The sequence below is a fragment of the Ruegeria sp. HKCCD7296 genome, from assembly GCF_013110775.1.
Lineage (GTDB): Bacteria > Pseudomonadota > Alphaproteobacteria > Rhodobacterales > Rhodobacteraceae > Ruegeria.
Window position 1 is genome coordinate 170082 of record NZ_WVRF01000007.1, and the last position, 47430, is coordinate 217511.

The 47430-nt window shown below is 57.8% G+C and carries 41 protein-coding genes (1 of these 41 cut by a window edge); 18 read left to right on the top strand and 23 right to left on the bottom strand.

Features of this window, described 5'->3' with window-relative positions:
* The 7 genes from GS632_RS11980 to GS632_RS12010 all read right to left on the bottom strand — a co-directional run.
* Window positions 1-129, bottom strand: partial view of a methylated-DNA--[protein]-cysteine S-methyltransferase gene (locus GS632_RS11980; protein ID WP_171238120.1) — the start only. Its footprint begins 327 nt before the window's first position; only the first 129 of its 456 coding nucleotides appear in the window; it begins with the start codon at window positions 127-129; the stop codon falls past the left edge of the window.
* 78 nt (window positions 130-207) lie between these two features.
* Entirely contained in the window at window positions 208-3120 is a 2913-nt protein-coding gene (gene ileS, locus GS632_RS11985) for an isoleucine--tRNA ligase (protein WP_171721841.1), read from the bottom strand.
* A gap of 163 nt (window positions 3121-3283) precedes the next feature.
* Window positions 3284-5989, bottom strand: a complete 2706-nt coding sequence (locus GS632_RS11990) for a DUF2339 domain-containing protein (protein WP_171721840.1) — start codon at window positions 5987-5989, stop codon at window positions 3284-3286.
* Window positions 5990-6144: 155 nt separating this feature from the next.
* Window positions 6145-6855: a VIT1/CCC1 transporter family protein gene (locus tag GS632_RS11995; RefSeq protein WP_171178008.1), complete on the bottom strand. Its 711-nt coding sequence runs from the start codon at window positions 6853-6855 to the stop codon at window positions 6145-6147.
* 60 nt (window positions 6856-6915) lie between these two features.
* The gene (locus GS632_RS12000) at window positions 6916-7905 is read right to left on the bottom strand and encodes a YcjF family protein (RefSeq protein ID WP_171721839.1); all 990 of its coding nucleotides are present in this window, start codon (window positions 7903-7905) and stop codon (window positions 6916-6918) included.
* A complete protein-coding gene (locus GS632_RS12005) occupies window positions 7898-8353 on the bottom strand; it encodes a GNAT family N-acetyltransferase (RefSeq protein WP_171238117.1) in 456 nt (151 codons plus the stop codon). Before GS632_RS12005 ends, GS632_RS12000 begins: the two co-directional genes overlap by 8 nt.
* Window positions 8350-9765 carry a YcjX family protein gene (locus GS632_RS12010; RefSeq protein ID WP_171721838.1) on the bottom strand — a complete coding sequence of 472 codons (1416 nt, stop codon included), beginning with the start codon at window positions 9763-9765 and terminating at the stop codon, window positions 8350-8352. Before GS632_RS12010 ends, GS632_RS12005 begins: the two co-directional genes overlap by 4 nt.
* A gap of 107 nt (window positions 9766-9872) precedes the next feature.
* On the opposite strand from GS632_RS12010, the gene truA reads away from it, so the two are divergent.
* On the top strand, window positions 9873-10640 hold the full coding sequence (truA, locus tag GS632_RS12015; protein ID WP_171238115.1) for a tRNA pseudouridine(38-40) synthase TruA: 768 nt from the start codon (window positions 9873-9875) through the stop codon (window positions 10638-10640).
* Here truA and GS632_RS12020 read toward each other — a convergent pair.
* The 4 genes from GS632_RS12020 to GS632_RS12035 are packed head-to-tail and all read right to left on the bottom strand — an operon-like array spanning window position 10637 to window position 14348.
* Complete coding sequence (locus tag GS632_RS12020) at window positions 10637-11599, bottom strand: nickel/cobalt transporter (RefSeq protein WP_171238114.1); 963 nt, start codon at window positions 11597-11599, stop codon at window positions 10637-10639. The two genes, truA and GS632_RS12020, sit on opposite strands and share 4 nt — an antisense overlap.
* A complete protein-coding gene (locus GS632_RS12025) occupies window positions 11584-12279 on the bottom strand; it encodes a DUF1007 family protein (RefSeq protein ID WP_371810018.1) in 696 nt (231 codons plus the stop codon). The genes GS632_RS12020 and GS632_RS12025 overlap by 16 nt, the downstream gene beginning before the upstream one ends.
* A 24-nt stretch (window positions 12280-12303) precedes the next feature.
* Window positions 12304-13110: a thioesterase family protein gene (locus tag GS632_RS12030; protein ID WP_171178021.1), complete on the bottom strand. Its 807-nt coding sequence runs from the start codon at window positions 13108-13110 to the stop codon at window positions 12304-12306.
* 8 nt (window positions 13111-13118) lie between these two features.
* Window positions 13119-14348, bottom strand: coding sequence for an acyl-CoA dehydrogenase family protein (locus GS632_RS12035; protein WP_253284464.1), 1230 nt, complete (start codon window positions 14346-14348; stop codon window positions 13119-13121).
* 131 nt (window positions 14349-14479) lie between these two features.
* On the opposite strand from GS632_RS12035, the gene GS632_RS12040 reads away from it, so the two are divergent.
* Window positions 14480-15415: a glyoxylate/hydroxypyruvate reductase A gene (locus GS632_RS12040; protein WP_171238112.1), complete on the top strand. Its 936-nt coding sequence runs from the start codon at window positions 14480-14482 to the stop codon at window positions 15413-15415.
* A 15-nt stretch (window positions 15416-15430) separates the two neighbouring features.
* Here GS632_RS12040 and GS632_RS12045 read toward each other — a convergent pair whose 3' ends face one another.
* A complete protein-coding gene (locus GS632_RS12045) occupies window positions 15431-15787 on the bottom strand; it encodes a hypothetical protein (RefSeq protein ID WP_171178025.1) in 357 nt (118 codons plus the stop codon).
* 174 nt (window positions 15788-15961) lie between these two features.
* Between GS632_RS12045 and GS632_RS12050 the strand changes: the two genes are divergently transcribed.
* The 3 genes from GS632_RS12050 to GS632_RS12060 all read left to right on the top strand — a co-directional run bounded on the left by GS632_RS12050 (window position 15962) and on the right by GS632_RS12060 (window position 18262).
* A complete protein-coding gene (locus tag GS632_RS12050) occupies window positions 15962-16789 on the top strand; it encodes a bifunctional allantoicase/(S)-ureidoglycine aminohydrolase (protein ID WP_171178027.1) in 828 nt (275 codons plus the stop codon).
* Window positions 16790-16906: 117 nt separating this feature from the next.
* Window positions 16907-17221, top strand: a complete 315-nt coding sequence (locus tag GS632_RS12055; protein WP_171238111.1) for a hypothetical protein — start codon at window positions 16907-16909, stop codon at window positions 17219-17221.
* Between the two features lie 54 nt (window positions 17222-17275).
* A complete protein-coding gene (locus tag GS632_RS12060; protein ID WP_171238110.1) occupies window positions 17276-18262 on the top strand; it encodes a type I glyceraldehyde-3-phosphate dehydrogenase in 987 nt (328 codons plus the stop codon).
* Between the two features lie 46 nt (window positions 18263-18308).
* Here the strand turns inward: GS632_RS12060 and GS632_RS12065 are convergent, their stop codons facing one another.
* From GS632_RS12065 to puuE, 3 genes are read right to left on the bottom strand one after another with little or no spacing between them, the layout of a single operon-like run.
* Window positions 18309-19739 (bottom strand): uracil-xanthine permease family protein, encoded by a 1431-nt coding sequence (locus GS632_RS12065; RefSeq protein WP_171178033.1) that lies wholly within the window; start codon window positions 19737-19739, stop codon window positions 18309-18311.
* Between the two features lie 42 nt (window positions 19740-19781).
* Entirely contained in the window at window positions 19782-20288 is a 507-nt protein-coding gene (locus GS632_RS12070) for an ureidoglycolate lyase (protein ID WP_171178035.1), read from the bottom strand.
* Entirely contained in the window at window positions 20285-21703 is a 1419-nt protein-coding gene (gene puuE / locus GS632_RS12075; RefSeq protein ID WP_171721836.1) for an allantoinase PuuE, read from the bottom strand. Before puuE ends, GS632_RS12070 begins: the two co-directional genes overlap by 4 nt.
* Window positions 21704-21867: 164 nt before the next feature.
* Between puuE and uraH the strand changes: the two genes are divergently transcribed.
* On the top strand, window positions 21868-22224 hold the full coding sequence (gene uraH, locus GS632_RS12080) for a hydroxyisourate hydrolase (RefSeq protein WP_171238108.1): 357 nt from the start codon (window positions 21868-21870) through the stop codon (window positions 22222-22224).
* Window positions 22225-22239: 15 nt separating this feature from the next.
* On the opposite strand, the gene GS632_RS12085 is transcribed toward uraH, so the two are convergent.
* Complete coding sequence (locus tag GS632_RS12085) at window positions 22240-23160, bottom strand: LysR family transcriptional regulator (RefSeq protein ID WP_171238107.1); 921 nt, start codon at window positions 23158-23160, stop codon at window positions 22240-22242.
* A gap of 96 nt (window positions 23161-23256) precedes the next feature.
* Between GS632_RS12085 and GS632_RS12090 the strand changes: the two genes are divergently transcribed.
* The 3 genes from GS632_RS12090 to GS632_RS12100 all read left to right on the top strand — a co-directional run bounded on the left by GS632_RS12090 (window position 23257) and on the right by GS632_RS12100 (window position 30512).
* Window positions 23257-24522, top strand: coding sequence for a urate hydroxylase PuuD (locus GS632_RS12090; protein ID WP_171721835.1), 1266 nt, complete (start codon window positions 23257-23259; stop codon window positions 24520-24522).
* A gap of 99 nt (window positions 24523-24621) precedes the next feature.
* Window positions 24622-26427: an autotransporter assembly complex family protein gene (locus GS632_RS12095; RefSeq protein ID WP_171178041.1), complete on the top strand. Its 1806-nt coding sequence runs from the start codon at window positions 24622-24624 to the stop codon at window positions 26425-26427.
* The gene (locus tag GS632_RS12100; protein WP_253284459.1) at window positions 26424-30512 is read left to right on the top strand and encodes a translocation/assembly module TamB domain-containing protein; all 4089 of its coding nucleotides are present in this window, start codon (window positions 26424-26426) and stop codon (window positions 30510-30512) included. The genes GS632_RS12095 and GS632_RS12100 overlap by 4 nt, the downstream gene beginning before the upstream one ends.
* A 4-nt stretch (window positions 30513-30516) precedes the next feature.
* Here the strand turns inward: GS632_RS12100 and GS632_RS12105 are convergent, their stop codons facing one another.
* From GS632_RS12105 to GS632_RS12125, 5 genes are all read right to left on the bottom strand, one after another.
* Window positions 30517-31038, bottom strand: a complete 522-nt coding sequence (locus GS632_RS12105; protein WP_171721834.1) for a thioesterase family protein — start codon at window positions 31036-31038, stop codon at window positions 30517-30519.
* Window positions 31039-31051: 13 nt separating this feature from the next.
* Window positions 31052-31837, bottom strand: coding sequence for a cyclase family protein (locus GS632_RS12110; protein ID WP_171178045.1), 786 nt, complete (start codon window positions 31835-31837; stop codon window positions 31052-31054).
* A gap of 114 nt (window positions 31838-31951) precedes the next feature.
* Window positions 31952-34735 carry a formate dehydrogenase subunit alpha gene (gene fdhF / locus GS632_RS12115; protein WP_171178048.1) on the bottom strand — a complete coding sequence of 928 codons (2784 nt, stop codon included), beginning with the start codon at window positions 34733-34735 and terminating at the stop codon, window positions 31952-31954.
* A 13-nt stretch (window positions 34736-34748) separates the two neighbouring features.
* Entirely contained in the window at window positions 34749-36452 is a 1704-nt protein-coding gene (locus GS632_RS12120) for an NAD(P)H-dependent oxidoreductase subunit E (protein WP_171178051.1), read from the bottom strand.
* Window positions 36453-36537: 85 nt separating this feature from the next.
* On the bottom strand, window positions 36538-37419 hold the full coding sequence (locus GS632_RS12125; protein ID WP_171178052.1) for a LysR family transcriptional regulator: 882 nt from the start codon (window positions 37417-37419) through the stop codon (window positions 36538-36540).
* A 114-nt stretch (window positions 37420-37533) separates the two neighbouring features.
* Here GS632_RS12125 and GS632_RS12130 point away from each other — a divergent pair, with 114 nt between their 5' ends.
* The gene (locus GS632_RS12130; RefSeq protein ID WP_209509524.1) at window positions 37534-38058 is read left to right on the top strand and encodes a MaoC family dehydratase; all 525 of its coding nucleotides are present in this window, start codon (window positions 37534-37536) and stop codon (window positions 38056-38058) included.
* Window positions 38055-38411 (top strand): nuclear transport factor 2 family protein, encoded by a 357-nt coding sequence (locus GS632_RS12135; protein WP_171178054.1) that lies wholly within the window; start codon window positions 38055-38057, stop codon window positions 38409-38411. Before GS632_RS12130 ends, GS632_RS12135 begins: the two co-directional genes overlap by 4 nt.
* A 22-nt stretch (window positions 38412-38433) precedes the next feature.
* Here GS632_RS12135 and ychF read toward each other — a convergent pair whose 3' ends face one another.
* Window positions 38434-39531, bottom strand: coding sequence for a redox-regulated ATPase YchF (ychF, locus tag GS632_RS12140; RefSeq protein ID WP_171178056.1), 1098 nt, complete (start codon window positions 39529-39531; stop codon window positions 38434-38436).
* A gap of 227 nt (window positions 39532-39758) precedes the next feature.
* Here ychF and GS632_RS22270 point away from each other — a divergent pair, with 227 nt between their 5' ends.
* The 7 genes from GS632_RS22270 (at window position 39759) to GS632_RS12175 (ending at window position 45743) form a co-directional block, all read left to right on the top strand.
* Complete coding sequence (locus GS632_RS22270; protein WP_216599031.1) at window positions 39759-40220, top strand: acyloxyacyl hydrolase; 462 nt, start codon at window positions 39759-39761, stop codon at window positions 40218-40220.
* A gap of 78 nt (window positions 40221-40298) precedes the next feature.
* On the top strand, window positions 40299-41090 hold the full coding sequence (gene trpA / locus GS632_RS12150; RefSeq protein WP_171178058.1) for a tryptophan synthase subunit alpha: 792 nt from the start codon (window positions 40299-40301) through the stop codon (window positions 41088-41090).
* Window positions 41091-41237: 147 nt separating this feature from the next.
* Window positions 41238-42404 (top strand): alpha-hydroxy acid oxidase, encoded by a 1167-nt coding sequence (locus tag GS632_RS12155; RefSeq protein WP_171178060.1) that lies wholly within the window; start codon window positions 41238-41240, stop codon window positions 42402-42404.
* Between the two features lie 247 nt (window positions 42405-42651).
* A complete protein-coding gene (locus GS632_RS12160; RefSeq protein ID WP_171178062.1) occupies window positions 42652-43305 on the top strand; it encodes a 50S ribosomal protein L25/general stress protein Ctc in 654 nt (217 codons plus the stop codon).
* Window positions 43306-43431: 126 nt separating this feature from the next.
* Complete coding sequence (gene pth / locus GS632_RS12165; protein ID WP_171178064.1) at window positions 43432-44112, top strand: aminoacyl-tRNA hydrolase; 681 nt, start codon at window positions 43432-43434, stop codon at window positions 44110-44112.
* Window positions 44113-44195: 83 nt separating this feature from the next.
* Entirely contained in the window at window positions 44196-45359 is a 1164-nt protein-coding gene (locus GS632_RS12170) for a serine hydrolase (RefSeq protein ID WP_171178066.1), read from the top strand.
* A 9-nt stretch (window positions 45360-45368) separates the two neighbouring features.
* A complete protein-coding gene (locus GS632_RS12175) occupies window positions 45369-45743 on the top strand; it encodes a DUF2237 family protein (protein WP_171178068.1) in 375 nt (124 codons plus the stop codon).
* Window positions 45744-45771: 28 nt separating this feature from the next.
* Here the strand turns inward: GS632_RS12175 and GS632_RS12180 are convergent.
* On the bottom strand, window positions 45772-47430 hold a 1659-nt coding region (locus GS632_RS12180; RefSeq protein WP_171721833.1), incomplete at its 5' end, for an Ig-like domain-containing protein.

Genomic DNA, 47430 nt, shown 5'->3' on the forward strand with positions numbered 1-47430 from the left:
GGCGGCTTCACGCAACAAATCCGTCGGTTCTCCCACATCCCGGCCATCCCAGACCAGGCGCGTGAGGGCTCCGTCTGTTTCTTCGACACCCAGACATCCAAATTGGGTTTCCACGGCAATCATCGGCATAGGCGCAGCGTTTCAGATCACCAAAGCTGTTGCAAGCAGGGAAAGAAAAACCCCCAGCCGATGGGCTGGGGGTAAGTGTTAACCAAGCGCGTCGTTACAGCGGCTGCATACACCCGGATGCGTGTGGCGGCCCACGTCGGGCAGGATTTTCCAGCACCGCTGACATTTCTCACCTTCGGCTTTTTCAAAGACCACCGCGACACCTTCGATTTCGGGCACGCGGAACGCCTCGGCCGGGGCAGGATCACCCGAGACCGCCAATCCGGAAGTGATGCACAGATCATCCACGTCAAAGGTTGCCAGCAGATCACGGGTCTCCTGATCCTCGACATGAACGATCGGCGCGGCTTCGAGGCTGGATCCGATGACCTTGTCCTGGCGCTGAACTTCCAGCGCAGCGGTCACCGCGCGGCGAACGCGTCGCACTTTGGCCACGGCCTCTTCCAACTCGGCGTGACGCCAGTCGGCAGGTGTTTCCGGGAAATCCACCAGATGGACCGAGCTGTCATCGCCCGGGAAGCGTTCCAGCCACACCTCTTCCATGGTGAACACCAGAACCGGAGCCAGCCATGTGGTCAGGCGATGGAACAGAATGCCCAACACGGTACGCGCGGCGCGGCGACGCAGGCTGTCACCGTCGCAATACAGCGCATCTTTGCGGACGTCGAAGTAGAAAGACGACAGATCAACTGTGGCAAACGTGAACACGGCGCTGAATACACCCTGGAAGTCGAAGGACGCGTAGCCCTTACGCACCTGCTCATCCAGTTCGGCCAGACGGCTGAGGACCCAGCGCTCCAGACGCGGCATCTCCTCGGGCTCGACCCGATCCGCTTCGGTGAAGTCGGCCAATGAGCCCAGCATGAACCGCATGGTGTTGCGCAGACGGCGATAGCTGTCGGCGGTGCCTTTCAGGATCTCAGGCCCGATCCGCTGGTCGGCGGTATAGTCGGTCTGCGCCACCCACAAACGCAGGATATCGGCACCGTATTGCTTGACGACCTCTTCGGGCACAATCGTGTTGCCCAGCGATTTGGACATCTTGTTGCCCTTGGCATCCAGCGTGAAGCCGTGGGTCACCACGTTGCGGTACGGCGCGCGACCCTTGGTGCCGCAAGCCTGCAGCATGGACGAATGGAACCAACCGCGGTGCTGGTCAGTGCCTTCCATGTAGACATCGGCGATACCGTCCTCGGTGCCATCCTCACGATCGCGCAGAACAAATGCGTGGGTCGAGCCCGAGTCGAACCACACGTCCAGCACGTCGAAAACCTGATCGTAGTCGTCCGGGTTGGCGATGCCGTCGAGGATCTTTTCTTTGAAGCCGTCGGTGTACCAGACATCTGCGCCGTCTTTCTCGAACGCAGCCTTGATGCGCGCGTTCAGGTCCGCGTTGCGCAGCAGATAATCCACGTCGGTGGGCAGAGCACCTTTCTTGGTAAAGCAGGTCAGCGGCACGCCCCAGGCGCGCTGACGGGACAGAACCCAGTCCGGGCGCGCTTCGATCATCGAATAGAGGCGGTTACGGCCGGTTTGCGGCGTCCATTTCACCAGCTCGTCGATGGACCGCAGGGCCCGTTCACGGATGGTATCACCCATCTCGCCCATGCCATCGTCCAGCTTACGGTCAACCGAGGCAAACCACTGCGGTGTGTTACGGTAGATGATGGGAGCTTTCGAGCGCCATGAATGAGGATAGCTGTGCTTGATCTTGCCACGCGCCAGCAGCCCGCCAACTTCGGCCAGCTTGTCGATGACGGCTTTGTTCGCGTCGCCCTCGCCGCCCTTACGCGACAGGATGTATTTGCCGCCAAAGAAGGGCAAATCAGCGCGGAAGCTGCCATCGTCCATCACGTTATAAGTGATAACCTGTTCCAGCATCCCCAAGTCACGATACAGCTCGAACTCCTCCATTCCGTGCGACGGCGCGCAGTGAACAAAGCCGGTCCCTTCGGTATCGGTCACAAACTCAGCAGCGCGAAAATCGCGGATGTCGTCCCATTCGCCATTGCCGCCTTCGGCCCCGGCCAGCGGATGGGTCAGTTGAACGCCTTCCAGCTCATCTGCTGTCACGTCACGGACACGGGTCCATTGGTCGTCGTTCAGACGCGCGCGACCCAGAACGTCAGCAGCCAGGTTGTCGGCCAGCAGGAACTTGTCGCCTACTGCAGCCCAGCATTCCTCTGGCGCGCCGGTGACTTCGTACAGGCCGTAAGAGATGTCTTTGCCGTACACGACTGCCTTGTTCGACGGCATGGTCCATGGGGTCGTTGTCCAGATTACGACAAACGCGTCATCCAGATCACCTGCATTCACAACCTTGAACTTCACCCAGATGGTGAAGCTTTCCTTGTCATGATACTCGACCTCGGCCTCGGCCAGAGCGGTTTTTTCGATCGGCGACCACATTACGGGCTTCGAGCCCTGATAAAGCGTACCGTTCATCAGGAACTTCATGAACTCATCCGCGATCACAGCCTCGGCGTGATAGTCCATGGTGATGTAGGGATCAGGCCAGTTACCGGTGATGCCCAGGCGCTTGAACTCTTCGCGCTGGATATCGATCCAGCCCTCGGCAAACTTGCGGCATTCCTGCCGGAAGTCGACGATGTTCACCTCGTCCTTGTTCTTGCCCTTCTTGCGGTATTGTTCTTCGATCTTCCATTCGATCGGCAGGCCGTGGCAGTCCCAGCCGGGCACGTAACGCGCGTCGAAACCCATCATCTGATGGCTGCGCACGATCATGTCCTTGATGGTCTTGTTCAGCGCGTGGCCGATATGCAGGTGGCCGTTCGCATAGGGGGGCCCGTCATGCAGGGTAAAGGGCGTGCGGCCTTGTTTCTCGCGCAGGCGGTCATAGACGCCGATGGTCTCCCACCGTTCCAGCCATGCGGGTTCGCGCTTGGGTAGGCCAGCGCGCATGGGGAATTCGGTTTTGGGCAGTTTCAGCGTGTCTTTGTAATCAGGTGTCTGGATCGTGTCGGCGCACATTGGGGGCGTCCTTTGGATGATCTGGTCGTACTAGGATCGAAGCGGTCGGTGCGAGTTCTCAAACACCTTTGCCCGGCGTCTCAGAGGGTCAGAGCGCCGGGGATATAATTCGAATAATGATGGCCAAACGGTCATGCATGGCGGGCTTATAAGACGCCCGCGCCTAATGGTCCAGAGGTTCTGCCTCATGCGGCGAATGGCGCAGTTTGGCCCAGCGGTTCAGCCATGCCAGACCAGCCAGCGCAAGGCCAAGCGCAAGCAGCGAGAAGACCCGGATCAACCCGCCTAGCCCTGCGATGTCGATCAGAAAGACCTTGGCAACAGCCAACCCGATCACAACGAGGCCCGCCTTCCGCATCAGGTCCGATCCGCGGGCTAAAGATTGATAGAACAGCGCAGATCCGATCAGCAGCAGAACCAGCGTATAGGTGTAAAGCTCGGGCTGTGTGACGCCGTTTCCTTCAAACATGCCCGCAGAGCCCTGCCAGACGTGGCGGATTGTCAAACCCAACCACATGGCCGCAAGCCCCCCTGCCGCCACATAGCTTGTCATCGTGATCTGGTTGGGCATGTCTTTGATCCGCCAAGCGGACCCGGCGATAACCAGCGCGGGCAGCAGATACGCAATGGCAAGCGTGTTGAAAACCGGCAGACCGAGCACCGGATCAGCATTTGGATTCAACAGCGGGTTTTGCTCGGACACGGCAAGCATGAGATAGAACAGACCATGCGCGGCAAAAAAAACCGCCAACACGTAACGCGCATAGTTCAGCTTACCGCCCAGCTCAAATCTCTGAACCTGAGCAAAAGCCAGCAGCAGCCAGATGACCGCCAGCAGTCCCAGAGCCCAATGGCTGTTGTCGGCGCCGCCTTCGCCAAACCCTTCAAGCCAGCGCAGCAGCAACAGGGACAGCAGAATGCCACCTGTCGCCCACGCTGCGCTTTCCAGCAGCAATGACACCACTGGGCGCTGCAAGGGGCGCTGCACCCACCAACCCGCCACAAACCCCACCGTGGCCGAGCCGTAAACCAATGTCATCTCGAGCACCGGAGCCGAATTTGCCCAATCCAGCCCCGGATCAAGCACCAGTCGAACGGTGACAGTGAAGACACCGGCCCAGATAAACCAGCTCATCGGGGGCAAAGTGAACCTGCGATCCAGAGCCGCCGCCGCCACGACGCTTGCCACCAGCGCCACCGTCAGTGCCGCCGCGCTGAGCACGATGACGCAGGCAAAGACCAGACAAGACAGCGCAGACAAAGTGGCCAACGCAGCACGCATCCGATCCTCTCCGTCAACCCGTGCAAAACGTTCCGCAATCACCACCATCAGGACGGCCACCGCAACCGCGTGCAAGGCCCAGGGGTAGGCCCCGATCACAGAAGCCGGATGCCAGCCGACCTCCAGCCCGATAGCCATTACCGGGGCAAACAGAGCCGCCCCTCCGGCCCAGATGGCGCGAAACTGGGTTGCTTTCGCAGACCGCCACGCCATTAGGATTGAGATCAAAGCCCCCAAGGCGACCAGCACCGTGACGACCATCGGATAGTCGGCCTCAGCCGTTTCCGCATAGGTGGCTGCAAAGCCTAGAAAAGCTGCGCCTTGGTCAAGCCCGTGCATCAGGACGTTAAACACAAGCCCGACGGCCGGCAGGACGGTCAGGTCCTGAAGCGCAGGTGCATCCTTAGCCCAAAGAAGCAGGGCCAGCACAAGTGCGGACAGTAAAGTAACACCAAGCCAGAACTCAGTTTCCGTGTCGGCCCAATGCCAGGCCAAAATCGCCGAACTTACTGCAATGGCCCCGGCGGCCAATCGGGTCGGAAAATCCGGCCATGGGCGCGCCTTTGGATAGCGGATCATCTGAGAGACCATGGGCCCTGAATGATCCGGCCAGACGCGCCGCGCAGGAATGGCGATCACCAAAAGCGCCAGTATCAATGTGGCGACCAGATAACCCGGTTCCGTGTTTGGCGCGCCTGCTACCAGCAGAAGGTTCGCCGAATAGGCTCCAAACACGGTCAGAACGGACACCCAAGCCCAGCGCTGGACTGTGTCGATGCCAAGCCCCAAAACGGCAACCAGCAGGAAATAGGCATAAAGCCACGAGGGATCCTCGGACGCTCCGCCAACCAGAAATGGGGCCAAAAATGCGCCGATCAGGCCAACCGCGGCCAACAGCGGGCCATGGAACCACCCCAGAACAAGGCCGATCACGGCGACCGCGACCATCCCCGCCAGCGCCGCCTCGGCACCGATCAGGTCGTACAGCTGACGCGCCGCCAGAATGGCCCCGAAAAGGGTAACAAGCCCTGCCCCAGAAAAGACCGATGGTAAATAGGCGGTGGTCGCGTCCTCATCATCGCCGAATTTCCGACGCAAGGCTTCACCCGCAGTGATCAGAATCGAACCGAACCCAAGTGCAGCCAGAACCCTGGCAGCAGGAGGCAGCAATCCGTTTTCGACGCCGTATTGCACAAGAAATATCCCGGCCAAAGCCAGCGATACGGCTGAGACCGCATAAAACCAGTTCTCGCGCAGCCAATCGCCGAACGCTGTAAACCGGTCATGAGTGAATACGATGGCCGATGAAGTCACATCCGCCGTTCCAACCAAAGTTTCTTCTGCTGGCCTTTTGGGCGCGGCCCATGGGGCGGGCCTGCGGGGTTCCTGTTCAGCTTCCGACTGTGGATCAGGCACCTTTTCTAACGGCCCCTCAGAAACCACCGTATCAGCTGAAGACAGGGTTGAAATCTGCGCCTCCAAATCTGCTACGCGACGACGCAATCGGGTCTGCCCGACCACCAGCACAACCAGAGTCACCGGGATTGCCAGAACAATCAGCCCAACAAGAACAAGTAGCGATTCCAACGCGGTCTCCGATCTTTGTCTTGTGGCTAGGCTATCTTGAGAAGGCGAGCAATAACAGTCAGGAAAGCCGCGGCTTGGCTGACCCATACACCCGTTTCAGACAAGTCTACGCTGCCGGAGAGCGCCCGGCGGCAGCAACACCCCTGCTGCGACAACTATGGATGGAACAGAGACCCGACCAGGTAGGCGATCAATGCGGCCAGCCCGCCGATCAACAGCGTCTCCATTCCCGATCGCCACCAAGGGGCCAGCGACCATCGGCTTTTGAGCGCGCCGATTGCGAAAAAGACCCCCATGGTCATCCAGGCAGACATCACAAATGCGTTCGGAATCGAGGCAAGGAAAGGCAGCAAGGGGATCATCCCGGCCACAAGAAACGCAAAAAACGTGGCCAAAGCTGCCTTCATCGGGTGCGGGTCAACACTGCCCAATCCATATTCACCCTCGATCATCAGGTTGATCCAATTTTCATGACTCGATGTAATCTCTGCCGTAGCTTCGTTCAAAACGTCGCCCGACAGCCCCTTTTGGGCAAGGATTTCGCGCACTTCCTCCCGCTCGCCATCCGGGTACAAAGCTATGTGGCGTTCCTCGACCGCGCGGATGCGTCGAATGTTGTCAAGTTCAGCCTTAGTGCCCGAATAATTGCCCGCAGCCATGGAAAACCCGTCAGCCAGCACATTCGCCAAACCCAGCGCGACGATAACAAACGGGGAAAGCCCTGCCCCCGCGACGCCTGCGACGATCGCAAAGGTGGTGACGGATCCGTCGATGCCGCCATAAACAACATCGCGCAACACACCTCGACCTGGTGGTGCATTGATCCGCTCGGCGATTTCCTGTGGGCTGTGACCGTGATCCGTCATGGCTGGCTCCTCCGACACTCCTAGTGTGGCGAAGGGCGGGCACTGACGCTTTGCTTTGGATCAACCCTTGGAAAACAGGCCTTGCAGAGCGCGTTTGATGATACCGCGCGTTGACGGTTTGTGCCGTTCAGAGAATGGCAGCGGGCGGCAAACCTCCATCGCGGCGACGCCCACACGCGCGCTCAGCGCCCCGTTCACCAGGCCCTCTCCAAACCGGCGGGACAGTTTGCTGAGAACGGACCCGCCCAGAACAGGCTCCAGAAGATCGTCGCCGACGGCCACAGCCCCTGTGGCGACCAGATGTACAAAAACGGCACGGGTCAGGCGCCAACTGCCAAGAGTACCGGCCCGACCGCCATAGATTTCCGCGACCCGACGGATCATCCGAAGTGACGCGGCCAGTGCGGTCACAACATCTGCCAAAGCCAATGGGACTAAGGCGGTCACAGTTGCAACTTGCCGGGCTGCGGCCTCAACCTCGCGGCTGGCGGCTTCGTCCAGCGGAGCCAGCAGTTCATCTTCGGCAAGGCTCAGCAAAGCCGAGGCATCAAATTGATCCCCCATACGCTCTGCCAGTCGGTCGCGGCCCCAGCGGGTCTCTTCCCGGCCTTTATAAAAGGTGATCAGACGATTGGTAACAACACGGGCCTGTGCCAGATCGGCATCCGCCAAAGCCGTATCCGCCGCGCGGCGCATTCCGTCGACCCGCGACAATCGCCCCAAAGCTGCCAATTCGCGGATCGCAATGATCAATCCAACCAGCACCAATGCCGCCAGCAAGCCAACTACGACCCACCCCAGAACTGGCGTCCGCGCCACCAGTGAAGTCGCAAAATCCCAAGCTGCAACAGAGATTGCCGCGCCAACAACAGCCAAAGCCAGCCCCCAAAACCAACGCGCCAAGCCGGATGGTTTTCGGGCGGCAAGCCTTGCAGCGCTCTGCATCGCCTGCCCCTGAGGTTGCGCGACGTCTGGCACCGGAGGGGCCTGCGCAACATCAGCAGCAGGCTCATCCGCTTCAAGATCGATCAGAACCGGGCCCTTAGCCATGGGTCATACCTTTGCTGCGCCAGACAAATTTAATGTCCGGCAGGTTTTCGTCATTATCCGCGCCATTGCTGCGCGCTGCTTCGGCAAAGCCGTTGCGCTGATAAAATTTACACGCGCCTGTGTTGGCCTGAAACGCATACAAGCTAAGCCGGGTTTGACGGGATTTCGCGCGATCCAGCAGTTGCCGCCCGATCCCTTGCCCGCGCGCCTGCATGTGCAGGTAGAGTGAGTTGATCTCCGTTTCGTTCAGCGCCAGAAATCCGACCACGCCCACGTCACTTTCCGCAACAGTTACCCAATCCTGATCGATCATTTTACCACAAAAGGCGATGGTTTCAGCGCAACTGTGCAGATTTGGCATCCAGTCATTTTCCAAAGTGAAACCGTGCAGGATTGTCCCGATGGCACCGGCATCTGTGGTACGTGCAGGACGCAAGATAACGGTCACAACCTGTCTCCGATCAGAAACTGAGCTGCGCGATCCAGACGGATATGCGGCGGTCCATCGCCTGGTTTCAGGGTCAGATGCGCAGGGGCAAATGCCATGAACCCATAATCCTCATCCAACCAACTGTCCGCCCCATTTCGCGCCGGACCCAAAAGATGCGCTGGGTCTTCAGGCAATTCGCCGGGATAGAACGCAGCCTGTTTCCCGCTGTCCAACAAGGTGCCCCTCACGCATGGCAACTCCACCCCGTTGTGCCTGCGCATTTCTTCGGTCGTAGCACGCAGCGAAGCCAACGACAGAGCTGCCGTTTGCGCCCCTGCGAAATTCGCACGGTCTCGTGCCTCGCGTGTCAACGCTTCGATGATTGCCGTCATGCGGGGATGTTGTGTGTGGTGCAAATGGTCGGCTTTAGTCGCCGCAAACAGGATGCGTTCGACCCGCTTGCCCAACAGCAACCGGCTGAGCCACGCGTTCCTGCCCGGACGAAAAGCCGAAAGGATATCGGCCATCGCGCGGCGCATATCCTCAACCGCCTGCGGGCCTTTGTGGATCGCGCCCAGCGCGTCGACCAGAACCACCTGCCGGTCGATGCGCGAAAAATGATCACGAAAAAAGGGTTTTACCACCTGAGACTTATAGGCTTCAAATCGCCGCTCCATCTCACGCTGAAGAGTTTTACGGCGTGACGGACCGGACAGAGCCAAAGGCGCAAAGGTAAGCACCGGTGAGCCCGCCAGATCCCCAGGCAACAGAAACCGCCCCGGGGTGCAGTCATAAAAACCGGCGTCACGCGCCTGATTGAGATATGCCGTAAACGATGACGCCAGAGCTTGCGCCGTCGGCTCGTCATGCGCGCCGGACGGGTCTGTGGCCTTTACCTGCGCGAGGTACTCGGCGGCCTCGGCACGTGTCTCGATGCGCGTCAGTGTTTCCTGCGACCAATCTTCGTAGGATTTGTCCAAAAGGGCCAGATCCAGCAGCCATTCACCGGGATAATCCACGATGTCCAGATGCACTGTTCGTGGCCCCTGCAACCCGGCAAGCAACCCTGCGGGGCGCGCTTTGAACGACAAACGCAATTCGGACACAGCGCGGGTGCTGTCCGGCCAATGCGGCGTGGGGCCGGTCAGAGCGGACAGGTGGGTTTCATAATCGAACCGGGGCACCGTATCGTCCGGCTGTGGTTGCAGATAAGCGGCGTTGATCCGCCCTTCTTGCTGCGCGGTCAGGCCGGTCATGCGGCCCCGATCCAGCAGGTTGGCCACGAGCGAGGTGATGAAAACCGTCTTACCCGATCGCGCCAGCCCGGTGACACCCAGACGGATGACCGGCTCGAAAAACGTCTCGGACACGCTGTCGCCGATGGTTTCGACGCCACGCACAAGACTGTCTGCCAGTGATGAGATGACCAAACTGTCGCCCCGCAATTTTCGTTTTACCCTAGATAGGTAGAGGGTGCGGCACATACCAGCGCTTTCGCCCTCTTGCCCGTTCCCGCGCTGCGCTGTACCAGCGACGCATGCCCAGATACGCGTTGAAAGTTGAATACCAAGGGGAACCGTTTGCCGGATGGCAGCGGCAAAAGGATCAGCCGTCCGTTCAGGGGGCCATTGAAGAGGCTCTGTCGCGTATTCAGCCGGGCGCGCACACAATCGCCGCCGCAGGGCGCACCGATGCCGGGGTTCACGCGCTTGGTCAGGTTGCCCATTGCGACATGGCCAAGGAATGGGACCCGTTCCGCCTGTCCGAGGCACTGAACTATCACCTCAAACCGCAGCCTGTGGCGATTGTGAAGGCCGCTCGGGTCGATGAGGATTGGCATGCACGCTTTTCAGCGGTTGAACGGCAATATCTGTTCCGCATCCTGATGCGCCGCGCCCCGGCAACGCATGACCGGGGGCAGGTCTGGCGGATCAACCATCACTTGGATGTCGATGCGATGCAGGACGGGGCAAACATGCTGCTGGGACGGCATGATTTCACCACGTTCCGGTCTTCGATCTGTCAAGCGGCGAGCCCCGTAAAAACTCTGGATGAATTGCGGGTCGAGCAGGTTCCGGGCTTTTCCGGCCCCGAGATCCATTTCCACGTGCGCGCCCGATCTTTCCTGCACAACCAGGTACGCAGTTTCGTGGGTACTCTGGAGCGTGTCGGCGCCGGTGCTTGGACACCCGAGGACGTGCGCGACGCATTGAAAGCTGAAAACCGCGCAGCGTGCGGACCGGTCTGCCCACCGCAGGGGCTGTATCTGGCGCGTGTTGGCTACCCGGAGCCCGTGTTCGACTAAATCGCGCGCATCAGCAAACCGCCGGCAATCACTGCAATGACAAGACCAGCGACCAGTTCGATGGTCGGGGCCAGAACCGAAGCAAAGCGTGTGGCCGAGGCTGAAGCCAGTAGCCCTCCACGCAAACCGAAGGAAGTCCAGCCGACCAGCGTGGTTACTGTGGCCGTGCCCAGCGCCATAGCAAAAGCCCCGGCGACACCTACCATTGCAATGCCCATCTGCCAGGTCAGGATCAGCACGAACAAAGCACCTGTACAGGGCCGCGCGGCAATACCTGCAATAAGGATCATGGCCTCGCGCAGAGTGCCCACATTTGCGACCTCTTCTGCCGTTGGTCCATGCCGATGACCACAATCCGTGCAGACACCGTCATCATGGTGATGTGCATGATCGTGGTCGTGGTGATGGTCATGACTATGTTGGTGGTCGTGAGCATGGTCGTGATCATGCGTTGCCTGGCTTTTTTGACGCCGCGCAAAACTACGCACAGCTCGGAACACCAGCCACAGCCCGATCAAAGCAATCGCGCCATAACTGATTGGGGCCATGACCTGCTCGGTCGCGCCCACAAGGCTTTGGCGGGACATCTGAAACACCAATACCCCGGCATAGACCAGAACTATGGCTGTCACGGCTTGCCCTAGACTGGACAGCACGCTTATCGCTGACAGCCGCCAGAAAGCCACGCGTCGACCCAGCCCGTACCCGCCGATCAGAACCTTACCGTGACCGGGGCCGATGGCATGAAAAAAGCCATAGGCGAAACATACAGTCAGCAGCGTGGCGACGGCCTCAGGCTGTTCGGCGCGTGCGGCACGCAGCGAGCGGGCGATCTGGTTCTGAAATTCGCGTTGCTCACCCGCGGCCCAAGCCGCAAGGGAGTCAAACCCGCCGCTTCCCCAAAACCAAAGAAGCAACCCACACGCAAGCGCGACCGGAACAATCAGGTAGCGGGACATGAAACGCGAATCTCGGTGGCAAAGTTTTCTCCGACCAGGGGAATGTCGTTTTCCTCAAGATCGTAATCTGCATCCAGCGTCAGCAGGAAGGCTTGCATTTGCGCCAACTGGCCATCGATATCGGGGTCGAAACGCTCCGTCTGGCAGGTGGCGGGGCCTGTGACGATGACAGGGCGTGTCACTTCGTAGGCAGTGTAATAGGTCTCATCAAAAGCTTTTGCGGACAAGGCGCTGGCGGGAACTGAACCGCCTTCAACCGCACGCAGATGGGTGGTGACGATGCGGCCATCCTCGGTTGTGGCACTTGGCGAAAGCGGGCCGGACAGCGTGACCGGCATTCCGCCGGAAGTCACAACAAGATCGCCATTATATCCCTCGATCCATTGCGCATCGAACCCGGCCAGAAACTTTTCTTCGCTTTCGGTCAACACACCGTCGCCATCCTGATCCAGCCGCATATCTTCCAGTTGCAGCAGGGAAAACAGCTCATCATAGGCCCATGTCACGCGGATATGGGTCAGTTGACCACTTTCATCCACGATGAATTCAAGCCCGGTGTCGATAAAGACATGTGGGTGGGCCATGGCCGGGATCGGCAGGCAGCAGGATATAACTGTGAACAACCATCGCATGAACGCAAGATAGGTCCGGCTGTCCACCGCGGCAACGGCTTTTGCCATCAAACTGCAAAAACCGGCCGAGTGTCATCCCGGCGGAAACAGCACCAGCGTCTGCAACGCCGTGCCAACGGGACCTTGCGTGTCATAAAGCACCGATTGTGACATCCCGATGCCCGACGGCTGCCAATGCGAGACCGAGTTTGTGGCCAACCAATCGGAAATTGGCTCGCGGTGAATATTTACGGTCAGGTCCGTGTTCATGAAACCCATTTCCGACGTCGGCGCGTTCCACGAAATGCCGTTGCCGCAATCGGCCAGCGGACAAAGGGCCTGAATGGGCGATTGCACTTCACCCTGTAAAAGAAGCGGGGTCCGCATCCACACCGTTTTGGGCCCGGCCCCCTGCTTGCCGCCTGTCGGATACCGAATGTCGCTGTAATGGGCAAAACCGGGCAGGTCGTGACGAATCTCACCAATTGGAAACGGGCCGTCGACTGTATCCTCGATCCGGGGCGCGGTGGTTTTCACATTGGCAACCGGTCCAAGATCACGACGCACCAGGTGCATGGTCGAGGCCGTAGCACAGAGCGTGTCGTTCAGGTCGTGTACCGTAACCCGCGTGGTGGCCAGTGTCTTTGTGTGGCGCGTGGTTTCCGCTGCAACCCGCAAACCGGCCAACGGCAGAGGGCGCAGCAGGTCGACAGTCAGACGGGTCAGCATCTTTTCCGGACCGACTTCGGTTTCCGCCGCCCGCACGATCAAACCACTCACTGGCCCTGCATGGCAGTGATCGGCAGACCATGGACCACGTGCGGGATCGTTGCCGACAAACGCCCCGTCTTCTCGTTGATGAAAATAGGTCTTGTCGGCGAAATCGAGCGCTGCTGCCATAGGCCCCCTCAGATCTTTTCTTGCGTATATTTCTTCAACTCGGCCCGCGCCACCTGACGGCGATGCACCGCATCTGGCCCATCGGCCAATCGCAGGGTCCGCACATGGGTCCAGGCCGTCGCAAGCGGTGTGTCCTGACTGATGCCCTTCGCACCGAACATCTGTACCGCTTCGTCGATCACCTTCAGCGCAACTTTTGGTGCAACGACCTTGATCTGGCTGATCCAAGGTGCGGCTGCCCGCGCGTCGCCCTGATCCATGTACCAAGCGGCTTTCAGGCACAGCAACCGGGCCATCTCGATCTCCATCCGGCATTCGGCAATAATGTCGTAATTGGCCCCGAGCTGCGCCAGTTTCTTGCCAAACGCCTCGCGTTGCAGCGACCGTTTGCACATCTGCTCCAGCGCGCTTTCGGCCTGTCCGATGGCGCGCATACAGTGGTGGATGCGGCCCGGCCCAAGGCGACCTTGCGCAATCTCGAACCCGCGCCCTTCGCCCAGCAGAATGTTTTCGGCCGGAACGCGTACGTTGGTGAAACGGATATGCATGTGGCCGTGTGGTGCATCATCGTGTCCGTAAACCTGCATGGGGCGCAAAACCTCGATCCCTGGAGCGTCTGCAGGCACCACGATCATCGATTGCCGCTTGTGTTTGGGCTGTTCGTCGCCGCCGGTTTTGACCATCACGATATAGACTTTACATCGCGGATCGCCCGCGCCCGAAGACCACCATTTTTCACCATTGAGGACATAGTCATCCCCGTCCCGCACACAGGACATCGACACATTGGTCGCGTCAGACGAGGCCACATCAGGTTCGGTCATTAAATAGGCAGACCGGATCTCACCTTCGAGCAAAGGCTTCAGCCATTGCTCTTTCATCTTCTCAGACCCGTAGCGTTCGAAAACTTCCATATTTCCGGTATCCGGGGCCGAGCAGTTGAACACTTCGGCCCCCAGGGGGGTCTTGCCCATCTCCTCGGCGAAATAGGCGTATTCGACGGTGGTCAGCCCAAATCCCTTGTCACTGTCGGTCAGCCAGAAATTCCACAACCCCGCCGCCTTGGCCTTGGCCTTTAGCCCTTCAAGAATTTCGGCTTGGCGCTGTGTGTACTGCCAGCGGTCGCCCTTGTTGATTTCGGCGTGATACTCTTCTTCCAACGGCATGACCTCATCCCGAATCATATCGGCAACACGTTGCAGAAGAACGCGATTTTCCTCGCGCAGGGTAAATGACATGTTCACGGACGCATCCTCCTGGTACATCGAGACGGGGCTATACTTTCGCGGCAAGGATGGCTTAACTGCCCCAAGCCTGTCCACCGCAGTGACGGGACGTCACCACTTCAAAATCAAAGCAGGAGCTGCGCATGGCGTTGTTGATCGAAACCGGGTTGTCCGATTGGATAGGCGACAGTGAAATTGCCGCCAAATTGCAGGCTGCTGCACCCGATGCGGATATCCGCACCCCTGAAACGCTTGGAAACCCCGAAGACATCACGATGTTGGCCTTGGTCAATATGCAAAGCGACCATCCCACACGCTTGCCGAACCTGAGGCTTGTTCAGAAGTTGGGGGCGGGCGTGGAAACCATTGTAAGCCATCCCGACCTTCCAGCCCATGTCCGCATCGCGCGTCTAAAGCCAGATGCACCGGCACAGGGTATCGCCGAGTGGTTTGTGGCTTACATCCTGCGCCGCCAACGGCATATGGCGTTCCATGAGGCCGCCCAAGCCCGGTCGGAATGGTCGCCGCGAGAGCCGATCTTTACACCCGACACAGTCGTAGGTGTTCTGGGTCTGGGCCATATCGGTGCCCGCACCGCTTTGATGCTGCGGGCCATCGGATTTCAGGTCATGGGTTGGAGCCGCACACCAAAATCCATAGAAGGTGTGACCTGTCTGCATGGACAAGACACCCTGCCCGAGCTTTTGGGTCAATGCGATCATGTGTGTGCTATTTTGCCTTCGACACCACAAACCGTTGGTTTGTTCGACGCAAAAACGCTGGAGTCGATGAAACCCAGTAGCCAGTTGCTGAACGCCGGGCGCGGGGATCTGATTGACGAAGCCGCCCTGATCGAAGCGCTGGACAAAGGCACACCGGCTCATGCCGTGCTGGACGTTTCATCAGTGGAACCTCTGCCGCAGGGCAGCCCGTTATGGGCCCATCCCGGCGTGACGATCACACCGCATGTCTCGGGGTGGCATCTGGGCGACGCGCTTTCAGACGTCGCCGAGAACTTTCAACGGCTCAACTCTGGCGCGCCCTTGCTGCATGAGGTGGATCGAGCTCAGGGCTATTGAGGCCCGTACCGCAGATCAGGGCGTGAGAATCCAGTTGCCATTGCCGTCATTGCACCGGCGGGTTCTGATCTCGCGGCTCTGATCCCCACCTTCCGGCTGAATTATGTGTTGAAGGCTGACGCAGTTCCCCTGCACATTTTGCACCCGGATCGTGCCTTTTGATCCGGTGTCGTCATTTTTCCAGGCCCGTTCCTGACCCACGGATGGCGTACCACTGGTCAGCAATGTGTTCGCGGTTACGTTGACCACTTCGAAATCCGCAGGCGACAAGCCCATCTCTGCAATGATTCGCGATAGGGGCTTGGCGTCTGCCAAACTGGTCATCAAAAGAACACCACAAGCGACGATTGCGGGCAAAAACTGGGCTTTCATAGCGGCCTCACAGAACTGAAATCATTTGTGTCCAAGGATATACCGCTGCCGCTGCAGGGCCAAGCCCCTGACGTCGACCTTCAAATTATCCCGAACAAACCTATCGCGCCGGTGGACCTATCTGCGCCCGGTCTTTGCGCCCATAGTGCCGTACAAACGACCCAGAGGCTCATGATGACCAACCCAACCTATTTTGCCCCAACCGGGGGCCATCCCGGTCAGGACCAACTGTTGACCGACCGCGCCATGTTCACGGACGCTTATGCGGTCATTCCCAAAGGCACGATGCGCGACATCGTCACCAGCTCCCTGCCTTTCTGGGAAGGCACGCGCCTGTGGGTTCTGTCGCGTCCGCTCAGTGGTTTCGCCGAAACGTTCTCGCAATACATCATGGAGGTACAACCCGGCGGTGGCAGCGACCAGCCTGAAACCGAAGCACAGGCCCAGGCCGTTCTCTTTGTGGTCGAGGGGGCTGTCACCTTAACCCTGAATGCCGAAAAACATGTATTGGAAACAGGGGGGTATGCCTATATTCCACCGGGAAGCGACTGGGCATTGCACAACACGGGTGACGCAGTCGCCCGGTTCCATTGGGTCCGCAAAGCCTATCAGTCGGTGCCCGGGCTGCCTTTGCCCGATCCGATCATAACCAACGAGCGAGACGTGACACCGGTCGAAATGCCGGGAACACAGGGCCGCTGGTCGACCACGCGGTTTGCCGACCCTCAGGACCTGCGCCATGACATGCATGTGAACATCGTCAATTTCGAACCCGGCGGGGTCATCCCGTTTGCCGAGACCCATGTGATGGAGCACGGGCTCTATGTGCTGGAAGGCAAAGCCGTCTATCGCCTCAATCAGGACTGGGTCGAGGTTGAAGCGGGCGATTACATGTGGTTGCGCGCCTTCTGCCCGCAAGCCTGTTATGCAGGTGGTCCGGGGCGATTCCGGTATCTGCTGTATAAGGACGTCAATCGGCACATGCCGTTGTCTTTGCCCTAAGGTAAACAGGTGGCTCGCAAAGGTGTGCCGTGAATTTGTGGCTTCGGGGCTTCACACGCGCGCCGGAATTTGCTGAAATCCAAGCAAATTCTGATTTTAAGCATTGGAGATTGTTCCATGAAACTGCGCCCTGCCCTGCTGGCCATCGCCGCATCTGCGACCCTTTTCACCTCGCCCCTTTCCGCCAAGGAAGAGACCAAGTCCGTGTTCGTCATGAGCCGCACCTGGGCGGTGACACAGGTCTCTGACGCGCCGGTTGTGTACCGCGCCACGCGTGACAACAACAACCTCAACCCGTTTGGCCCCCCGCCACGTTTGCGCACGCTTCAGGCCATCGCCGCAATTCAGCAGGCAACCGGGTGCAAACCGATCGTGGCCAGCATGTATCAGAACATATCGGGCCAGTTCTTTTCGCAGGTCAGCTGCAACTGACAGAACGTCGGTTAGGGCATTGAGGTCGCCTGACCACCCTGCCATAGCTTGCGCATGAAACTCGCGATTAACGGATTCGGCCGTATCGGCCGCACGATCCTGCGGCAGGTTCTGGCCTTGCCGCAAGGGTCAGATATCGAGCTGGTGCTGATCAATGACATAGCTCCGCTGGAAACATGCGCTTACCTGTTCAAGTACGACAGCACATTCGGCCCTTATCCCGGTGATGTGTCCCAAGGGGATGCCGCGCTGATTGTGGATGGGCGGACGATCCCAATGACGCACAGTGCCGATCTGACTCGCGTTGATCTGTCGGGCGTGGACGTGATGCTGGATTGTACAGGCATTGCCCGCAGCTCTGACGTTGCGCGCCGTGGTCTGACCGCAGGGGCTGGCAAAGTCCTGATCTCGGGTCCTTCGCCTGCTGCCGATGTCACCATTGTTCTCGGAGCCAACGAGGAGCAATTGGGAAGCGCCCGGATCGTTTCAAACGCGTCCTGCACCACCAATGGGTTGGTGCCGCTGGTCAAGGTCATCGACGATATCGGCGGTGTTGCGGCAGGGCACATGACGACAATCCACTGCTACACCAATAGTCAGCCCATGGTAGACGCCCCACGCGGCGACCTCGCCCGCTCACGTGCAGGTGCCCTATCGATGGTGCCCACCACATCGAGCGCCATGCACTTGATAGACGTCGTTCTGCCGCATCTGGCCGGGCGCATCTCTGGGGCGGCTGTCCGCGTTCCTACAGCAAGTGTGTCTGCCGTGGACCTAATAGTGACACTGGAACGGGGCCTGAGCGCGGATGCCTTTGAAGAGGCGCTGAAAGAGGCCGTTGCTGCATCCCCGGTCCTTGGCTGGACAGACATGCCGCTGGTCTCGTCCGACCTTCGCGCACGCTCGGAATCTCTAGTCATCGCCGGCACTGAAACCCGAATGGTCGGAGAAAACCAGGTGAGGGTCTTTGGCTGGTACGACAATGAATGGGGTTTCTCGGCGCGCATGCTGGACGTGGCCCGCCTTATGGCTGCCCAATAGCCGGACCGCGCCCCGCAATTGCGTGTGCGATCCGGCGTCGGCTTGGTTATTTGTGCCCCGACAAACTACCGGAACCGTGCCCGGACATCCCACCAGATACTTCTTCTGTGGCCTCGTCCGTAAGCTCTTCCGGCAGAACGAGATTGAGTACGATGGCAATAACCGCCGCAGGCAACAACCCACTTTTCATCAGGATACCCAGCGTGTCCGGCAAGTGCTGAACTGCATCGGGTTCAAGCTGCAACCCGAATCCGATGGAAAGCGAGATTGCAAAAATCACCATATTGCGACGGTTCCAGTCGACGTCAGACAGCATCGAAATACCCGCAGCCACAACCATCCCGAACATGACGATGACGCCCCCGCCCAACACCTCAATTGGAATGGTCCGGATGATTGCACCGACCTTGGGAACCAACCCGCACAGGATCAGGAACAAGGCACCAATGGTCACGACATGGCGGCTCATCACGCCGGTCATCGCGATCAGACCGACATTTTGGCTGAACGACGTGTTGGGCAATCCGCCGAATACACCGGCCAGCGCTGAACCGAAACCATCGGCGTAAGTAGCACCCGAGATTTCTTCATCTGTCGCTTCTCGACCTGCACCACCTTTGGTCACGCCCGAAACATCGCCAACAGTTTCGATGGCAGACACAAAAGCCATGAGGCAGAAACCGATCACAGCTGCAAATGAGAATTCAAACCCGTATTTAAACGGAACAGGCAGAGCAAACGCCGAAGCGCGACCCCAGCTTGCACCAATCGCTTCAAAGGTCACCATTCCGACCATCAATGCATAAAGGTATCCAACCGCCAGACCAATCAGGACTGCTGAAACTGAAAGCATACCCCTGGCGAAGAATTTCAACGCAAGCGTTACAACAACAACGACCATCGCCGCTGACCAGTTCAGCATTGACCCGTATTCTGGTGTGCCGATCGCCGGAACCCCTCCAGCAGCGTACTGGATGCCAACCTTGACCAACGCCAGACCGATCATTGTGACCACAAGACCGGTCACCAGCGGCGGCAGAGCGAAGCGTATCTTCCCGATGACAGCCCCCAGACAGGCATGGAACACACCGCCGATGATCACGCCCCCGAACAAAGCTGCCAACCCGTCGACCCCTTTGCCCGCCACAAGAGGGATCATGATCGGCAGAAAGGCGAAACTTGTTCCCTGAACAATCGGCAACGCTGCCCCAACCGGACCCACAGTGACCGTCTGCAACAACGTTGCCACGCCGGCAAATAGCATCGACATCTGGATCAAGTACAAAAGCTCTGGGAAATCAGGCGAGTTCGAACCAAACCCAAACCCAGCTGCGCCAGCGACAATGATTGCAGGTGTCACGTTTGAGACGAACATCGCCAGAACGTGCTGAATACCCAGTGGAATCGCCTTGTGCAGCGCGGGTGTGAAATTCGGATCCCGAAGCTGTTCGGGTGTTCCAATTGAAGTTTCGGCCATGGGCACTGTCCTCTCAGTCAGAGTTCACGGGGGTATTGCCGCTTATCCCGCGGCTTCGTTGGGTTTCGGCACCACCTCATAGGGTGTGTCGAACCAGTGTTCTTCCAGATTTGATCCGGTGCCGATCCTGTCCACCACCGCAAACAGACCCGGGCCATGTAGAGGTGTCAGAACGCCATGCCATGTACCGCGGTGGTAATTCACCATCTGGCCCGGCTTGGTTATGAACGCGCGCGGAACGCCCGGTTCCCCGGCATTGTCTGCCGCGACGACCACCAGAAAAGGCTGATGCGTCATGGGAATGAAAGCCTGACTGCCATCCGGATGGCGCTCGACCATCTCAAGCGTGTAGGGCAATGAACGGGGGTTGGCGTTGAACAGGCTCAGCCCAGCCCGACCATCAGAAAAATCCAACCGCGCGCGGTCGTGAAACCGCCCGCATTGCCCTTGGTTGATGATCTTGTCGGGCGGTCCAGACGCCTCGATCAAATCGCCAAAAGGGGCAAATGCGTCTGCCGAGATTATTTCTGTCACGATCTGCCGGGTCATGCGGGCAACACATCCCTCAGACGAAACTCGGCGATCCGTTCAACCTGACGGCAGGCTTCGGCAAATTCCGTTGTGCGATCCTGTTCAATGCGTCGCTGAAAGGCTTCGAGGATCGACGCTTTGTTATGGTCCCGTACCGCAATTATGAAAGGGAACCCGAATGCCTGCGTGTAGCGCTGGTTCAGATCGGTAAACGCCTCACGCTCGGCATCGGTCAGTGCGTCCAAACCCGCTGACGCCTGTTCAGACGTGCTTTCCTGTGTCAGCCGCTTGGCCTGCGCCAGCTTGCCCGCCAGATCCGGATGCGCGGTCAGAACGCCCAAACGCTCGTCTTCTGAAGCCGAACGGAACATGCGCGTCAGCGCGTTGTGCAACCCGCCTGCGGTGTCATGTGCCGGGCCCAGCTCCAGATCAAAGGCGCGGTCAGCAATCCAGGCCGAATGCTCAAAAATACCGCCAAATGCCTCGACAAACGCGGTGCGGTCCATCTGTGACGGACGCACGCGATGCACCGGCGGATGGGAGGTTGCCCAATGTTGCGCGATTTGCAATCGCGTTGCGAACCAGACATCGGCAAATCCCCGTGCATAGTCCAAGAACCGTTTCAGCGCCATCACACGCCCCGGTCGGCCAATCAGGCGGCAATGCAAACCGATCGAGAGCATCTTGGGAACGCCCGCCTCACCCTCAGCGTACAGTGCATCAAAACTGTCTTTCAGGTACGCGAAGAACTGATCACCCGAATTGAACCCCTGCGGGGTGGCAAAACGCATGTCGTTGCAATCCAGTGTGTATGGCACGATCAACTGATCCCGCCCACCTGTCTGCAACCAATAAGGAAGATCGTCCGCATAGGTGTCGGCGACATAGGCAAACCCGCCCTCTTCCGCGACCAGACGCACCGTGTTTTCAGAACAGCGCCCCGTGTACCACCCGCGCGGACGTTCACCGACAACTTCTGTGTGCAAACGTATGGCCTCGGCTATTTGTGCGCGTTCTTCGTCCGGGGTCATATCTTTGTGTTCGACCCACTTGAGACCGTGGCTGGCAATTTCCCAACCAGCGGATTTCATCGCCGCCACCTGATCGGGCGACCGCGCCAGAGAAGTCGCCACGCCATACACCGTGATCGGAAGATCCTTCATCAGCCGATGCAAACGCCAGAACCCGGCGCGGGCGCCGTATTCATAGATCGACTCCATATTCCAGTGCCGCTGACCCGGCCACTGCGCGGCTCCCACGATCTCGGACAAAAACGCCTCGGACGCGTCATCGCCGTGCAGCACGCAGTTTTCGCCACCCTCTTCATAGTTCAGCACAATCTGAACGGCCAACTTGGCCCCGCCCGGCCACTTCGCCTGCGGAGGGTGTGCTCCGTATCCGATCATGTCCCGGGGGTAACGCGGCGGCTGCATGGTATGGTCCATTTCTATTTCTGTTTCCAACAGACTTACCCCAGAACACAGCCTTTGATTATCAAATCAATCCGAACGCTGTTTCCGGTTCTTTCGGCATTTCAACTGTTTCGAACTTTGCGCCAGACTGTCAAAAATCAAAAGGCACATGATAGGAGAGACCGGTGGCAGGCTATTTGACAACCCATGTTTTGGATACCGCACGTGGCTGCCCTGCCGTGGGGCTGAAAATCGCGCTTTACCGCGTGTCCGGCAACTCTCATCGCAAACTGGTTGAGATGGAAACCAACGCGGATGGCCGTACCGACAGCCCAATATTGCCGCAGGACGCATTTAAAACAGGCACTTACGAACTGATTTTCTTTGCAGGCGATTACCTGCGTGCAACAGGTCAGGACGGAGACGATCCCTTGTTTCTGGATCAGGTACCCATCCGGTTCGGCATGTCCGATGCAGAGGCGCATTACCATGTCCCGCTTCTGCTTTCGCCCTACGGCTATTCGACCTATCGCGGGAGCTGATCGAGAGCTGAGGTCTTAAGCTGGGAGCTCGGCGCTTCGAACGATTTTTCCGATCCGTTCGATCATGAAGTCCATGAACAAGCGAGCCTTCGGATCTTGATGTCGCCGGTGCGTGTAAAGACAGGCCATTTGCACAGAAACCGGCGGCGTTTCCGTTGCAACCGGGACCAGGCGTCCCGATCTGAGGTGTTCGGCGACTTCAAAAACGGGTTTCATTGCAATCCCTTGCCCTGACAAAGCCCAATCTGTCAGCACGTCTCCATCATCGCATTCAAACCGACCCGACACCGCAAAACGTTTCGGTCCCTCGGGGGTTTCAAGCATCCATTGAAACTCGGCCGCTCCCGGAAAGCGCAGGTTCAGGCATTCGTGTTTGTCGGCGACCAGATCAGCACCGGTTGATGGCATTCCGCGTCGCGATACATAGTCGGGGGCGGCACAAAGCACGCGCTGACAATCTGCGATCTTACGGATGCGTAGGGTGCTGTCTTCGGGTTGGCCGATAAAGAACGCCAGATCCAGCCCTTCGGTTGTCAGGTCGACAGACCGGTCCGTCAGGCGCAAGCGCACGTCTACTTCTGGGTACGCAGCCAGAAAATCAGGAACATGCGGTGCCAGCAGACGGCGACCCACCCCCAGCGGCGCCGCCGCAAACAATGATCCACGTGGGGCTTCGGTCAGATGGGTCACCTTAGCCTCGGCATCATCCACCGCGTCCAGAACCGCGACAGCTCCGGGATAAAACGCTTTGCCTTGCTCGGTCGGAGACAGATTGCGGGTCGTACGCTGAAAAAGGCGTACGCCTAAGTGATCCTCAAGCTGAGAAATCCGCGCTGAAGTCACAGCCGGAGAAATTCGCAGGTCTCGCCCCGCGGCGGACATGCTGCCCAGATCGTAGACCCTGACAAAGGTGCGGATGTTATCGAGATAGGACATCTTTTCGTTTTTTTTGATACAGTTTGACAATATACGGGAATACCGAAGAAAAGCCTGTTTGCCTAGTGTGGTGGCAACCAATCGGAGACCTCTGAAATGTACGACTTTGCAGTGTTCTGGGACTGGATTGCGTTTGCCGTGCGCTGGTTGCACGTGATCACCGCCATGGCCTGGATCGGATCCTCATTTTATTTCATCGCGTTGGACCTGGGGCTGAACCGCAATATTCCGGGTCCGGCGGATGGCGAGGAATGGCAGGTGCATGGCGGCGGCTTCTACCATATCCAAAAGTACCTGGTGGCCCCTGAACGGATGCCCGATCACCTGACCTGGTTCAAATGGGAAAGCTATTCAACCTGGCTCAGCGGTGCAGCGCTGCTGATGATCGTCTACTGGGTTGGAGGAGAGCTGTATCTGATCGATGCGGAAAAGGCCGATCTGGCCCTTTGGCAAGGTATTCTGATCTCGGCAGCCTCGCTGACCGTTGGATGGCTGGTCTATGATTTTCTGTGCAAGTCCGGGCTTGGGGAACGCCCCACTTTGCTGATGGTTTTGCTGTTCGTGCTGCTGGTCGCGATGGGTTGGGGCTACAACCAGATCTTCACCGGGCGTGCGATGATGCTGCATCTGGGCGCGTTCACCGCCACGATCATGACGGCAAACGTTTTCTTCATCATCATGCCCAATCAACGCATTGTGGTGGATGATCTGAAAAACGGGCGCACACCGGATCCGAAATACGGCAAGATCGCCAAACTGCGCTCGACGCACAACAACTACCTGACTTTGCCCGTCCTGTTCCTGATGCTGTCAAACCATTACCCGCTGGCTTTTGCGACGGAATACAACTGGATCATCGCCGCGCTTGTGTTCCTGATGGGCGTCACCATCCGGCACTATTTCAACACCCGCCATGCCCGGGCTGGCAATCCGACCTGGACGTGGTTGGCCACGGCGCTGCTGTTCATTGCGATCATGTGGCTGTCGACGGCCCCGATGTACCAGCCGCTGGAAGAGGCAGAGGCACAGTCCCTAACGCCGTACGAACAGAAATTTGCGGATGCAGACGGGTTCGAAGACGCCCATGACATTGTTCTTGGGCGTTGTTCAATGTGCCACGCGCGCGAGCCGGTCTGGGAGGGCATTCTTTGGGCCCCCAAGGGTGTGCTTTTGGAAACCGAGGCCGACATCGCCAGAAATGCAAATCAAATCTATTTGCAGGCGGGCGTGACCCACGCGATGCCTCCGGCAAACGTAACTTATATGGAACCCGAAGACCGCCAGGCCATCATCCGATGGGTGCGTAACGCCGGACTGCAGCACAAACGCAATTTGCCCCAAAAATTCGCGTCAGGCGAATAATCTCTTTCCCAGATCGCATTCAGATGCTCTAACCTGAATGCAAAGGACCGTGGCAAACGCGGTGTATGATATTTGGAACTGGGACATTTGGGGCAATTCATGCAAAGGTGCAAGCCGCAAGGCCGTCTGAGGCGCTGGCTGAGTGTCGCTGTTGTGGCGTTGGCTCCAAACGTGTCACTGGCATTGGAAACCTCTCTGATTGCACCAGGTGCGTCCAAGGAGCTGGTGGATCGCCTGACAGAGACGTCATCCGTCACCACCGCAGAAGAGCGCGGCCTGGACACCCCGCTTGAAATCCTTTCCGCCGCGCTGTCGGATTACCGCACAATTGTGCAGATTCTTTATGATGAGGGGTATTTCAGCCCTGTCGTCAGCATCAAATTAGACGGTCAGGAAGCCGCCGAGATAAGTTCGTTGACCGTGCCTGCCAAAATCGACCGAGCAGCAATTACGGTTGAGACTGGACCCAGCTTTAAATTTGGCACTGCCACAGTGCAACCACTGGCCCCTGAAACCGTTCTTCCGGAAGAGTTTGCCACCGGCAAACTGGCCACAACAGGCGCCATTCAGCAGGCCACTTCGGCCGGTGTGCAAGGATGGCGGGATGCAGGCCATGCAAAGGCCGGGGTCGCTGGGCAAACCGTCATCGCGCGTCATTCACAGGCGCAGCTGGACGCTCAAGTCACTCTGGAGCCGGGGCGCAGGCTGACATTTGGCAAGATGTTCATCAAGGGCGACACAGATGTGCGCCACAGATCCATCGAAAAGATCGCTGGTTTCCCAAGTGGCGAGGTTTATTCGCCTGAAAAGATCCAAAAGGTCGGAACGCGTCTGCGCCGCACCGGCACGTTCAACGTCGTCTCGCTTCAAGAGCGCGAGACACCAAACCCGGATGGAACGCTGGACTTCGATGCCACGTTCGAGGACCTGCCCAAGCGACGGTTGACCTTCGGGGTCGAACTGGCCTCGCGCGATGGCGTTGACGTCACCGCGACTTGGACCCATCGCAACATGTTCAAACGTGCCGAGCGTTTGCGCTTTGAAGCGGCGATACGCAATATCGGCGGGGCCGAGGATATCGATGGCCGGATCGGGTTACGCCTGGATCAACCGGATCGCCTCGGGCCGGACGACAACACGTTCTGGAGCGCATTGCTGGAACGGCGCAACACGGAAAACTACAATGTATCGGTTGCGTCCTTGGCCTATGGTGCACGCCGCACCTTTTCCGACAATTTGTATGCCGAGGCGTCCGCCGGATTTCAACTTTCAAACGCCGATGACGCCTATGGCAGCGGTCGCAAGTTCAGGTATTTCATCCTGCCCTTCCGATCTGAATGGGACCAACGCGACAGCAAAGTAAGCGCCACGCGGGGGTTTTATTTGGATTCGCAAGTCATGCCCTTTGTCGGAATTTCCGGAACGGACACCGGTATCCGCCTGTTCTTTGATGGCCGGGCTTATACAAGCCTAGGAACCAGCGGTCGGATCGTTCTGGCCGGGCGGGCACAATTGGGCTCAGTCATCGGCCCGCCTGCAGATGGCGTAACGCCCGATTTTCTGTTCTTCTCGGGCGGCGCGGGCACTGTTCGCGGGCAACCCTTCGAAAGCCTTGGCATTCCAGTCGGAACCGGCATCGCAGGCGGCAAGTCGTTTATCGGTTTGTCTGGCGAAATCCGCGGCAAGATCACTGAGAGCCTGTCACTGGTCGGGTTTTATGACTACGGTGTTGTCGATACGTCCTCGTTCATTGGCAGCGGTGCAGAAGATCACGCCGGCGCCGGTATAGGCGTAAGATATGATCTGGGCGGATTTGGACCTTTACGACTTGATCTCGCCTATCCGGTGAGTGGCCCCACCGGGGACGGCCTGCAGTTTTACATCGGGATCGGACAGGCATTTTGAAACGTCACCTTTCATATACTCTGTTGATCGGAACGCTGACGTTTGCACCTGTCGCCGGACTGGCGCAGGAGGATGAAGGCGGCAGCATGATCGAAAGGTTCCTGCAGGACACGCTGTCAGGAGACGATCAAAACGTGACGGTCTCGGGTCTGCAAGGCGCGCTGAGTTCGCGGGCTACAATCGACGAGATCACTGTTGCCGATGACGAGGGGGTCTGGCTGACCATTAAGGATGCCGTGCTGGACTGGAACCGACTGGCATTGATCCGTGGCCGGTTTTCCGTCAACGCCTTGACTGCACAGGAAATTGACATCGCCCGCACCCCGGGCACAACCACCAAAGATACGCCGCCCCCAGCAGCCGAAACGCAAGCCTTTCAACTGCCCGAACTTCCCGTCGCCATTGAAATCGGTGAAATCAGCATCAGCGAACTGTCTCTGGGCGAGCCGCTGATCGGCGTTGCGGCAGAGTTGGCAGTGAATGGTAACCTGTCGTTGGCGGATGGTACGCTGGACACCAATCTTGATATCACGCGCCTGGACCGCGCCGGGGACGAAATCAAGCTAAGCGCAGGATTTCAGAACGCCGACAGCCAGATCGATCTTGACCTACAAGTGACCGAGGCAGCGGGCGGCCTGATTTCGACGGCTCTCAAGATCCCAGACAGCCCACCCATTGGGTTGACCGCAAAAGGGTCTGGGCCAGTAAGCGACTTCACCGCCGATATTGGTCTCAGCAGCGATGGCCAGCCGCGTGTGACCGGGCAGGTCCGACTCCGTTCAGCCCCGAACGCTGCGGCAAGCGCAGATGAAGGCATTGCCTTTACCGCCGATCTGGGCGGTGATCTAACACCCTTTGTCGCCGACAACATGGATACGTTTTTCGGCACCAAAACACAGTTGTTCGTGGACGGTCGAACCGAGCCGGATGGCGCGCTGAACATCAGTGACCTTGAGCTGACATCGCAAGCGCTGAACCTCGAAGGTGAACTGCAACTCGCTGCTGGTGGCCAACTGCAATTGGCCGCTTTGCAGTGGCGGATCACGCCGCCGGAAGGGCAAAGCGTGGTTTTGCCGGTTTCGGGCGGCGAAACATCTATTGAGGCGGCACAGATTTCAGCGCTGTTTGACGAGAAAAACGGCAACCTGTGGGATCTGAGTTTGACGGCCAACGGTATCAAGACGCCACAGATCGATTTGCAACGCGCGCAGATCTCGGCACAGGGGACGCTGGAACAGGGATCGGCCCTGCAACTGGATGGCGATCTTCAGGCTGCTCTGGACGGCATCGACCTGGCTGACGATGCGCTGAACGCAGCCGTGGGCGAGCGCGTCACGCTGGATGGTGTGTTCGCCTATGGCAGTGATCAAACGGTAAACCTGTCTGGCGTGGAGCTGGTTGGTTCTGATTATGAACTGGGGCTAGACGCGGTGATCAGCGGCCTGTCCACCGGTCTGGCCGTAGATGGCACAGCCACGTTGCAGGCGGCGGACTTGTCACGGTTTTCGGATCTCGCGCAGATGGAGCTTGGCGGTCGAGCCTCTGCCCGGCTTGTCGGGAAAGGCTCTCCTTTGGAGGGCAGCTTTGATGGCAAGCTCGAGGTCGAAGGTAATGACCTGTCCACAGGGCGCGATGACATCGATCCGGTCATTCGCGGCGACACCAAAATCACCATGGACGCTAAGCGCAGTGCAGATGGGATTACGATCCGGGACTTCACCCTGATCGGCGACACACTGCGCGCGCAAGCTGATGGCGCAGTGACGACCCCCGGCGGCAACCTGACCATCGACGGGCAGGCCACGGTTAATGCCCAGGATCTTTCCATCTTCTCCGGCCTTGCGAATCGTGAGCTTGGCGGTGCCATACAGGCACAGCTGAGCGGTAAAGGCGCAGTTCAGACGCTGGAATTCGACGGCACCGCCAGCGTAACAAGCCGAGACATCAAAACTGGTATGTCCGAGATCGACCCCCTGCTTGTTGGTCGGACCGAGATTACCTTTGATGGCGCGCTTAGCCAGGATCAAATCGTGATCCGGGACGCCAAGGTGAACGGAACCGCCCTAACGGCCCAAGCGGCAGCTACGATCGACGATCCGACAAATGCGTTGGCTGTGGATGGACAAGCCAGCCTGAATGTCCCAAACCTGTCTTTGTTCTCGGGCCTTGCCAAACGCGATCTGGCCGGATCGATCAAAACCGACCTATCGGGCAAAGGTGCTGTAGGCAGCAAGAGCTTTGACGTGAAAGGCAGTCTTGATGCGAATGATATCAAAACCGGAATCGACACTGTTGACAAACTGATCCAAGGGCGCACGACCTTGACCGTGGATGCGCAGAATGGCGATGAAGGGCTTGATATCCGCAGCTTCCGATTGAAGGGAACCGCCCTGTCGGCAGAGGCTTCCGGCAAACTCGACCGCGACGCCGGAGGGTTAAGCTTTACAGCCGCCCTGGACGATCTGGGCCGACTGTCTAAAACCGTTACAGGCCCATTGAAACTGGATGGAAACGTTGCGCCCACAAGCACTGGTTTCGAAGGCACTGCCAATTTGCAGGGGCCTGACAGCTCTTATGCCAAAGTCGCGGGTTCAGTTGACACGAATGGCGCAGCGGACCTGGATTTCGACGCAAAGTTTAACCGTATCGAAAGGTTTGTGCCTGAATTCCCGGGCACCATCGCAGCTTCGGGCAACGCAAAGCGGGACAATGGGCTTTGGACCATCGACGCCAAAGCCGAAGGGCCGGCTGACATCACCAGTACCGTAGCCGGAACCTTTGATGAAACCAGCACCCAGGCGGATCTGACCGCGCAGGGCGGTGTCAATCTTGGGATTGCAAATATCTTTATAACGCCCAACAAGATCGAAGGGTCGGCACGTTTCGACCTGGCCTTGAATGGCGCACCGTCTTTGGCTTCTCTCAGCGGGTCGATCACCACATCTGGCACATCACTTGCCATTCCCGGTGCTGGCCAGACAATCACCGGTATCAGCGGTCAGATCGATCTTGCGCAAAGCCGTGCAACCATCAACCTCAGCGGTGGTGTGCGGGCTGGTGGTGGTTTTACCGTCAGCGGCCCTGTTGACCTCGCGCCTCCGTTTAACGCTCAGATCACCACCGCGTTGAACAGTCTCGTGCTAACGGATCAGTTGCTTTACGAAACCACCTTGAACGGCCAGATCGCAATGACCGGGGCACTGGCCGGAAACAGTTCACTGGCCGGGCAAATCACGTTCGACGAAACAAACATCAATCTTGCAGCCGCCTCAGGCGCGGTCGGCGCAGCCCCAATCCCCGAGATAAAGCATATCAACGAAAGCCGCTCTGCTTTTGTCACGCGTGAACGCGCGGGGCTGGTTGTCACAGAAGAAGCTAGCCAAAGCAATTCCAGAATTGCGCTGGACATCAGCCTGCTGGCCCCCAAAGCCGTGTTTGTTCGTGGGCGGGGCGTGAACGCAGAGCTGGGCGGACGGATTTTCATCGGTGGCACCACCGCTGCTGTCGTTCCATCGGGTCAGATCGAATTGATCCGAGGCAATTTCGACATTCTGGGCCGTAGGCTGGCCCTGACCAAAGGCATCGTCACGCTGCAGGGCGACTTGACGCCTTACATCGAGTTCGAATCCTCGGCCAGCACCTCTGATGGCACCGCAACAATTGAGATTGCGGGACCGTTGGATTCACCTGAAGTGGATGTGTTCTCTAACCCCGAACGCCCGGCTGAAGAGGCGTTGGCAATGCTGCTGTTTGGAAACCGGTTCTCAGAAATATCGCCATTCCTGATCGCACAGATGGCAGCGTCGCTGGCACAACTCAGCGGCGCGGGTGGCGACGCAACCAAGGGTCTGCGTGAATCCACCGGCGTGGATACAATTGATGTCGGCGCATCGGAAAGTGGTGCTGGCCGGTTGGGGGCTGGCGCCTATCTGGGTGAGAACCTGTATACCGACTTTACCGTCAACACCGAAGGTGACACCGAAGTGAACCTGAACTTGGATGTGACTGACAACTTTACCGTCAAAGGCACAGTTGATGGCCGCGGCGAAACCGGCATCGGGGTGTTCTTCGAACGCGATTACTAAGGCGTCATTTTCGGCGAATACCAATCTGCTGCCCAATCTGGGGCGCGGGTGGCAAAGACGCGTGATCCGACACCATCCGTGCCAACCGAGTGACCGCCCAATCCGGATAGGGTTCAGAGCGACCTGTTCTGTGGCTGACATTCATGAACAGCACTTCTTGCGTGGCACATACAGTCTGGTCGGGGGCCGAGATCATCTGACCGAAATAGTGCCCACGTTTGTGATCTGCATCCAACAATCGAAACTGGAAATAGATCGTCATGTCGTCGGTCACCTCGCGCAGGAACTGCATGTGGGATTGCAGGACGTACGGCCCCTGCCCCAACGCGTGCACCTGAGGTTCTCCAAGACCCAATTGATCGACAAGCAGCCGTTCGAAGGCCAGGTCGAACGCGACGCCATAGTAGCCGACATTCATATGCCCGTTGTAATCGATCCAGTCTGGTTGCAGCGCAAACTCGTGAATTTCAACAGGCGCATCGTACGGGCCATCATGACCACCTAATGGCTGTGTATCTTGTGACATGGCTGAACAGTCCTCACTCGTCCGGATCTTCAAAGATCGCAACGGCGCGGATGAACCCTGCCGAGGCACCTTTGATCTTGAAAGGGAAACAGGAAATTTCAAACCCTGTCGGTGGAAGCGTTTCCAAATTGGTCAGCTTTTCCATGTGGCAATACCCAATCTCCATCGAGGCGCGGTGCCCTTCCCAGATGATCGAGGGGTCTTTGGTATCTGCATATTCCTGCGCGGTCAGCGGGAAGGGTGCGTCCCAACTCCAGGCATCTGTTCCGGTCACCCGCACCCCGCGTTCTGTCAGGTACAAGGTCGCCTCACGTCCCATACCGCAGCCTTTCATCAGATAGTCAGGTTGGCCATACTGTGTCCCTGCAGACGTATTGACCACCACGATATCCAACGGGTTCAGCGTATGACCGATCCGCTTCAGTTCGGCCTCGACATCCGCTGCGGTAACCACATAGCCATCCTCGAAATGACGGAAATCCAGTTTGACACCGGGGTTCATGCACCATTCCAGCGGCACCTCATCAATGGTGATCGCCCTCTCGCCTTTGTTCATTGTGGAATGGTGGTGGTAGGGCGCGTCCAGATGGGTGCCGTTGTGCGTCGCGATTTGCAAACGTTCCAGCGCCCAACCCTCGCCACCCGGCAGGTCTTCTTTCGCAAGACCGGGGAAAAAGGCCATGACCTGCTCGGCAGTTTGGTCATGTGTCAGGTATTCGATCTCGGGCAGCATGATCGGGGGGTCCGATACGATGCCGGTTTCCAGCGGAACGGACAAATCGACGAAACGGCGAGGCATATGCAACTCCATCAGAAGAACAGCCACAGGGTTGGCCGCGCGTAAGCTGCTGTCAAGACGCGAAAAAGGCGGCCCGCTAAGACCGCCTTTTCGAAAGAGTAAGTGGCGCAGAGGTTATTCCGCTGCGATGGCGTCTTCGATCTTTTCGACCTTGATCGCCGAGAACTTGAACTCGGGGATCTTGCCATAGGGGTCGATGGCCGAATTGGTCAGCATGTTCGCAGCCGCCTCGACATAGGCAAACGGGATGAACACCATACCCTCGGCAATTGCACGGTCGGCGCGCACCATGATCTCGATGGAACCGCGACGGGTCGTCAGACGGATCATTTCACCCGGTTCGATCCCCATCAGCTTGAGCGTACGCGGATTCATCGAACAGTTCGCTTCCGGCTCTACCGCATCCAGAACAGTGGCACGGCGGGTCATAGAACCCGTATGCCAATGCTCCAACTGGCGACCCGTTGTGGCTATCATCGGATACTCTTCATCCGGAGCTTCATCCGGTGGGATGATACTGGCCGGGGTGAACCTGGCCTTACCATCAGCCCGTGGGAAACCGTCGCCAAACACGATGGACTGGCCCGGATCGGTTTCGCTGAGCGACGGGTAAGTGATCGTTTCAGTTTCCAGACGCTCCCAGGTGATGTTGTCCAGTGACTGCATGGTTAGCTTCATTTCGTTGAAGACCTGAGACACATCTGTGTAATTCCAGTTCAGACCGATACGCTGCGCCAACTCGACAGTGATCGCCCAATCCTCGCGCGCCTCACCCGGAGGTGCCACGGCAGGACGTACACGCTGTACCTGACGGTTGGTGTTCGACACCGTGCCGTTCTTTTCATAGAGCGCCGAGGCAGGCAGGATGATGTCGGCATAGTTCGCCGTTTCAGTCAGGAAAATGTCCTGCACGATCATCAGATCCAGCTTGGCCAACGCATCGCGGGCGTGGTTTACATCCGGGTCGGACATGGCCGGGTTTTCGCCCAGAATATACATACCCTTGATGTTGCGCGCATAGATCTGATCGATGATCTCGGTAACTGTCAGGCCCTTCTCATTCGAGAAATCATCCGAGCCCCAGACCTCGGTGAACTGAGCCCGGATATTGTCATCCGTGACCGTCTTGTAGTCTGGCAGGAACATCGGGATCAGGCCCGCATCAGATGCGCCTTGAACGTTGTTCTGACCCCGCAGCGGGTGCAGACCCGCGCCGGGCTTACCGACGTTGCCGGTCATCAGAGCAAGGCTGATCAGGCAGCGCGAGTTGTCGGTGCCGTGGATATGCTGGCTGACGCCCATGCCCCAAAAGATCAGACCGGCCTTGGCCTGCGCAAAGGTGCGCGCGACGCGGCGTAGCTGATCGGGTTCGATGCCACAGATCGGAGCCATTGCCTCTGGCGTGAACTGGCGCAGATGTTCTTTCTCGGCCTCCCAGTTCTCGGTCCAGCGGTGGATGTACTGGCTGTCGTAGAGTTCCTCTTCGACAATCACGTTCATGATCGCATTGAGCATCGAGACATCAGCACCCGGGCGGAATTGCAGCATTTCGTCAGCGAATTTGCGCATGCCGACACCGCGCGGATCCATCACGATCAACTTGCCACCGCGCTTGGTGAATTGCTTGAAATAGGTCGCAGCAACTGGGTGATTTTCAATCGGGTTCGCCCCGATGATGATCGCCACATCCGCGTTTTCAATCTCGTTGAAGGTCGCGGTCACAGCACCCGAGCCGACGTTCTCGATCAGAGCCGCAACGGACGACGCGTGGCACAGACGGGTGCAGTGGTCGACATTGTTGTGCTTGAATCCCTGACGGATGAACTTCTGGAACAGATAGGCTTCTTCGTTAGTGCACTTGGCCGAACCAAAGCCTGCCACGCTGCGCGGATCTTCGTCGCGCAAGGCTTTTAGCTTGGTGGCGGCCAGATCCATCGCCTCTTCCCAGGTCGCTTCGCGGAAATGGGTCGACAGGTCTGATGGATCGACGTTCAGGCCCTTTTCAGGGGCGTCTTCGCGCCGGATCAACGGCTTGGTCAGGCGGTGCGGGTGGTGGATGTAGTCAAAGCCAAAGCGGCCTTTGACACACAAACGGCCTTCGTTTGCGGGGCCGTTGATGCCCTCGACATATTTGACCTTACCGTCTTTAACCTTCAGCGAGACCTTGCAGCCCACACCGCAGAACGGGCAGACGCTTTCGGTTTCGCTGTCGTAGTCTTTGCTATCGCCCAGTTGCTGGTCGTCCAGCACGGTGGCGGGCATCAGCGCACCGGTCGGGCAAGCCTGAACACATTCACCACAGGCCACGCAAGTTGATGCGCCCATTGGGTCGTTCTGGTCAAACACCACCTGCGCAGTGTGGCCGCGACCGGCCATGCCGATCACGTCATTCACCTGCACGTCGCGGCAAGCGCGGACGCAGAGGTTGCAGTTGATGCAGGCATCCAGATTAACGCGCATCGCGACGTGGCTGTCATCCAGCAGCGGGATTTTCTCGGCCTCTTTCGCCGGGAAACGGCTGTCGCTGACATCGTTCAGCTTGGCGATATCCCAGAAATGGCTTGAGGTGTCGTGCGCTTCCTTTGGCTGGTCCGCGACCAGCAGTTCCATGACCATGGCGCGGGACTTCTCGGCACGCGCGCTGTCGGTTTTCACAACCATGCCGTCCGCCGCAGGACGGATGCACGAGGCGACCAACGTGCGCTCGCCTTCGACCTCAACCATACAAGCGCGGCAGTTGCCGTCGGGTTTGTAGCCCGGCTGAGGCTTGTGGCACAGGTGCGGAATTGTGAAACCTTGCCCTTTGGCGGCTTCCCAGATGGTCCAGCCTTCGGGCACAGTGACATCTTCGCCGTTCAGGTTGAAGGTGACGGTCTTGGTTGGACTTGCGTCAAGCATGGCTCTGTCTCCCTCAGATTTCGTCAGCGAAATGTTTCATGACTAGGCGGATCGGATTCGGGGCCGCCTGCCCCAGACCGCAGATCGAGGCATCTCCCATGACCTGGCACAGATCTTCCAACAGTTCGGTGTCCCATTTGTCGGCCTGCATCAGCTTAACCGCCTTTTCGCAACCCGCACGGCAGGGCGTGCACTGACCGCAACTTTCATCTTCGAAGAACCGCAGCATGTTCAGCGCAGCGTCGCGGGCGGTGTCCTGATCTGACAAAACCACAACCGCAGCGGAGCCGATGAAGGTGCCCAGCGGTTGCAGAGTGTCAAAGTCGAGCGGGACGTCATCGATGCTGGAGGGGAGAAGACCTGACGACGGCCCGCCCGGTTGATACGCCTTGAACACATGGCCTTCGGCCATGCCGCCGGCGGCATCAATCACATCCAGAATGGTCGAACCTGCGGGCAGCAGGTAAACGCCCGGCTTAGCCACCCGACCCGAGACCGAATAGCTGCGCAGGCCCTTGCGACCGTTCTTTTCGGTGCTGTTGAGGCATTCCGGCCCCTCTCGGCACACTTTGGTGACCCAATACAATGTTTCGACATTGTGCACCAAGGTCGGGCGGTTAAAGACACCAACCTGCGCCACGAACGGAGGACGGTGACGGGGCAGGCCCTTTTTGCCTTCGATCGACTCGATCATCGCAGATTCTTCGCCGCAGATATAAGCGCCAGCACCCCGGCGAAGGTCGATGTAACCTTCTTCGACGATACCCGCCTGTTCCAACGCGGCGATCTCACGGCGTAGGATTTCCAGCACCGCAGGGTATTCGTCACGCATATAGATAAAGCAGGTCTCGGCCTCGACCGCCCAGGCGGCGATCAACATGCCCTCAAGGAAGACATGCGGCGTGCGTTCCAGATAGTAACGGTCCTTGAACGTGCCGGGTTCGCCTTCATCCCCGTTCACGGCCAGATAGCGTGGACCTTCGTTCATGCGAACAAAGCCCCATTTCTTACCAGACGGGAAGCCCGCGCCACCCAGACCGCGCAGGCCCGAGGACAGCACGTCTTCTTGCACCTTTTCCCAATCACCGCCGTCGCGCAGCTCCTTCAGCTTGGCGTAACCGCCATTGGCTTCGTAGGCGGCGAAGGCTTCATAATCGGGCAGATGGGTATGGGTATCTTCCGCGGCAATCGCGACCTGTACCTTTTCAGGGGTCGCATGATCGATATGGTTGTGACCGATCTCCAACACCGGAGCTGTATCGCAGCGGCCCATACACGGCGCGCGGACAACGCGAACCTCAGAGGCGTCCAACCCGTTTTCCAACGCTTTCTGCAACTGCTGGGCACCGGCCATTTCGCAAGACAGGGAATCACAGACCCGGATCGTCAGCGCGGGCGGAGGTGTTTCATCTTCTTTCACCACATCGAAATGGGCATAGAAGGTGGCGGTTTCATAGATTTCCGCCTGACCGATGCGCATCTCAACTGCCAAAGCTGCAATGTGGTCGGCACTGATATGACCGTGCGCGTCCTGGATCAAATGCAGGAATTCAATCAGCAAATCGCGGCGGCGCGGGCGATGGCCCAACAGGCGATGAATCTCGGCCTGCGCCTCATCCGTGAATTGACGGCCTTTGGGCGTGTGCCGCCCCTTGCCTTTACCTGACTTCCAGACGCCCTTGGGTGCGCCTGATGGCTTGATATCTAATGGTGCCATGATGCCCTCCGATTGAGGCTCCGTGTCTCATCAGATCAGCATATCGTCAAATCGCATTTGGCAATCGCACGATAACGACGGTTTATCACCGTAAAGACGTCACCACGCTACGCAACGCGCCGACCGTTGGCAGTTCTGGGTCGCGACTGAGGGTGGCCAGGCAAATGGGTTTGCTGACAATGGGATCGACCAGCGGCAACACACGGGTCCCTTTCAAGTCGCCCAGCGCGCGCACAAGGACCCGAGGCACGACAGTGGCCGCCAGCCCCTCTCTCGCCATGACCATTGAAGCGGTGAAGCCGCTGGTTTCGGCTACGACGTCAGGATGCAGGCCCTGTTCCGCAAAAATCCGGTCCAGGATACGACGATTCTGCATCTGCGGCTCAAGCAGGCTCAACGGAAAATCGGCGACCTGAGCCCAGGGAATCGGGCCAGTTTCCTCGGTCATGTGGGATGGCACCAACAGGACATAGGTTTCCTCGTACAGTGGCTGCACTTGCCGCAGGTCCGTACCGATGCTGTCGCCATAAGTTATCCCTGCATCCAGGCTGCCTTCGTCCAGTCGGTGCTGAATCGCGGTGGCGGACATGGTTTCAATCCGGGTCACGATCCGGGGATGGGCCATACGCAGACGTTTGATCAGGCGACCGGTGAACGCGATTGCTGTGGGGATCACGCCCAATATCAACGTCCCTGTGATCTCACCCTTGGCTGCCAGCACTTGCTGCTCCAGCGCCTTGGTGTCATCGAGGATACGTCGCGCCCGTTGGACAATCATCTCGCCCTCTTCCGTGAGACCCTGAAACCGGTTTGCGCGGCGGACTATGGATAGGCCAAGCCGATCCTCGAGATTGCGGATACGCATCGAGAACGCGGGCTGCGAAATCCCGCATTCCTCGGCCGCTTTGGCAAAATGGCGATGACGCGCCAAAGCGCTGAGCAATTGCAGGTCGCGGATTTCGATCATTTCTAGTCGGTCCAACTTGAGAGCAAACGGCAGACTAACGCGTTTTTACCTGCATAGAAATGCGCTTCATCCACGAACTTCGGAGAGTTTCTTTTTGAACCTGTCAGCGATACTATGAAAGACGCGGTGGATGCGAGTATTGGGATGATTAAGGGCAAATATCTCGATGATCTGATGCTTGGAGACTCCTTCGAGACCGGAGGCGTAACTCTTACAGAGGGCGCGATCGTGGATTTTGCCCTCGTGCACGATCCGCAACCATTCCACATAGACAAGATCGCTGCGACAGAGTCCATTTTTGGCGGCCTTATCGCAAGCGGCTTTCAAACCATAGCGCTTACCTTCCGGCTATTTCGCGACACTGGTGTGCTTAACGGTACAAATCTTGGCGGCCACGGCATGGACGAAGTGCGCTGGCTCGCACCGGTTTTCTCGGGGGATACTATCTGCGTGCGCGTAACGGTCGAGGCGATCACGCCTTCACATTCAAAGCCTGACAGGGGTACGGTGCGTTTCCGGTATCGTACATACAACCAAAAAGACATCGAAGTACTCAGCTTCATCATTGACCATGTGATGGCACGGCGGGGACAAGCAGACTCAGCAAAACCGACGAGAGAAGCGAAGCGCACAAAATGAATGTGATCCTAGAATTTCAGAAACTGTTTGATGGCTATGTCGAATGTTATCGATCCAATGACCCAGCGGGATGCGCGACCTATTTCACAGACAATGCAGAACTCTTCTCACCGTATGGGCCTGCGGTAAAGGGTCGGAAGGCGATCGAAGCGGCGCATGCCGCGTGGATAGAAGAGGATGCCAAGTCCAAAGCTATCGAGGTCGTACAAGCCGATATCAACGGCCATATTGGCTGGTGCCTTGCGCGTTTCAGCGAAGGCGAAGCCGATCATGGGACATTGCTCAACGTGTTATACAAACAGCCGGACGGCAGGTGGCTGATCACCCACTGCAGTCTAAACGAAACGCCCTGAAATACGCGTTTAACAAGCGACCTTAAGTATTAAACAAGAAATGCATCACATCGCCGTCCTTGACGATGTAGCCCTTACCCTCTGCCCGCATCTTGCCCGCCTCTTTCGCGCCCTGCTCGCCATTGGCGGCGATATAGTCGTCATAGGCAATTGTCTCGGCGCGGATGAAGCCTTTCTCGAAGTCACCGTGGATCACGCCAGCGGCCTGTGGCGCGGCGGTGCCGGTGCGGATCGTCCAGGCGCGGGCCTCTTTCGGGCCGACGGTGAAATAGGTTTCCAGCTTCAGCAGGTCGTAACCAGCGCGGATCAGACGGTCGAGGCCGGGTTCTTCCAGACCCATCTCTTCCAGGAACATCTGGGCTTCGTCTTCTTCCAGCAGGCTGATCTCTTCTTCGATCTTAGCGCTGATAATGACGTGGGAATTGCCCTGCGCCGCAGCCATCTCGGCCACTTTCGCTGAATACTCGTTGCCCTCAGCAGCTTCTTCTTCGGACACGTTGCAGACATAAAGCACCGGTTTGGTGGTCAGCAGTTGCAGCATCTTCCATGCCTTTGCGTCTTCGTCGCTCACTTCGACCAACCGCGCCGGCTTACCGTTTTCCAGCATAGCTTGCGCCTCGGCCAACAGGCGATCCTGCTGCTGCGCCTCTTTGTCGTTGCCCTTGAGCTTGCGCACCAGGTTCGCGCGGCGCTTTTCGATGCTTTCCAGATCGGCCAGCATAAGCTCGGTCTCAATCGTATCAGCATCGGCCACCGGATCGACACGGCCATCCACGTGGGTCACGTCGCCGTCTTCGAAACAACGCAGCACATGCGCAATGGCGTCAGTCTCGCGGATGTTGGCCAGAAACTGGTTACCCAGACCCTCACCCTTTGAGGCGCCTTTGACTAGGCCGGCAATATCCACGAACGTCATCCGCGTTGGGATGATCTGCTTGGACGACGCTATCGCGGCCAGCTTGTACAGTCGATCGTCCGGCACAGCCACGTCGCCCACGTTGGGCTCGATGGTGCAAAACGGGAAGTTCGCCGCCTGCGCGGCTGCGGTTTTGGTCAACGCGTTGAACAGGGTCGACTTGCCTACATTCGGCAAACCCACGATTCCCATTTTAAAGCCCATCACGGCCTCCTGCATAGAATACGAACGCAGCTTCTATGCAGGTCAGCCTCAATGCGCAAGCCATTGCTGGGCTTGCCACGGCTGAGTCCAAATCGTCACATCACAAAAACGTTCCAAAAACGTGTTCTAGGCTGAAATGAAAAAATGCCCCTTCGATAACCAACTAGCATTGAACGTCGAGAATTCACTGGCAGAATAAAACGAAACAGCTCTTACTTGCGACCGCGTTGACAGTATCCGCATATGCGACAGCCCAAGCCCAACAAGTCATATTTGCCGCTGGATATGCAGACTTCTCTGACAATGCATCCGAGGACCAAGCGCTTTTCTCCCTTGAATACCACCATAAGCCGTTTCATCAGGCGACCCGGTTCAGCGTAGGTTGGGGAACAGCATTGTCTCTTCATGAGAATGGCGATTTTCACATCGGCCTGGGGGTGGTCGGACTGTATGCGCTGAACGAACGCTGGTTTGTCGAAGGCAGCGTTATGCCAGGGTATTTTAACCCAAGTATTGATCTGAACGACTTGGGGGGTGACTTTCAGATCCGCAGTCTCCTTGGCCTTGGCTATGCACTGGACAACGGAAACAGCGTGTCGTTTGCGATCACACATAAATCCAACGCCAGCACAAACGACGATAACCCTGGCGTAAACGCGGTGCTACTGCGCTATCATCTGGGCTTCTGATCTATTCCTGCCCTGGCGGGATTGATTTTCGGTCAAAGTTTCTGCACACGGGTCGAAACCCGACTGCAAGGACATCCGATGACCCGTATCGACGCCAAGTTCGCCGCCCTGAAAGCCGAAGGTAAAAAGGCTTTTGTTGCTTATGTCATGGCAGGAGACCCCAACTATGACACCTCGCTTGAAGTGGTCAAAGGCCTGCCGGGTGCTGGAGTGGACATCATCGAACTGGGTTTGCCCTTCACCGACCCGATGGCCGATGGCCCCACGATTCAAGCCGCGGGGCAACGCGCGCTGGATGGTGGCATGACCTTGCAGCGCACCTTGGATTTGGCACGTGCGTTCCGGGAAACCGACGATACAACACCAATAGTGCTGATGGGGTATTACAACCCGATTTACAGCCGGGGCGTTGACGCATTTCTGGCGGATGCCAAAGAAGCCGGAATCGACGGTCTGATCGTTGTCGACCTTCCCCCCGAGGAAGATGAAGAACTGTGCCTGCCTGCACAGGCAGCAGGTTTGAATTTCATCCGTCTGGCAACCCCCACCACAGATGACAAACGTCTGCCACGCGTTCTGCAGAACACATCGGGCTTCGTATATTACGTTTCGATCACCGGGATCACCGGAGCGGCCGAGGCGCAGGCGACGGATGTCGGCCCAGAGGTCGCCCGCATAAAGGCCGCAACAGATTTGCCCGTGATCGTAGGCTTTGGCATCAACACGCCCGAGAAGTCCCGCAATATTGCATCAGTGTCCGACGGTGCTGTGGTCGGATCCGCCATTGTCAGCCAGATCGCCGCGGGCAAGCCGGTCGCTGAAGTCTTGGATTTCGTAAAATCCCTGTCGGATGGGGCACACAGCGTCTGATCTCAGCGATACATCTCAAAGCTCAAAAAAAACCGTCGCAGTGCCTTGTGCGGCGGGTTTTTGACACCTAGGCACAGGGTCAATCCGTTGCAGGCGGCGCGCTGGATTGGTAAGAAAAAATAACCAGACAGCCCGGAGGTCCGCCGCATGCCCGTAATAACCAATATCGAAGACCTCAGGCGTATATACGAACGCCGTGTACCCCGGATGTTCTATGATTACGCTGAAAGTGGCAGTTGGACAGAACAAACGTTCCGCGAAAACAGCAGCGATTTTGAACAGATCCGCCTGCGCCAGCGGGTTGCGGTCGATATGTCCGGGCGCTCGACGGCCTCACATATGATTGGCGAGGATGTCTCGATGCCGGTCGCGCTGGCTCCGGTCGGGTTGACAGGAATGCAACACGCGGACGGAGAAATGAAGGCCGCAAAAGCGGCCGAGGAATTTGGCGTACCCTTCACGCTTTCGACCATGTCAATCAACTCGATCGAAGACGTGGCTGAACACACCATCAAGCCATTCTGGTTTCAGCTTTATACGATGAAGGACACGGATTACGTCAGCCGACTGATCCAGCGCGCCAAAGACGCCAAATGTTCAGCGCTGGTGATCACTCTGGATCTGCAGATTCTGGGCCAACGTCATAAGGATCTGAAAAACGGCCTTTCCGCCCCGCCGAAGCTGACTGCCAAAACCATTGCAAACCTAATGACAAAATGGGCTTGGGGAATAGAAATGCTGGGTGCCCAAAGGCGTGAGTTCGGCAATATCGTCGGCCATGTCGACGGGATATCGGATGCGTCTTCCCTTGGTGCCTGGACCGCAGAACAGTTCGATCCCAGCCTGGATTGGGCCAAGGTCGAAAAACTGATGGAACAATGGGGCGGCAAAGTAATCCTGAAAGGTATCCTGGACGCAGAGGATGCAAAAATGGCGGCCAAGCTGGGCGCAGACGCCATAGTCGTATCAAACCACGGCGGTCGTCAGCTTGACGGCGCACTCAGCTCGATCCGCGTCCTGCCCGAGATCATGGACGCCGTTGGCAGTGATATCGAGGTTCATCTCGACAGTGGTATCCGATCTGGTCAGGACGTGCTTAAGGCTTTGGCGCTTGGGGCCAAAGGTACCTATATCGGCCGTGCTTTTGTCTATGGCCTTGGCGCAATGGGTCAGAATGGCGTGACCACCGCGCTTGAGGTTATCCGGAAGGAATTGGACACGACAATGGCGCTCTGCGGTGAAAAAACTATCGAAGGGCTGGGGCGTCACAACCTGCTTGTCCCCGAAGACTTCGGAGGCCGTTGGCAAGGCTGAACCGGCTGGACATTGGGGGCTCTGCCCCCGTCGCCCTAAGGGCGCCTCCCCCGAGGTATTTTCCGCCAGATGAAGTAGGGATCCTGTATTCATCTGGCTAAAAATACCTCGGAGCGCGAGGCAGAGCCTCGCAAAACAAAAAACGGACTAAAACCCCCTTTCCAAACCAATTGAATCAAGCTAAGGACGCGGCTTCACGCGGGCATACAGCCTTGGAGGATGCCCGCCCTAACATTGGAGAATTATCATGGCTGGAGAGATTCCTGATCTCGTAGCTCTGGAACGGACGGGGACAGGCAAGGGCGCCGCTCGTCAGGCACGCCGCGACGGCATGGTTCCGGGCATTGTTTTTGGTGGCGATAAAGAGCCGCTTCCTATTCAGATCCCGTTCAACGAGTTGTTCAAGCGCCTGAAAGCGGGCCGCTTCAAGTCGACACTGTGGAACCTGAAGGTTGACGGCCACGAAGATGTCCGCGTCATCTGCCGCGATGTCCAGCGTGATATCGTCAAAGATCTGCCGACCCACCTGGACTTGATGCGTCTGCGCCGGACCACCAAAATCGCGCTGTTCATCCCCGTTGAGTTCATCAACGAAGACGAAGCGCCCGGCATCAAGAAAGGCGGCGTTCTGACTGTTGTCCGCCCTGAAGTCGAACTGGTCTGCACCGCGGGTGATATCCCTGAGAAGATCACCGTTGATGTGACCGGTCTGAACATCAACGACGTTGTCACCATTTCGTCGGTTGACCTGCCCGCAGGCACCAAGCCGACCATCGACCGTGATTTCGTGATTGCCAACATCTCGGCACCCACAGGTCTGTCCACAAGCGACGACGAAGAAGGTGAAGAAGTGGCAGCTGACGAGGTTGAAGTCGTCGGTCAGGACGCTGCAGAAGAATAAGCTCGAACTTCAAGAGTTCGGATTTGGAAACGGGGCCCTGTTGGGTCCCGTTTTCTTTTGCCGCTCGGGCTGGAAACAGGTGGCATTCCGTGCCATCAACCACCTGCATCGCACAAGGATGAGACTATGAAACTGTTTGTCGGATTGGGGAACCCAGGGTCGAAATACGCCCGCAACCGGCACAATATTGGCTTCATGGCCGTGGAGCGGATCGCCGAGGATCACGGCTTTGGCCCATGGAAATCCAAATTCCAGGCCGAAATCGCTGAGGGGCGTTTGGGCGATGAAAAAGTTCTGCTGATCAAACCGCAGACCTTCATGAACCGGTCGGGTCAGTCGGTGGGAGAAGCGATGCGGTTCTACAAACTGGATTCGACCGATGTGACCATCTTTCACGACGAGCTGGACCTCGCCCCTGGCAAAGTCCGTGTGAAGGCGGGTGGCGGCCATGCCGGGCATAATGGCCTGCGCTCGATCCATGATCATATCAGCCCGGCCTATGACCGCGTTCGGTTGGGGATCGGGCATCCAGGGCGGAAAGAGATGGTCTCACCCTATGTTCTGGGTGATTTCGCCAAGGCGGATGCCGACTGGCTGGATGATGTTCTACGCGGGGTTTCAGACGGCGCTGCATATTTGGCAAACGGAGATGGAGGCAAATTCATGAACGCAGTCGCGCTGCGCACTGCTCCGCCGCGATCTTCAAAGACCTCGACTCCGAAATCCCAAACAAAGCCTGATACACCAACCGAACCAGTGGTTGATGACCGCTCTGCCATGCAGAAGCTGTTGGACAAATTCAAATAGCAGATCCAAAACGTTCCGTTACGTAGCCATTGCAGAATGAAGGCGTCCGCGATCCAATACCCAAGAATAAGGGAGGCTATGCGATGAGATCCATCTTGAAATGGGTGCTGCGCATCGTTTTGGCGCTGGCTCTGGCCAGTGTTGTCGTTGGGCTGTGGAAACGTGAAGAATTGCAGCGCCTGATGGCTGTGAACTCTCTGTTTTCAGCAGAAAAGATCGTTCATAATTTTTCGCATATGGACGAGGCTTTTTTAACCGTTGACCTGCCTCGTGGCGACGCCCCTACTTGGGAGTTGCCTTATGGGGATGGGTTCGATCTGCCGGACGGCGCTGACGCCTGGATCGAAGAGCGCTCTGTAACCTCGTTGTTGGTGATGCAGGGCGGAAGTATCCGGTTCGAGGAGTACTATCTGGGAACAGGCCCGGATGATCGTCGAATTTCGTGGTCGGTGGCCAAAAGCTATTTGTCAGCGCTGTTTGGGATTCTGCTGGATGAGGGCGCAATCAAGTCGCTGGACGATCCGGTGGTGAAATACGCGCCAAAACTCAAGGGCAGCGCCTATGACGCCGCGACAATCCGCAATGTTCTGAACATGGCCAGCGGGGTCACGTTTGACGAGGATTACCTGGACCCAAACTCTGACATCAACCGCATGGGCCGCGTGATCGCCTTGGGCGGTGAACTGGACGATTTTGCGGCATCTTTGAAAGACAGCTTTGCGACACCGGGCGAAACCTGGCAATACGTCTCGATCGATACGCATGTGTTGGGCATGGTGATACGCGGCGCGACTGACCGGAGCGTGGCAGAGTTGTTGACTGAAAAAGTCATTCAGCCTTTGGGCCTGGAACACGGCGGGTATTACGTTACTGACGGTACTGGTGTTGCTTTTGTTTTGGGCGGCCTGAACTTCACCACGCGTGACTTTGCACGGTTCGGGCAAATGATCCTGCAGGACGGTAAAGTGAATGGGCTACAAATGGTCCCCGCCGAATGGATATTTGAGGCCACGCAACCCAGCGCCCCCACAGCACAGGGCAAGATCGGGTATGGCTATCAATGGTGGATACCCCGCGGCGCACATGAGGGTGAGTTTCTGGCACGTGGCGTTTACGGTCAGTATGTCTATTTCAATCAGCCCCGCGGCGTCTTGATTGTCTCAACCGGTGCAGACCGACTGTTCCGTGAACCCGGCGTTAATGATCAGAACATCGAAATGTTCCGCAAGATCGCAGAAAGCCTGTAAGGTAGCCTCATGCAAAAGCAAGACAGTATCAATGTGCTGGGTGGTGTCCTCGCCCCCTGCTCAAGAAACCCCTTAACCGGCTTTTTCCGCGACGGCGGGTGCAACACCTGCCCCGAAGATCAGGGCAGCCACACCGTCTGTGCAGTGATGACAGCCGAGTTTCTGGCATTCTCAAAATATGTCGGCAATGATCTGAGCACGGCACGGCCCGAATTCGACTTTCCGGGCCTCAAACCCGGTGACAGCTGGTGCCTGTGTGCCAGCCGCTTTATGCAAGCGCACGACGAAGGATGTGCGCCGCAGGTCCATCTGGAGGCCACACATCAGCGCGCGTTAGAGATTGTGCCATTGGATGTTCTGCAACAGCACATAGCCGAAGAGTAACGATTCTCTGCGGCGCACCTAAGTTGGTTCAGAAGGACATTTGCCAGATCAGGCTGAGGCTGTAGTTTTCGAACCCGCTTTCACCAATGCCGTCATAGAACACATTGGCCGCAAGCAAGCTGTTGTTTTCCAAGAGGTAGTCAAAGCCCAGATCCGCACGCGCACGCGCCGTGTCGCCAATCGGCGTTACGCCGGGGACAGTGCCCGTGCCCGAAGTCGTGCTCCATATGCCTGACAGGCCACCCGTCAGCATAAAGTCACCGCGCGAAACCTGAACGGGGTGTTTGAAATCCATACCCAACCGCGCCGTGGTTAGACTGAAGTCCTGCTGCGGTATCAGATTCCCCAGACTGTCGGTGTAGCTTTCTTGATCATCGCTGGCATAGCTGACGTCCAGCAGTGGCATCAGCGTCAGCGCACCGCGTTTGATTTCGCCGGTCACACGTGATTGCACCAACCAACGCTCGCTGTCGAAACTGTCAGTATAGGTCCCAAGCGGAGAGATGTCGTTGTCAGCCTGTCCATACAGAGCGCGCCCTTCAAAAAACACCGGCTGGCTGGGCAACTTGGCGACCACGTAAGGGCCAATCAGCCACCCTGTACCGTCCACGCTGGCCGGTCCGTTATCCGTTTCTGCATAGTCGAGTTGCAGCATTGCCCCGATCAGAAGGTTCGCGTTGATCTGACGATGTGCCCCCAAAACAGCCAGCGCATAGGAGCTGTCGAAATCGTCCTGAGAGCTCCAGTTGCCGGTCAAATTGAACCAGACCGGGTTGGATGGATCTGAGGCAAAATTCAGATAACCCGAACCTCGCGTCACCGACGTGTCCAACACGCCAGAACCCGACCGCTGCAAGAACCGGGTCAATCCCGGCTGGTTAGTTGCAAGGCTGGTGGCCCGCGCATTCTGAAACGCCTGTATCAGTCGCCTTGTATCGGCAACTATTTCGTTGACAACCGTAACTTGGTCCGAAGCAACACTTGGGTTACCCGCTAAATCCACGGCGGCACCTGCCAGTACGACAAGAGAAAGGTTGCCCGACCCAGATGGCGTTACGGTTGCCATGTAAGTTTGCGGCCCCCCTGAAACCGCACCAATCGTCCCGTTTGTCACTGAAATACCGGCGGTACTGAAATTTGTGACCTCTTCAGAAAACGTAAAGGTGACGGTGATTGGGTTTAAGTCAGTGAAATTTGGCGGAAGGCCGCTAATAGTGACCTTTGGCGCGTTCGCGTCGTAGATCACGTTGACGACGTTAGAAGCCAGATTTGCGTTTCCGGCCGCGTCCGTGAAGACCCCGGCAGGAATGGACAACTCAACAAGCCCGTTTGCTTGTGCTGTAAGTGTCGCCGTATAGTTGCTGCCCGACCCGGACAATGTCGCTGTAGCGTTGGTCAAAGCCAGATCGCCCACCGAGAAATCGGTGCTGGGATCGCTAAGAGTGATCGACGCTTGAAACGTATCGCTTCCGGTGGCTGTCAGTGCTCCGATTGTGGCGGTTGGCGCGTTCGCGTCGTAGATCACGTTGACGACGTTAGAAGCCAGATTTGCGTTTCCGGCCGCGTCCGTGAAGACCCCGGCAGGAATGGACAACTCAACAAGCCCGTTTGCTTGTGCTGTAAGTGTCGCCGTATAGTTGCTGCCCGACCCGGACAATGTCGCTGTAGCGTTGGTCAAAGCCAGATC

Coding starts and splice junctions, on each gene's coding strand:
- GS632_RS12025 (WP_371810018.1), bottom strand. CDS start 12,279: ATGGCAAAAGCCGTTGCCGCGGTGGACAGCCGGACCTATCTTGCGTTC.
- GS632_RS12120 (WP_171178051.1), bottom strand. CDS start 36,452: ATGGCACCATTAGATATCAAGCCATCAGGCGCACCCAAGGGCGTCTGG.
- ileS (WP_171721841.1), bottom strand. CDS start 3,120: ATGTGCGCCGACACGATCCAGACACCTGATTACAAAGACACGCTGAAA.
- truA (WP_171238115.1), top strand. CDS start 9,873: ATGCCCAGATACGCGTTGAAAGTTGAATACCAAGGGGAACCGTTTGCC.
- GS632_RS12130 (WP_209509524.1), top strand. CDS start 37,534: ATGAAAGACGCGGTGGATGCGAGTATTGGGATGATTAAGGGCAAATAT.
- GS632_RS12070 (WP_171178035.1), bottom strand. CDS start 20,288: ATGACCCGGCAGATCGTGACAGAAATAATCTCGGCAGACGCATTTGCC.
- GS632_RS12035 (WP_253284464.1), bottom strand. CDS start 14,348: ATGTCATTTACCCTGCGCGAGGAAAATCGCGTTCTTCTGCAACGTGTT.
- GS632_RS12175 (WP_171178068.1), top strand. CDS start 45,369: ATGCAAAAGCAAGACAGTATCAATGTGCTGGGTGGTGTCCTCGCCCCC.
- GS632_RS12125 (WP_171178052.1), bottom strand. CDS start 37,419: ATGATCGAAATCCGCGACCTGCAATTGCTCAGCGCTTTGGCGCGTCAT.
- GS632_RS12135 (WP_171178054.1), top strand. CDS start 38,055: ATGAATGTGATCCTAGAATTTCAGAAACTGTTTGATGGCTATGTCGAA.
- GS632_RS11995 (WP_171178008.1), bottom strand. CDS start 6,855: ATGACGGATCACGGTCACAGCCCACAGGAAATCGCCGAGCGGATCAAT.
- GS632_RS12155 (WP_171178060.1), top strand. CDS start 41,238: ATGCCCGTAATAACCAATATCGAAGACCTCAGGCGTATATACGAACGC.
- fdhF (WP_171178048.1), bottom strand. CDS start 34,735: ATGCTTGACGCAAGTCCAACCAAGACCGTCACCTTCAACCTGAACGGC.
- GS632_RS12060 (WP_171238110.1), top strand. CDS start 17,276: ATGAAACTCGCGATTAACGGATTCGGCCGTATCGGCCGCACGATCCTG.
- GS632_RS12045 (WP_171178025.1), bottom strand. CDS start 15,787: ATGAAAGCCCAGTTTTTGCCCGCAATCGTCGCTTGTGGTGTTCTTTTG.
- GS632_RS12090 (WP_171721835.1), top strand. CDS start 23,257: ATGTACGACTTTGCAGTGTTCTGGGACTGGATTGCGTTTGCCGTGCGC.
- GS632_RS12020 (WP_171238114.1), bottom strand. CDS start 11,599: ATGTCCCGCTACCTGATTGTTCCGGTCGCGCTTGCGTGTGGGTTGCTT.
- GS632_RS12160 (WP_171178062.1), top strand. CDS start 42,652: ATGGCTGGAGAGATTCCTGATCTCGTAGCTCTGGAACGGACGGGGACA.
- GS632_RS12030 (WP_171178021.1), bottom strand. CDS start 13,110: ATGGCAGCAGCGCTCGATTTCGCCGACAAGACCTATTTTCATCAACGA.
- puuE (WP_171721836.1), bottom strand. CDS start 21,703: ATGCAGCCGCCGCGTTACCCCCGGGACATGATCGGATACGGAGCACAC.
- GS632_RS12095 (WP_171178041.1), top strand. CDS start 24,622: ATGCAAAGGTGCAAGCCGCAAGGCCGTCTGAGGCGCTGGCTGAGTGTC.
- GS632_RS12085 (WP_171238107.1), bottom strand. CDS start 23,160: ATGTCCTATCTCGATAACATCCGCACCTTTGTCAGGGTCTACGATCTG.
- GS632_RS12105 (WP_171721834.1), bottom strand. CDS start 31,038: ATGTCACAAGATACACAGCCATTAGGTGGTCATGATGGCCCGTACGAT.
- GS632_RS12065 (WP_171178033.1), bottom strand. CDS start 19,739: ATGGCCGAAACTTCAATTGGAACACCCGAACAGCTTCGGGATCCGAAT.
- trpA (WP_171178058.1), top strand. CDS start 40,299: ATGACCCGTATCGACGCCAAGTTCGCCGCCCTGAAAGCCGAAGGTAAA.
- GS632_RS12040 (WP_171238112.1), top strand. CDS start 14,480: ATGGCGTTGTTGATCGAAACCGGGTTGTCCGATTGGATAGGCGACAGT.
- GS632_RS12055 (WP_171238111.1), top strand. CDS start 16,907: ATGAAACTGCGCCCTGCCCTGCTGGCCATCGCCGCATCTGCGACCCTT.
- GS632_RS12170 (WP_171178066.1), top strand. CDS start 44,196: ATGAGATCCATCTTGAAATGGGTGCTGCGCATCGTTTTGGCGCTGGCT.
- GS632_RS12110 (WP_171178045.1), bottom strand. CDS start 31,837: ATGCCTCGCCGTTTCGTCGATTTGTCCGTTCCGCTGGAAACCGGCATC.
- GS632_RS12050 (WP_171178027.1), top strand. CDS start 15,962: ATGACCAACCCAACCTATTTTGCCCCAACCGGGGGCCATCCCGGTCAG.
- pth (WP_171178064.1), top strand. CDS start 43,432: ATGAAACTGTTTGTCGGATTGGGGAACCCAGGGTCGAAATACGCCCGC.
- ychF (WP_171178056.1), bottom strand. CDS start 39,531: ATGGGCTTTAAAATGGGAATCGTGGGTTTGCCGAATGTAGGCAAGTCG.
- GS632_RS12000 (WP_171721839.1), bottom strand. CDS start 7,905: ATGGCTAAGGGCCCGGTTCTGATCGATCTTGAAGCGGATGAGCCTGCT.